Genomic DNA, 57671 nt, shown 5'->3' with positions numbered 1-57671 from the left:
GGCATAGGCCGCCAGGGAGGGTGTTTGTATATTGGTCAAGGTATTGCCTTGAGGGGTGGTAATGATCCCCGTATCGTTAACATGCATATGACCGCCCACATGTACCTTGAGCCCAATATTGGCAAAGGTGTTCCCCACCTGCTCCGACGGAATCCTATGCGCCTGAAAGGAAGATTCCCCGAACAATGCCTTTATTTCCGCAGAGGCCCCGTCATTAAAATCGACCATGGGATAATGGCTAAAGGCAATGACCGTTTTCCCCAAGCGCTGAGCATCCTGCATCACTTTTTTTGTCCAAGCGATCAAGTGCTCCTTATGCTTGAGCACTTCGTTATATCCAATACCCGCACCATGAAAGCCAGCTCCGTCTTGTTTGGGGAGGTAGACACTGGCATCCAAAGCCAATAGCCAAAGTCCGTCTACCGGTTCTACCAGGTAACTAACATCTGGCATGCGCATGGCCACTTCCTTATATTCATAGGTACGGTTGGTTAGTTCCGAGGCCGTTTTTGCATTGGCATAGGTATAGTCCCCATAGGTATACTCCGCAAAGGGGGTAGACCAAAACAGGTATTCCTTTTTGGGAAAAAAGCCAAAGTCGCGCAGCTCGGTCACAATACCTTCATAGCCCCACTCCTTGATATCTGCCAACACCATTCCCTGAAATTCCTTTACGGATGGTTTCCTAATTTCCAAGGTACTGATCATGGGCCGTGATGTGCCGTCCTTCCCCAAAAAATCCGATTCCCCACCTTCTTTTCCAAAAGGACGGGTAGGGTCATGGTTACCGTTGATGACAAAAAAGGAAACCCCATGTTCCCGTGCGTACCGGTCCATAATGGTTTTAAGCCCCTTAATATGCAATGGCTGACCGTCATCACTAAAATCCCCGGGTAGGGCAATGAGTTTTACGCCCCTGGATACGGCATCGTCCAACGCCGCTATAAAGGCAAAATAATTTTCATTGAACAATCGTGTGGAATGCAATTGGGCCTCCATGGTCCTGATCAATGTTTTTTGTCCGTTCATGGTCGTGGTGGCCATTTCCGCGGTAAATGCATCGGTAACCGGATATACATCTGAAAAATGCACATCGGCCATAAAGGCTATCTTAATTGCCGTGCCATCTGGCTTAGAAGTACATCCCAAGAACAAGGACAATACCATGAGGGACAATAATGTTCGTATAAGCATTTTATTTTTCTAAGGTTAAGCAGTCCTGCCCGTTTTCCAGGACTTCGTTTTCAAAAATAACGCTTACTCGCCCTGCAGGACTTTCATAATATGATGGTAAATCTCGCTATTTTCATAGATTCCCTGAAAATTTTCCACCCCTTTACCTTTGGCAAAAACCGGAATGAGCTCTCCTGAATGTTGATCGGTGTTAAAGTACACGCCTACTTTTTTAGGCACCTCTACCTTTTTGCCCGTTTCCTCATCCGTTTCATAAAATTTACCCACGCTTACACCGCCAGTTTCATGATCAGCAGTAACGACCAATAGCGTATTTGGATGCTTCTCCACATAGTCCATTACAACCCCTAAGGTCATATCAAAATCATTGACCTCCTCGATCACCATCCGATCATTTTCCGCATGACCGCCCCAATCAATATAGGAGCCCTCTATCATCATAAAGAAAGGTTCCTTCCCCGCTGTAAAATAGTCCAGTGCCCGATCGGTAGCCTCCTTTAAGAAATGCCCCCTACCTTCTATCTTGGAAGGCAAACCGTCATCCGCAATGATAAATGCATTTCTTTTTGAGCGTTGCACGTTAGCTAAGGATAAGGTATCCAAATGGTAATCACGGTCCAAGAACGCCTTGAACAGATCTTCCCCGTCTTGACGTTTATTGAAGAACTTTTTACCTCCTCCAGCAATAAAATCGATATTCCCGGTTACCAGTTGTTTGGCAATATCCTCATGTAGGTCACGGTCCTTTACATGGGCATAAAAACTGGCCGGTGTAGCGTGCGTGATAGATGTTAGACTGATGAGTCCCGTTTTATAACCCTCTTTTTGAAGTCGTTCCAAAATGGTTTCTTTGGGAAGGGAATCCCTGTCTACCCCTATGGCCCGTTTGTACGTTTTTTCACCAATTGAAAAAGCGGTTGCCCCGGCAGCGGAATCCGTGATCCAATGACTGGTAGACGATGATTTATGAAAACCGATATGTTTAAAACGCTCAAAATTGGACTGCTGATCGTTAAAATAAAAGGCAGTGGATATCTGTGGAACCCCCATACCGTCACCGATCATTAAAATAACGTTCACCGGCTGATTTTCTTTAGCCTCTTGTTGAAGCTTTTGTTGGTCTACGACCTTGGATGGTGACGTACATGACCAAAGCAATTGTACCACACTACCCACTAAAATAAATTTACGCATTGCTATTTTTCATTAAAACAAAATACGACAAGCATTGACTGCTTGCCGTATTCATTATTTATACTCTACTTTTTAATACCCTGGATTCTGTACCAGGAAGCCTTCTATACCAGAAGCCCCATCAACAGCACTCTGTGGAATTGGGAACAATCTGTGGTTAGGGTCGGCATCCGTTTTGTCCGTCCAGGTATCCTCATAGGTTCCAAAACGAATTTGGTCCGTCCTTCTAAAACCTTCCCAATACAGTTCAAACCCACGTTCACGATATAACACCTCCAAATCTATGGCCGTTAAAGCCGCAGGCGTCTGTGCAGGGCGGGCGGTCCTTGATGTCCTTACCGTATTTACATCTGCCAAGGCACCGGCATTATCGCCGTTTCTTAACTTGGCCTCAGCGCGCATTAAATAAATTTCCGCCAATCGCATTAAAACGATATCCACACTACTGTTACTGTTACCATTGGGAGAAGTACGGCTAAATTGATATTTGGACGGTCTGTAACCCGTATTGTGCAGCGAACCTTCGTTGCTAAAGTCAATTTCCAAGGTATGGTCCACATAGCCCACATCCCTGGCCGGACTATTGCCCTTGGTCTGCCTTACCGGTAAAATCTTTATGGTACCGTCATCACAGGTAAGGAACTGCCCTTCCTCATCCTTTCTAGGACCCCATTGAATGCCTCTTAAAATTCCCCGGTCCATTTCAAATGCCACATCCTCAACACAGAAGTAGCTGTTCTCGGTTTCCGTTTCCAATAGCGGTTCACGCCCGGCCAAATCTGCCAACTGTGCTTCCGGAACTATGGTATTTCGTTGATAGAAACGGGCATCGGCCTCTGCAGGATCTACATCGCCATAGGCATCGACCCAAGTCTGGTAAAAATCCGAGGTAATTGCCGGTCCGTCCGTACCATCTGCCCTGGGGTGTTCCGGTCTTGGGAACATGGCCCCCGCAATTGGCCAGTACGCCCATCGCATATGCTCCCTTTCCAAAACGCCACGCTGGTCAAGGGCAAAAATCAATTCAGGATTGGTGTGGTTGTCATCATTGAACAGTTCAAAATATTCTTCGGACAAGGAGAAATTACCCGAATTGATGATATTATCGGTATAGGTAATTACCCGATCCATATCTTCCTGTGTAAAATTAGGGGTGCCTGCCGGATCACGGTATACCGCTGCATTCAGGTTCAATCGTGCCAAAAGTCCCCATACGGCCGCTTGGGTCATTCTGCCCGGACCTTTATCGGTATTGATCACATCCACGACCGAAAGCAATTCGCCCTCAATATAGTCAATGGCTTCCTGTGAACGTAACACCACGGATAACTCCTCTGCAGATTCCTTTTGAAGCACAAGGCCCCAACCATCTAACAACAACATATTCAGGTACGCCCTTAAGGCCTTCATTTCATACAAGGCATCAGCCGCCACGGTATCCCCTTCCTCCGCAAGCGGGGTCAATACCTCAATGGCGGACAAGGTCCTTGATATATTCTTGGTAAGCTCGTTCCACCCACTGGCCACCAAGTCATTGGTAGGGGTCATATTATGGCTGTGCGCCGCTAGGAACTTTCCACCATCAAACCAATCCGAACCACCACGGTAGGGCAATATGGCCTCATCCGATGGAATAAGGGTCAATCCGTAATAATTGGTATGCCTCCAGGTCCAGGATACTTGGCCGTAAGCAGGGGCTATTGCTCCACTTATGACCTCTGCCTGGGCACCGGTAAGGGTTTCGTCCAACAATTCTTCTTCTAGATCCGTACAGTTCCAATTCAATAATGAAGTAAGGAACAAGGATGTTATAATAAGTTTATTTTTCATTTTATAGCTTTTTTAAAAGGATACATTAACACCGAACAATAGGGTTCTGGAGGATGGATAGGTATATCTGTCGATACCGAAGGTCTGCACACCATCTATCTGTGCGCCCGTGTTCACTTCCGGATTATACCCGGAGTAGTCCGTGATCAAGAATAAATTTTGACCGGTCAGCGTAAAACGTATGGTATTGACATAATCATCCAAGCCTATACGCTCCCCTTTTAGGTTATAGCCCAAAGTGGCATTGTTCAGTCTCAAGAAACTACCGTCTTCCAAGTAACGTGTAGAGACCTCATTGGAATTGCTGTTGTCCTCGTTGGGATACTGCACGGCAAAATCCGTTGTGTTCAGGTTCCTGCTCAATTGCCCCCTAGAGAACGAGGACATGGCGGTATGGTTATAGATCTTGTTTCCGGATACCCCGTTGAAATTAAGGCCCAGATCCAAATTTTTATAGTCAAACTTTATATAGAAGGCATAAAGCATGTCCGGTAAGGCACTGCCCGCGGCAATACGGTCATCATCCAGTATCTCCCCGTCACCATTGGTATCCCTATATTGGTTGAGGCCGTCATCGCCAATACCCAGGAACTCCTTCATATAAAACGTACCTACGGCTTCCCCGTTCAAGTACCCGTTTATGGTTGCACCCGTTTGGCCCGCACCTTGTGCAGCACCCGTGGTGATAATGGCAAAAGGAGAATCCGTTACCTCATTTTTTATAAAGGAAATATTACCGCCAACATTCATAGAAAAATCCTCGCTGAACACACTTCTATAATCCAAAGCGACTTCCAACCCGTTATTATGGATTTCCAGATTGTCCAAGTTGGTCCATATTTTCTCCGTAGGTTGAATAGGGTCTACCCTATTGGCGAACATAACCACATCCGTAGTTACTTTATTAAAATAGTCTACGGTACCCGTTAACCTATTGTTGAACAGTCCAAAATCTACTCCAATATTGGTCTGTGTGGCCACTTCCCATTTAAGATTAGGGTTGGCGGTACGTGCGGGTACGGTTCCAAACGGATAACCGTCCAAGGTTACGGCACCATCATCCAAGGGGTACGTGTCGTTGTCCGCCTTGCTGTCCACGTAGCTGGCCAAGGAAACTTTGTTATCTATACCTTCCTGGTTTCCGGTCTGTCCCCAACTGGCACGCAGCTTAAGATTATTGACTACGGTGCTTTCCGACAAAAAGCTTTCCTTGCTTATGTTCCAACCCAATGCAACGGAAGGAAAATATCCGTATTTATTGTTGGCACCAAATTTTGAAGACCCGTCCGCCCTCATGGTAGCGGTCAATAAATATTTGTCCTTATACCCATAGTTTAACCTACCAAAGAAGGATTGCAGCTCATTCTTTTCCCCTAAGGAAAACAAATTGGTAGGATACTCCTGACTACTTATTTGATCCTGGTACCTAGGGTCGATATCATTGTCCGCAAAACTTTCCAGTTCAAATCTTTTTTGCTGAACGAATACCTCTTGGTACGAGTGGCCCGCCAATAAGGTAGCACTATGGTCGCCCTTTTCAAAAGTATAGGTAAGGGTATTGTCCACAATGGTATTCTGGTTGGTGGTGATCCAGGTATTTAAATACCCTTGGTTTAAATCTTCCAATAATGCATAGGGCGCCATTTGCTGATCACGGTTGGTAGATGAATAATCTACCCCAAGGTTAAGTTTATAGGTAAGCCCTTCCACAATTTCAAAGGATGGGGAAATATTGGCCAAAATCCTATTGCTGTTGGTTTCATCTTCATACAACTGGCTACGGATGATCGGGTTTAGACGGTTGTCGTCCAGTACCACGGTAGGCTCACCGTTGGTATATACCGGCAAGGTCGGGTTCAGTTCCAACATATCCGTAACGATCGCACCAGCATCCGGTCTATTGTTCAAGGTTCTTGACGCCGTAAGGTTAAAGGCAACGTTAAGCCTGCCGTCCAATGCCTTTTGGTTCATGTTCAAGCGCCCGGAATACCTTTTTAGGGAGCTGTTCTCAAAAATACCTTGTTGGTCATCTACCCCTACCGAAGCAAAATAGGTAGCATTGGCATTGCCCCCGCTCATGGAAAAGTTGACATTTTTTGTGATGCCGGTCTTGGTCAATTCATCTTGCCAATCCGTATTGGCACCACCGTCCAGTAATGTACCGCCAACGGCCGGCACCTGTCTCCTGAATTCATCTGCGGAAAATACATCTATTTCATTGGCCAAGGTAGAGAACGCCGTAGAAACGGAAGCATTCATTTCCGTTTTGCCACTGGCCCCTTTCTTTGTAGTGATCACGATTACACCATTGGCAGCTCGCGCACCATAAATTGCAGCGGCAGAAGCATCCTTCAATACATCCATGGAAGCAATATCCTGTGGATTGATAAAGTTTAGCGGATTGGATGCGGTACCGGTGGATGTATTATCGATCACGAAACCATCAATGACGAACAAGGGCGATGTACCTGACCTAAAACTACCAATACCACGAATTACGATATTCTGTGATGACCCCGGCTCACCGCTGACCGATGTAACGTTGACACCGGCAATCTTACCTTGCAAGAGCTGTCCAGGGTTGGCCACTACCCCCTTATTGAAATTTTCACTCTTTACGGATGATATGGATCCCGTTACGTCCGAACGTTTTTGGGTACCATAACCTACTACCACTACATCATCCAATTGAGTAGCATCTTCCTTTAAGGAAACATTGATGACGTTACGGCCATCTACGGCAACCTCTTGTGTAGAATACCCTAAATAGGAAAACAAGAGTACATCATTGGCCCCGGCGCCAATGGTATAATTGCCATCAAAATCTGTTGTAGTACCCGTACCGGTACCTTTAACCTGAACGGTGGAACCTGGCAAGGGTTGCCCGAACTCATCTGTTACCACACCTGTAATATTGTCTTGCGCCCATACCATGGTCGCAAAGCCCAATACCCACAAATGCATTAAAAACTTTAATTTTTTCATACAGTTTGGTTTAAAAAAAATTGTTTAAATGTTAAATTAAAATATGTGTTGGTTTACAACATCCCCTATTTTAGGGTGGCATTTTCAAGCAGCAAAAATAGGCTTGGTGCCATGATATGTTATTAACTTAAAATGACCCTTACTTTAGGAAATTGTATAACAAGATAGCCAATATTATTAAAATGTTAAATATACACTTACAATAATGTAGATGATATAAATAAACCTTTGTAAAAGCCAAATTGAATTTACTATGAAACGTGAAGTTTTAAAGTGGAACCAGTTAAGCTTCGCACTATAGACCCAGTACTTTTAATATCTTGTGAAACACCTCATTGTTGGCATAAACGCCCTGAAATTCGTGCGACATGGGGCCATAGGCAAAAATAGGAACCATCGTTGCGGTATGGTCATGGGTGGTAAAATCAGCTTCGACCTCATGCCTGTCCATATTACCCTGAGGAATGGTCAATCCGCCTGTTTCATGGTCGGCAGTAATGATGACCAGGGTGTTCTTGTCCTTATCCGCAAACTTTATGGCCTCGGTAATTGCCTTATCAAACGAAATACTCTCGGCAATAACTCCGCCAATGTCATTAACATGTCCATAACTATCAATCTTAGCCCCCTCTGCCAATAAAAAGAAAGGGGTGTTCTTGTGCTGTAGAAAGGCAATGCCATTCTTTGTAGCCGTTGCCAATTTTTCCACATGTTGGGGCAAAGGAGAATTCGCTGAATAATCCATCCACGCACCCACCTTATCATAAGTGCTACCACCAAGAGCCTCAATGGTATTTATCATTTGAAAACCCGACGTTTCGATAGCCTTCACCTCATTTGATCTTTGTGCGATAAACAGGTGCAACTTACTCTCCTTTAAATCTTCCGCCAAACCTTCCTCCATATCACGATCGGTGCGGTGGCCATAAAATGAGGAGGGAGTGGCACCGGTAATGCCATCGGTAGAAATTACTCCGGTAGCAAAGCCCTTATCAACAAGAATTTCAGTGAGGTTAGGTATAGGGTTTCCATCCTTGTCCGTTCCTATGGCCCTATTGTTCGTTTTTTGGCCCGTGGCGATAGCCGTTCCCGCAGCGGCAGAATCCGTAGTAAAATCATCTGCGGAGCGGGTCGTCAAAAAACCTATTTGCTTTAGCTGGGTCAGGGTCAAAGCTCCCCCATTGGCCAAAGTAGCCGAGGATATTTGGGTAAGTCCGTTACCATCACCTATTAAAAGAATGACATTTTTTGGCGCCTTATCAATGGCATCGGTAGAATACGACGGTGTGTATACCTCGGAAAATACCGTATTACGCGCTACCCTATTGTTAAGAGTACGTACATAGGACACACATTCATAGGGCATATCCGTATTAATGACATCTACCCCTAGGTCCGTAAAGGCTTTCCAAGCGGTCTTTGAATCTGGGGTTGCCCAAAACCTGAACGGTTTGTTCATTGCGTGCGCCTTGGCGATGACCCCGCTCACCTTGTTCAGGTCCGCTGCCGTTAAACGCCCCTTACCGTTCCATTCCGAAAACTGCCTGAAACTTAAACTGACCATAGCTATTTTTTCCATAACCGCAGCATTGGTAACAGGAACCGTACTCTGATAATCGAACAAAATAAATTCAGGATAGTCCACATACGTTGCCAAAGGAGGCCTATTTCCGGAAACGACCAAAGTAATATGTTCATGGTCCGTAATCATAGGATAGTTCCGTAAGCTGTTCATCAAAGCATTTAAGGTAGGTACGGCATCGGTCTTTATATCGATTAAAACCTGTAAAGTCCGATCAGCGAGCATACCCCTTTCTACCATTTCCTTAAGCGGTTGTAGATACAAACGTTCCAATGTGGCGTTCGCGGTCACTTCACCCAACTCATGGGCTACCATAAGGACACCTTCAACTAAAAATACATCTACTTCCAAGGATTGTACATCTGCCGCAAAAGCTCTGTAAAAAGGAAGTGGCTGTTTATAATCATTATGGGAATGTACTTTAGGGTTTTGGGCAATAACAGTAAAGCACCCGATAAAAATAAAACCGATAGCAAGTAAAACTTTTATTCTCATAACTTATAATTTCTGTTAGCCGATGATTAATATATGGCCGTAAACCTAAGTGTTAAATACAAAAAGACCAATAAAAAATGTAAAAATTACACTCTATTAACTTCCTTTCTACTACCTCTTCAATTTTAGTATAAAACCCCAATAAAATATTTATCAACAAATTTTTTGGTTAATATCTATTGTTAAAATTTCAACTGATGAATATCTTTTTTATTTACTTTTGGAAACGACCAATACCGACCATGACCGAAAATATAAAATTAATGTTCAGTAAAATGAACGATGAAACAAGACAGGAAGCATTAGAATGCCTCATGACGGAGTTTCATCAGGAAAGTACCAAGAAAATCCAAAAAAATTGGATTATTGGCGGTCGTATTCCTGAAGAACATCAGCCAAGGATCGTACAAATCTTTCAAAACCTGTTACGCGTTCAAATATTAAATACGAACGAAATAAAGGTAAATCTATAACACCTCCTTTTTTTAATTTACCGGCAAAGCCTTTTTTCCTGTACAAGTTATCTTTTAAAAAAATAACCGACACAATAAGAACAATGCATCGGTTACTCAACTTACTCAAACTAATTCAAACTCATTGCAAATATGCGTTCATTTATTAGTTTGTAGTTTAAGTGAATGTGAAGGAAACTTTAAGTTCCCTGTTTTGGATTAATTTTCTTACTTCCTCCCAAAAATGTACCCATCTTATCTTGCCAAAGGATTATTCTGGTAATGCCTTTATCAGGAAGTTAGCGATATTACGTTGGTTACTTTTATATAGCTCCAGGTAATTGTCCCAATTTTCTTTCTTGGCATTGATCTCCCTAATATGAATACGGACATTTTTAAGCACCTTCATTTTAGGAATTACTTGATAATTAATAGGGGAAATGGTAGCACTGCTGGGAATACTGGCTTCATTCAATACAATAGGATTCAAATAAAATTCCTGGGGACGGTCCTGACCATCAAAATAAAAAAAAGCAATTTCCAATACATAATTGACCCTATTCTTACTTGAGCTCAATTTGGCCCAGGAGTAGTTAAGCTCATAAGCTTTTAGGCCTAAATAGTGATAACCCTCCACATTTTCTACCGCACCCAAATCAAACTTAAATTGTGTAAGCAAAATTTGTTTACCGGATGCATCCTTACCTGTTTGCTCAAAAACAAGGACACTCTTGGGGTCCAATGCATTAAAACGGCCGCTTGGGTCAAAAAAGCTAAACTCCCCAAAATACTCCTTATTAAAATTATCCGGATTATAAAATAATTTGCTTGCGCCATCAACCAATAACGGAATTAAATTGGTGGCCAATTGAGCAAAGCCAAAGGAAAGGGCATTTTGGTCATTTAAATCCTCACGGACAAATTCCAAGCTATGGGCAATATCATGGAATTCCTGTTTTGAGACACTATTTCCTTTCACCGTATAAAAGTTTTCCTGTGCGTTGGAAACCATTGAAAGTAAGAATACAATACTAAAGAAATACTTTACAATACAAACTTTAAACATATACTGAAATTAGAATTTATACTTCTTTTCCACGGCATACCGCAACAGTTCCCCTTTGCCCTTTAGGCCTAAAATACGGGCCATATTCTTCCTATGCGTATCTACGGTGTGCGTGCCTATAAACAACTCTTCACTGATTTCACGTGATGTTTTACCTTGGCCTATAAGTTTTAGGATTTCTTTCTGCCTTACCGTCAATACCCCTTTGCCCGATTTTGCCGATGTACTTTTTGGGTCCGTAACATTAATATTAGGGTCATAATAGTGTTGTCCGCCGGCCACGGTCAAAATAGCTTTTAACACTTCTTTTAACGCCGTATTCTTTAAAATATAACCGTTGGCACCGGCATCTATCATTTGTGCAACCGCATCATCTTGATCAAACATGGTAAACGCCAAAATTTTGATATGGGGAAATTCCTTTTTAATGATGGCCGTAGCCTGTATACCATCCATTTTGGGCATACGAATATCGGTTATGACCACATTGGGCTGTTTTAAGCGCACCAAATCCAGTAATGCCTCACCATCGTTTACGGCACCTACAATACTAATGTCCTCTTCATATTTAAGTAAGAGTTCCAAACCGTCAATAAGGGCTTGGTGGTCTTCTGCAATAGCCAATCTGATCATATGGGTATGTCTAAAATGATTACGGTTCCTTTTCCTATTTCCGATTCTATGTTCATGGAACCATGCAAATAATGTATACGCTTATCTATACTTTTTAATCCAATACCATTACCATAGTTAGCCGTTTTATCCAACGGCATTCCTTTACCGTTATCCTCTGCCAAAATATTCAAGGTATCGCCATGGTTGGTAATATGGATATTCATTTCAGTAGCTTCCGCATGTTTGATTACATTGGTCATCAATTCTTGAACGATACGGAACAGCGTGAGCTCCATACTGTTTTCCAGGCGGGTGTCCAACCCATGATCATGCACCAAGATACCGATACCACTGGCCACGGAAACTTTTTCCGCCATTTGCTTTACGGCCGGCAATAACCCTTGTTTGGCTATTAATCCCGAATTTTTGGCGTGGGCAATAGCTCTAATTTTACCGTAGGCCTCATCAATCAATGTTTCTGTTTTGGCAAATGTCTCCTTATTACCTTGTTTGTCCGACGCTTCAAGTGAATTAAACTGCAATTTTACCGCCGCCATTAAGCTACCCAGATCGTCATGAAGCTCATTGGCTACCCGTTGGCGCTCTTTTTCTTGACCTTCTATCATGGCATCTATGGTAGCAAGCTCTTGCTCCTTTAGGATATTGGATACTTTTTGCTGCCCAAGTGTTTTTTCTTGCTCTGCCAACAGTTGTTTTCGTATGGCATTCTTATTTACCAATACGCCAATGACAGTACCTAAGACCAGCAACATGCCCAGAAATATGGTCCAATTTCTAATTTTGGCATTGGAAGTCTCCAATTCCAACTTATCCAGTTTTAATTTATCGGTCTGGTTTTGTACGGTTAAAATGGAGGACTCCAAGGTATTGTTCTTATAGCCCAGCTCATACTCAATATCTACCGATTTTCGTAAGTAGTGATAGGCAGAGTCATAGTTGCCTTCTTTTTGGAAGATTGCCGAGGCTAGACGGTCGTTATAGAAATTTTCCCTTAGTTTTTTAGAGTGCCTTCTTGCCATCGCAAGATATCTTTTTGCGACCTTTATATTTTGATTTTGAAAGTTTACCGAAGATAATTGCCATGCATTTTTGAATTTATAATCATTTAATAAATTGTGATGAAAGGCCATACTGTCCGACTTTATAAAAAAATCCTCTGCTTTATCATATTCTTCTTCCAGCTTATAATATATTCCTTTTTCATAATAAAAATCAGTATAAAAACGATTATTGGAAAACCCATTGAATATAGAATCTAATTTTTCATAATATGTATAGTATTGTGCATCTAGGGCACTTAAATCCTCTTCCGTCTTAGATAGGAAAATTAACCTATAGAACAACAATAGTACCTCATCTACATTATCTTCCTTTAGCTCAGTCAAACGTTCCAAATAGGGTTGATACTGTTTACTGCCAATAAAGATTTCACCGGCAAATAAATCTAGCATACCAAAAAGTGCTGCCTTAATAAAATAATTTTTCTTAGTTTTTTCTGCCAACTTCAAAGCATTTAAAAAGTTTTTATATGCTTCTAAATTATTCTGTTTTACTGCATAGTTGTTTTGATATCCCGCAATTAAGTACTTGATAAAACTGACGGATTCATTATCCGCTTGTTCAATACCGATAACAAAATCTGAGGAGACCGATTTTGTTGCCATTAAATCTGTAAGAATATTTAAATGCCTTTCTAGTACAGCATTTTCCATTTTAGTAGAAATGGAACGTGCTGTTTCAAAATCCTTATTTTTTGCGGCAACAAAGAATGCCTCCAATTCTGGTGTTTTAGACCATAAGTTGTATCCGATTAGAAAAATAAAACAGAATAAAATTTTATTCATTAAAACACTACCTTATTAAAACTTTGCACACACCTTTTTCCAGGCATATTAAAAACTTGTTCGCCTTTATACTTTTGGTCAGAAATCACTTCTTTATCATAATCTTCCTTTCGTACCACATGCCTCCCATCTTTATAGAAAAATTCAAAATCAAAAGCTTTTCCATTATCGGGTAAAGCATCTAGCCTACCATCGTTCATCAAAATAGGTTTACCAGCAGCATCAAACCTAGGAAACATAGGATTTAAAATTCGCTTGGAATGGATGTACCCTCCATTTTCAAAATGCAGATTTTTTAGCTGTTCGTTATTTAGGGAATACGACACATTATCTGACATAGCTTTGGTGTAGATCAAAAAAGTCAATCCATCTTTCATTTTATTAGGTGCCACAACTACAGAATCTATACCAATAAAATAGGTGGGCTTGTAGTTCACAATTTCAAACTCCACACTTTTAAAGGTCTTATAATTTTCCCCTAAGGAGGAATCCCCAATTTCTATGGAAGCATAAATACCATAATTGGTCTGATAATTCTGTCCTGCCATAATCAGCTGCTTACGGTTATCGTTTAGATCCAAGGTAGAGCTGTAGGCTTCCATTGGGTTTCCGGCTATCTTTCGTACTACCATGAGTCCGTCACCCATAGTGTCCGTTTGTGCCGTTAGGAATAAAGGCGTTAAAAAGAATAGGGCAAGGGAACTGAGCAGGGTAACTTTTGTAATCGTTTTCATTAGTTTGGTTTTTATGGTTACTCATTCAAAAATGAAGATTTTTAGATGGTGATACCATACCTAATACAAGGTATATTATCCATTAATGTTAAAATCATCTATACTTGCTCCATTTCACTTTAAATATACCCATAACTGGGTATTGTTCTAAACGATACCTCCATATAGTTTTGATCGTATGAAAATTTATTGAGTTAGTTAGTTGTTAGTTAAATGCAATCCGCCCTTCCCACAAAAGGGCGGTTCATTAAAATGTGAACATGAACACAAAACAAAAAGAATTACAGTTTTTGGCAGCACTGGGAGAGCGAAAGATAAAATCCATTAAGACCGCCTATGAGCTGACCGAGGCCGAACTATTGGTAATAATACGTTTGCACCAACGCCATAATTCAATGACCACTAAAAATCTTACCCATCTATTAAGTGAATTTTAGACCAAGCCCTTCATGGACATTGCAATTCGTATTCGGGGGAAATTGAACTGCAGCGAAAATGAAGGGCTTGGTTTATTTGGTGTCAAATGGAAGGAATAAAATAAATACGTTCATCGAGAGGGTGTACTTTTTATTAACAATTAGCGTTAATAACTTTTATTATGCATTTCATCGAATAAATTGAACTTTTCATCGTTAATGGATATAGTTTAAATATTTTCGGAATGCGTTAAAAAAGCAACGAAATAATTTTATTACCGTTACATGAAGTCTATTTTTTCCAAAACCTTTTTCGTCCCCCTAGTCATCTTACTATCCATGTTATGTTTAACCTCTTGTGGTAAAGACTACGATCTTGTTTCTGAATACGTTGTGCGCAATGCCACTAGCAATGACCTTATACACGGGTCAGTAGAAAACGCCTCCTTTAACATGCATGTGGTCAACGATCCCTTGGAAGGCACCGTAAAAAAAAAATAGCCCGGCTTACCGCTACCCATGAGGTAGAAGAGCAACACTCCGTACCGAATACAACGTCACCTACACGTGTAAACGGTCTACCAACCGCGAAACTACTTTTCAGTTCCGGTTTTGAAGGTGTTCAACTTTCAGAAAATAAATACGACTACCAATATATAACGGGTACCGATACCGAGACCGGTTTTTCCTGGCCACCTACAATTTTGGGCTCTTCTGAAAAAGATAAGGAACCCAGTGGTATACATACGGTCAATGATGGTGGCGGTCCCGCTATAGACAATTATCTGGAAAAGGTAAAAGGACCGCACGGCAACGAAACCACCACGCTTTTTCAACGGGTAAACTATGATGTACAAGTTACGCAGACCCCATATCAAATCAACAATATAAAAGAGAACCCCAAAGAGCTTTATATCTGCTATTGGATGAAAACAGATGATATTTCCTTAGAAGGAAAAGATATTTGGCGTGCCATTTGGGAATACAAAACAAAAAACTATGCCTCTTATAAAGATGGTTTTAGAATGATCGCCTTTATGGCCACCGATATTAGAGGTACACCCTATTGGCAATTTCAAGGAGATATAGGACCACGCCAACCGGTATGGCGTATAGAAAATTATGATATTCCATTAATTACCGGAGAATGGTTCAAGGCAGAATATTATTTAAAATGGAGCGATGGCAACGACGGTTATGCCTCTATGAAAATCAACGGCCAGTTAATTGGAGAACATCATGGCCCAACAACCTCAAAATCCGATAATTTAGATTTTATTATGGTTACGCAGGTCTATGGAAATAATTACCCCATGTACCAATGGGTAGATGATATTGAAATCTGGGACGGGCAACCCTAAGCTAAGAGAACTAAAATGGTTGTAATACCCGGTAAAAATGACCGGTACAAACTATTTATGACAATGTTACGTATATGATATAGAAGCAATTAAGTGATACCCCAATGAAATCATTACAAAAATTAACCTACCTACCACTTATGATCCCCGTAATCCTATTGCTATTATGTGCATGTGGAAAGGACGATATTGGTTCAACATTCATTGTAGAGACCGAAACAGAAGCCGAAACAGAGACCGAAGTAGAAATTGATGTAGACCAAAGCGGCACGCCACCACCAACCGCTCCTGGACGTGAAGCAAATCTGCTCTTTAAATCCGGATTTGAAGGCGTAAGTTTGACCGAGACCATGTATGATTATCAATATATCGTAGGTAAGGACACCGAGACCGGCTATTATTGGCCACCAACAATTTTAGGATCTGCCAACGCCAGCGAGCCCAGTGGAATACACAACATCAATGATGACAATGGTGCCGCCATAGACAATGCCCTAGAGGTGGTTACCGGGCCAAACGGTAATGAGACGACCACTTTGTTCCAACGGGTGAATTATGATGTACAGGTAACCCAGGCGCCCTATCAAATAAACGATATTCAGGAAAACCCAGATGAATTATATATTGCCTATTGGATGAAGACCGATGCAAGTTCCGTACAAGGGATCGATAAATGGCGCGCCATTTGGGAATATAAGACAGCCAATTATGCTAGTTACTCCAATGGTTTTAGGATGATCGCATTCATGGCTACCGATATACGCGGCAACCCCTATTGGATGTTACAAGGTGATGTAAGTCCGCAAAACCCCATATGGCAAGTAAGAAACACGCAAATACCCTTGATCTTAGGCGAATGGTTTAAAGTAGAATACCATATAAAATGGAGCAATGGGGATGATGGTTATGCATCAATGAAAGTGAACGGCCAACTAATAGGCGAACACCATGGAGTTACCACCTATAACAATGACAATTTGGATTTTATTATGTTGACCCAAGTGTATGGAAGCAATTACCCCATGTACCAATGGGTAGATGATGTAGAGATCTGGGACGGTGTACCTGAGTAATCGCCTACGGATTGCTTTGCAACATCTTATCGATGAATATTCCTATCTGTAACGGTAGGCAGCATCAAAAACAAATTTACCGTTACATTCATGCAAATGGTGCAGACCCATTAAATTATGCTCAAAATCAGGCTCGATAACCTGTACCGTAGTTTCCTTATATTCCTCCAGCGTTAATTTTTCAATTTTATTGATATTCAACGCCCTACCATACACTCCATCCGTATTTCGTTGTGAAGGCCTATAGTACTCCCCTTCATGCATAAATATCGCCCCTCCATTTCTTGCTACACTAGCATCTATAAGAACCGGATTTTGTTGATGGGGAATTAGGGTATTGAGCTTAACGCCATCAACTTTATAGATAAACAGTTCACTATTCATGGGAGATGTCGGCGCAGCCTGTTTGTTTAAAAATAACCACTGCTGTTTATCCTGATCGGTATGGAAAAAAGCATCGCCCACTGCTTCCCCTTCAAAAGCGGTCGTATAGGGTTCCCATTGTAACGGAAAATCCACGGCCTTATATATTTCCAAAGTTTTGTTCTCGCTACCCTCGGGCATTAAGAATACCTCCCCATCTTGCTCGAATATAAAGGGAAAGGACAAATGGTATCCCGTATCCAGTATATTCACAATCTGGGTCAATTGATTATCTTTTAAAACACCACAGCTAATTTTTCCCTTTTTGGTGCTATAGGAATAATTTTCAAAAAATAGATAATCGGTTCCCTTATGGTGAAAAAGAAAGGGGTCTGCCCAAAATTCATTATCGGGCATGGGCAACGCCATTGCAGAGGACGTAATATCCTGGAAAAAACCCTCGTTACCTGTAAAGACCGTCCAACACTCATACCGCCTGCTTACAAGTTTTGCCATTGATTTTTCATACAGCTTGTTCACAAAACCGCCATAAAATTTCCCCATATACTTTAAGGTAGAAAATAACGTGGGGTAACTTGTGTTGGTCTTCACCGGCATGGAAAACTCCGTAAGTTGAAGGGTATTGTTCTTTAACCTATCTAGGCATTTAAACAGTAAGGACACGCTACCTTCAGAAACAATGGTAGCCGTTTCTGTCATTGACCAATGCCTATTAAAATGTGCTTGATCTACAATGGCATACGCTTGAAGGTTCGCTTTAAAATTGACCAATGTTGCCGTAACGACCGGTTTATTCTTTAGCACTTCCCAAAAACCAACGGGGCCATCATCCTCCAACGAACTTTCCTTGAACAATAGTTCCCAGAGCCCATATGATGAATTTTTTAGCAATGCATCTGAAACAGGAACGCTATCCAAATTCAATAGAAGGTCCATTGGTCCAAGTTCATCCGTTCCAAGTACACCAACTTTTAAATCGTTCAAAAACGGTAAAGAATTTGATGTATAATTTGCTTGGGGAGGGTTGAACAATAATCTATTTTCAATAGCGTACTGCGTTCTTAGCAATAAACCGGACACTCCACCAATCTTCTGAGCATGAGCATTGACGTTACCGGTATGGCCCAATCTCCAATTGAAGAATGGGCCATTGGCCAATAGTATTTCCGGTTGCATATCCGGGTCGTTGCAAATTCCTTCAATGACCCTATACTGCCAATTGCTAAGCTGATTTAAGCTATTGACAAGAATTGCTATTTTCATTGCATCGATTATAAGATGAGTAGCCTGTAAAGTACCACAAATTTAGGTTTACGCTTTTTTAAACCATTTTTTGGATTTCTCCGGCTGTTCCATCTCATATCCATATCCATACCCATAATTCAATTTACCGGCATGCACTTGTCCTACGGCATTCATTACGTAGACCATATTTTTGACTTTCTTGCTCTTGTTGAGCTCCTTTGAAAACTTCATTACATTTTTATCCGTTACCCCGGCACGTACGGCAAACAAGGTAATATCGGCATGTTTTGCAATCAATAGGGTGTCCGTCACCAACATGGTAGGGGCCGTATCCATAATGACATAATCATATTCTTTTCTGGCCTCGTCCAAGAACTGTTCAAAGTTCTTACCTGACAACAGTACCGGAACGTTAGAAGGTACCGCCCCGCTCAAAAATATTTTATGATCGGGATTTGCCTTAAAGCCCTCAAACGTATGGGGCTCAAAGTCCTTTATTTTACCGGCCAGGTAATCGGCAAGGCCTTGGCTATTCTTATCCAGACCCAAATAGGTATGCAAGGTTGGGTTTCTTAAGTCCCCACCCACCAATAAAACGCGTTTACCAATACTGGCATAGGCAAGGGACAGATTAAGTGCCAATAAGGTTTTACCTTCTCCCTTAACTGCGGAAGTCACAAAAATAACCTTACCGGTTTCATCTGTTTCTTCCGGCGATAACAAATGGGTAACATTGGCACCAAGTATCCTGAACGACTCCGCAAGAACGGACCGATCATTGACATCGATGAACTTTTTATCCTTTTCAAAAAATGGAATCTCCGCAACCACGGGAATTTCAGGATTTAACTGCTCAATCTCTGAACGGTCATGAATATTGTTATCCGTAGAAAAACGGATATAGAAGACCAGGAACGGCAATAAAAGCCCCAATAATATACTTACCGGGAATACCACGGTAGGTTTAGGCCATAAAGGATCCATATTCGTTAGACCGTATTCAATAACCTTAATGGTAGGTGCGGTAGACGCATAATCAATTGTGGCCTCTTCACGTTTTTGCAATAACAATAGGTATAAGTTCTCCTTGATGCTCTGCTGTCTTTCAATAGACCTTAGCATTCTTTCCGTTTCCGGTAATCGTGAAAATCGATACCCGGCAGAGTTCTTTTCTTGATTCGTTTTACGCAATGACAGCGCCAATTGGGCCTCATAATTGTTTACACTACTTAATATATTAAGTTTGCTCAACTCTAACTGCTTGGACAATTTAACCAAGGTAGGGTGGTTAGAACCAACCGATGTAATTAACTTTTGACGTTCCCTGGCCATATTGTTATAATTGGACACCATAGCGTTCAATCCGCTATTGGCAAGACCAATATCTGCAGGAAGTAGATTATATTCCGCTTCATTGGCTACCGTTTTCTTCAATAAATTGGACAATGAAACCTGAGTTTCTAGTTTAAGGGCTTCACTTTCCGCTTCTGTTTTACGCTGAAGATTTGCTCCGGCATCTGATTGAATGAACGATATATTCTGCTCTTGCTTTAAATTTTGCTTACCCGCTTCAATAGAATCAAGTTCTTGGGACAAGTAAACAAATCGTTTTTCAATTACCTCCAACGTCCTTCTGGATACCAATTGCCTATCCAAAATTCCGTCTTGGTTAAAATTGTTGATTATAGAGTTTAATACCTGTTCTGAACGTTGTTTACTCTCGCCCAGCAATGAAAGATTAAGGACCTCACTATTGGCTTCTGTAGTAATGGTCAGTTTTTTGGCCAATTTCAGGGTCGTTTTTCTCTTAGAGTCTATAATTACCTTGAACGAATCATTTCTGTAATTTTTTACATTGGTGATACTTTCTGCCAATTCAATTTTAAAGGGCAGATAATAAACAGAGGTATTGGCTTCGTTATAAGGAACATTGTATTGCGTACCTTCTTCATCCACAATATCAAAACCGGTTTCGGTCAACTTTACCTCATATTTTAAAGGTTCGTTGATCTTGTCCTCTGAGATGTTCTTTCTGACCGTAAATGGCGGCTCCCATATTTGCTTGTAGAGCAGATTGTTCAACTGCTGGTATTCAATATCCAAATGAAGCTCATCTACCACATTATGCAACAGACGGTACGACTGAATTACCTTAATCTGATTTTGTATATCCAATAACCTATTATTGGGGTTTGCACTAGCAATGGAAATGACATCCTTGACAACACTTGTTTTCATGGCGTCTTCCAAAATCTTGATTTTTGCCTCTGTCTTATAGATTACAGGAGCATATTTCATATACGCAAAGGCAATGGCACAAAACAATAGTACCATCCCCAAGAACCAAGGCCAAAAACGTACATATTTGGCAATTGCCTCTTTTATGTCATATGATTCCTTGTCCTCTTCAAAATCTAAGACGTATGTTTTTTCGTTCATAATTAAAGTCAATATTATTCAACAATACCTAACCCGTACACAACCAAACTAATTTTTGGTATGGTTTAGTATTTTTTTATCAAGTTTTAACCTAAAAAGCGTTACAATATTACAAATCACTAAGGTTTAAGAAATTATAATTCTTTGAAATCCAATATTATATCGACGATACGACCTGCTGTTTTACCGTCCCATAATTTTGGGATGCCACCCGTTTTCCATTCCCCTTTAAACAGTTTCTCCATAGCAGGTTGAATGGCCTTTGAATCGGTTCCTAAAAGTTCATTGGTGCCCTCTGTAATGGTTTCCGGTCTTTCGGTATTGTCACGAAGTGTCATACACGGAATACCCATTACCGTAGTTTCTTCCGTTATACCACCAGAATCCGTGATTACGGCCTTACTTCTTTCTACCAGGTAATTAAATTCCAGATAGCCCAAAGGTTCCACCATATGCAATCTTGGATGTGAAATTTTCAGGTTGTTCAATATTTTGGCCGTACGCGGATGAACGGGAAAAACCAATGGTACCTCTTTGCTATGTGCAATTATTTCATCCATCAACGATTTTATCTGTGCTTCTTGATCTACGTTTGCAGGTCTGTGCAAAGTCATGACCATATATTCCTTTTCCTTTAGACCTAATTGATCCCAAATATCTGGCTTGGCAAACCTTGACCGTTGCTTTAGCAATGTATCTATCATAGTATTGCCTACATAAAATATTTGCTCCTCCTTTACCCCGCTGTTACGTAAATTTTCATTTGCAATTTCAGAAGTGGTAAAGAAATAATTGGTAATGGCATCTGTAACCAACCTATTGATTTCCTCTGGCATTGTCCAATCATTTGATCGAATACCCCCCTCAACATGAGCTACCTTAATATGAAGCTTTTGCGCCACAATGGCACAGGCCATCGTAGAGGTAACATCGCCTACAACGATTACAAGATCAGCCGGGTTAGCGATCAACTCTTTTTCAAAACCGATCATGATACTAGCCGTCTGTTCGGATTGGGAACCACCACCAGCACCTAGGTTTACATCTGGATCGGGAATATTAAGCTGTTCAAAAAAATCACCGGACATTTTTTTATCGTAATGCTGGCCAGTATGTACTAGCCTATAGGAAATATCATTACCGTTGTCCTGAGCGTTTTGAATGGCATGGATAATTGGTGCAATTTTCATGAAATTTGGTCGAGCACCTGCAATAAGTGTAATTTTTCTCATAATTTTTTAATCTAAAACAGCAACTTTTTTTTGGTTCCAATCTATTTGATCATTGGCTGTGGAAATATCCATAAACTGAAAATCGTTTAGCCATTTTTCAAGTTTAGGCTTACATGATTTTAAACCTACATAAGACTTAAACCGTCTTATTGAAGATAAATCCTTGATCAAGGGTTGCTTATAATCAAAGTCCCTTGGATGAAAATAACTCATTATATAATCTGACTTGAGCGTCGCTTTTTTAATAAAATTGTATGGTAACAACCTAAAGTACCCGCCACCTGAAAAAACCATGGACTTACCTACAATAGATTGGATATTTATTGGAAATTCCTTTAAGGTTACACCATTATACTCTATAAGGGATGGTTTGGCACTAGGGAAGCACTTAAGTCCGCCATGTGCATGCTCTATAGGGAAAACGGATGAATCTGTGGTAATACCCAATTCATGCAATACCTCAAAAGCCCATTTATTATTATGTGATATGGAAAACCCTGGCGCACGGAACAGCTCTACCTTTTTCCCAATACAATCCTCTATAGTTTTGATCGATCGTTCAACATCATTATAAAAGGTTGGGCGGTCTTGTTCATATGCCAATTGATGCATATGGGTGTGACTACCAATTTCATACCCCCTATCAGAAATCATCCTTACTACCTCTGGATATTTTTCCGCTATCCACCCTACAACGAAAAATGAAGCGGAAGCCTTGCTTACGTCCAAAATCTCAAAAATGGTTTCCATATTCTTGTGGATGCGAGACTCATAATTTACCCACTCCTTTTCTGATTTGGTTGATGGATTATCCAAAATATGGAACCACTCCTCTATGTCAAAAGTTAGAATTTTCATTACTTCTGCGGATTTTAGTACACATATTTAGAGACATAATGCCCTAATATCTGTGAAGTTCGTAGTGGTTGGTATTTCCAGATTTTAGTCAAGAACTCAAAATCTCTCAATGATGTCTTTGGCTCCTCTGATAGATTGTAATAGATAGGAAGCTCCATAGGGTTCCAAAGCTTTTTAAATTCATGTTGGGAACTATCTATTGTAGACCTTCCAAAAGAGAAATAGCGGTGCTCCTTTGCAATGGAGGTTTTGATCATTTCCCAAAACATGAGTGCATTTACATTTTGCTTATTATATGTTTCATCTGTTCCTGACCAACATAGTTCGTTAAAGCCTAAATAAGAAAGGGAAAAACCCGCCGAGATTGCTTTAACCCCGTCATAGATAACGGTAATTTGCACATCGCCATACGTATATTGCTGTAGTAAATTCCTAAAAAATTGCTTACCCAAAGGAGGTGAACCAAATTTGAGCATGCGTTGGGAAAATATGGTGTAAAAATCATTCAGCAGCTCTATTCCCCCAGATTTTACATCAAAATTCATTTTAAGGGTCTTCCTGATTTTCTGTCTTAATTTCGCCTTAATGGTCATGAACATTTCATCCTCCGTATCTTTCAATTTTAGAATACAGCTGATTTTTTTATCGATATAATGCTCAGAAAGTTTTTCAAAACTTCGTATTTCAAAACTAGGGGCGTTTATTAGAGAGGATAAATTTACATTGTTTGCATATGAAGTTTGTACTAGTGGGCCTCCATATGAAAAATGGGGCATGGATACCATCTTTTTACCAACATTGACTATAGGCATTACACCAATGGTTTGTTCCCCGTCCTTTATGAAATAGTTGGTAGAGGAATATCCAAAAGTATTGGACAATATTTTTCCCAAACTCGGATTATGGGCAATGGTAACCATCTGATGGTTATTTTCCTTTTCAAGAAAATCATTCCATTCATCATCATTGGTACACACTAGGGTAGATAACATCTTGTTTAATTTATAATTAGGTTTATTTTAAGATCAGGGGTATTTTGGGTACATGCTCAATTGGCTCTCTAAAGCTTGTTCAGTACCAGATTGTAGAAATAGGGCAATAATTTTATATCTCTCATGATTCTTTTCCTTGGCTCCATCAAGGTTCTATATATTCCCTCAAGGTTATTGTCCAACCACCATTTAGGGGCTCTATGCGTGTTCCCTATATAAAGGTCAAAACTACCTCCCAGTCCTTGGTAAACCGCGGCATGCCGTAGATACATTTTTTCCATTAAAAGTTCTTGTTTTGGAGACCCCATGGCCACGAAAACAACATCTGGTTTTTTGGCGCCTATATCATTGATCAAGTTCTCTTCGTCATCCTTGGCCGTTAGGTATCCATTTCTGAAACCAACAATATTGATGGCAGGAAATTCTTCCCGCAATTGCGAAACCGCTTTTTGAATGACTTCTTCCTTGCCACCAACGAGATAAAACGATTTCTCCGTTTGGTATGCATTGATAATATCCAACCAAAGTTCACACCCAGGAATCTTAATGGCCTCATGGTGTCCTTTTTTATGCAAGGCCCAAACTGCACCAATACCATCCGAATAGCCAACATTTCTATTGATTATTTCTCTGGTCTGCTCACTTGCATGTTGAATTTTTTCTCCATTTACTGCTACAAGTATTTTCTTGTGCGCAAATGCAAACTCCATTAATTTGGTTCTTGACTCTGGTATATATATTTGTACACCGCTTACTTTTTCCGATTTCATTTAGCTAGCTTCTTTTAAATAGTTGGACATTGCATTGAACATAAAAGCATTGCTCCAACGCATATAGGAAATTTTGGAACTGATTCCTTTCTTTAATTGGTAATAGAAATACCCTTTATCATCTTGCATGTGCTCAATAGTCCACTGCATGACTTTTTGGGCCAAATCCTCATTCTTGGAAAAGGTTTTAGTTTTGGCCAAAGTGACAAACAATTGTCCAGGACAGTGTATATCGATAGGGTATATAGCATTATGGTAATATTTTGGGGTACCACCTGGCATAAAAAAAGTATGCAGATAATAGTCCAGACCCAATTCTAGATGCTTGGAAAAAGATTGGTCTCCTGTAATATCCTGATACGTCTGTATAGCATCTAGATTATAACCGGTATGAAAACTATCTATCCAACTTTGAACCGGCATAAGACCATAAACCCATGAACCATCCTCCTCTTGAAGCTCACAACAAGCTTCAATGGTAGTTCTTGCAAGTTCTTTCAAGTGGTCTTCTTTTGTATAGGCATACACCTGACTTAGAATCTTGGCACCCAACAAACTGGCGTTTATTACGGTATCATTTCCCTTTAGGGGTGAATAGGAAAATAAAAATCCTTTTTCTATGGTCGTCCTGTTCAAATCATGAGTCACAAAATTGGCCGCAGATTTGGCACAGTCTAAATAACGGTCATCATTTGTTACTTCATAAGCCTTTAATAGGGCATCTACACAAAACGAAGTTGCAACAATGGTGGGCGTTTCTTTTGGAAATAAAAAAATCAGCCTGGCCTGCCAATCAAAATTATAGCCCCAACATGCTCCACTATGCTTCTTGTCACTGCGCTTCACCAACAAATCCGCAAGTGTAATAATAGCTTGCTTGATAGCTGCCTTATCACCAAAAGTAATATCTCCTTTCTCAGTTATATGGTACAAATTACAATATCCGGAAAGGAACAAGGCCAAACCTTTTGAGTTGTACTGTTTGGGTACAAACAACAATTTTCTAAAATTAATGGGAGACCTTTTAAAACCTTGAATCCATACCAATCTGGCTACGTTCCATTTTTTTAATGGCAAGGCATTGAAAATTTTGGAATTAAGTCCATCATAAGGATCCCAGCCTTTGTATTGCTCAGCCTCGCAATACGCTTTTAAATTTAAAAATGAATGTATAATCTTTGACATATACTTCTTTGTAACAATGCCAAGAACATATCCTGCAATATTCTCTTAGCCGTCGTCTTACCGCTAAATTATGGTGACATCATTAATCATCTAAAGAAAGCCGATTAACTACATTAAGATTCGAAGACTTACATTAAAGGGGCATAAAGTCCCATAAAATAAGGGATTAAAGAATGTTGGACTCTATAAACATAACATTAAACACGATTAATGGCTTGGATAAAAACTTGATTACATGGTAACGCCCTTAATCCCTCAATTGTGATAATATTATAAACACAACGGTAACATAACTAATGAAGATATTATAGAAAAGGTGTTAATTCTTGAAGAATTTTCTGAGCAACCTTATTGCTCAAGAGGTGCTCATGCGCAAAATTGTAATTAAAATTACCCATTTCCTTCCTTAATTCAGGATGAACCATTAGCATGGCTATTTTGTCCTCTATGTCAATAGCTTGTTTAGGATGTACAAAATATCCCATTGTACCATCCTTAAAAAAACTTTTTAACCCGCCTACCGGAGTAGTGATAACAGGTTTCCCAAAGGCCATAGCTTCTAAAACCGACGTAGGCAAACCCTCGCTATAGCTGGGCAAACAATATACATCGCAGTTTTGGTACAACGCAATTTTCTTCTGCCCCTCTACATGGCCGGTTAGTACTATTTGATCATTATTTGCTACAAGCTTGCGAATGGGTTCCAATTCATTACCACTCCCAGCAATGATCAATTCAATATTTTTATGTTTTCCCTGCAGTTTTTCAAATGCGGCAATGGTTTCATAAATACCCTTTTCCTTGATAAGTCTAGATAGAAATAGAATACTGAAATCAGAACTTTTGTTAATCTCCTGCTCTTGCACAGCAACATTGGGAAACAAGCTTCTGTTGACCATTGTGGTTGATACGACTACTTCACCCTTATATCCCCATGCCAAGAGTTTACTTTTAAAATCCTCTGACAGCACAAATATTTTTTTTGCTTTGCCCAGGCTTTTTTGAAAAAACGAAACATATTTTTCATCAATCCGCTTTTCAAAATCCAAATTCCAGCCATGGAAAAACAATACAAAAGGTATGTTTTTTCGAAGAAGGTACTTTGCAAAAAAAGCATCCCTAAAAAAACTACGACTTCCTAAGGATGGGTTTAGGATTAACAAATCAGTAGGCTTGTCGGTAGCTTTCTTTAAATGCCATATATCAATTAAAGGTCCAAAAATATTCTTACCATGCCCTCCTATTTCCAAGGGTGTGAACGTAACGTGTTCATGAGCCTTAAACTCTGGGAACAAAGCGTTCCAAAACGCACTTACACCTCCTGGCAATGTTAATTTGGGTACGGTTACCGTAATATTCTTAAGCATTCCTAAACATTCTTTTTCTTAATACATTTTCAAACTCCAGCTTTACAAAAACCAATACCATAAAAATGTCCAACTCAAACCACATGCCCCCCTGGGTCATCATTAACGAGCCATAAAGGAAAAAAATGGCCATTGCCAGTCTATATGACGGCAAGGTCTTTCTTTTTAGGATGAACTTGAACAAGGAAATTAAATATCCGATAAAAAAAATTATACCTAAAAGCCCATTCTGGCCCAATTGTGTAAAAAACTCATTATGCGCATATACAGGTAGTCCCGTTTCTTGGTACATATGCATGATCAGGTCAAAAAAACCATGTCCAAATATCATTTCGAAAATATTACCATTGTACCAAAGCTCAACAGAAGCCATCCAAAAGAGCAACCTACCAGACCCGGCTGCTGTTTGCTTACCGTTCCTAATGTCGAAAATTCTATTGTAAAAGGCCTCATTACTCTCAAGAAGGATATAGAACCCTACCCCGACCAGTATAAGGATACCTAAACCGGACAGTACTTGCTTTAAAGTCAATTTTTTAGGAAGGAACAAGAAAATGAGTCCAATTACGAACATGAGGTAACCGGTACGGATATAAGTAAGATATATTAAATAAATACCATAGGCCAATAGGGCATAATTCAATTTTGGAAAACGGATTAAGGTTGATTTGGATTTGATATATGCCAATAATATCAAAACTGCCGTTGTGGTGGTAATTGCCGCACCGTGCGAATTTTGAAACATACCGGAGTAGCTGTCAAAATCCTTAAAACTTAAAACATCCTTAGCCTTACTCTCCAATAGTCCAAATGTAAAAGGTATGCCCGATATAATAACAAATTGCGCAAAACCCAGTAAAAGTTTATCCAACTTTCTAATATTCTTAATATGCCTGTAGGCGTACTCGAACATTAAGGGAAACATCATATACCTTATGAAATCAACAATACCGTAAAAATAACTGATGGAAAAATTGGCGGTAACGATATTCTTGGTAGCCCGTGCGTAAGACCATTTAATAAAGCCAAGCTTTTTATCATTACGTTTTATCAGTACTTGCCAAAAAAGAAAGACAAATAAAGGAATTTTCCATACTTGGGAAAATGTAATAGGGCCCACTTTAACCGGTCCCATGAAAATCAAAAAGAACAGAATAAGGTATGGATATAGTATTTTGATTTTTTTCATCAAAACGTTTATTTGCTGCTAAAAATTAAATTTTTACAATCGTTAAAAACACTTACCATATTTATTTTTTAAAATATTTCCCTAATAGATCTTTAAGATTTAATCTTTTGTCTAGTTCCTTAAACGAATAATACATGGAAATAAGTATAAATAGAATACCAATTACATAATTATATGGAGAAGAACATAGTTTGGCCGTCAACAAACATCCTATAGCCAATGAAAATTGAATGGCGAAAATTTTAATGATCGAGGTAGAAAATTTAAAGCCATAAATTTTTCCGGTCATTGCATATATCTGTATCAAATAAATAAAATAGGAGGCCATATAAGAGAGACCTAACCCTGTTAAGCCCCAGTAATAATAGCCAATAAGATTTAAGGCCAATGTATAAGAATTGGTTATCAACTCATTCCAGAAAAATAATTTACTGGCTCCTTTTGCGATAAAGAAAAATGCCACTACCCATGCGGCTACCTTAAAGAACATACCAAGTGCTGCCCAATATATCATTTCCTTGACCGGGATAAACTCTGAAGAATATAAAATGGTAATAATAAGTTCAACGAATACCAAAAATACAATCAGAACCGGGGCTAGAATCAACATTGCAATTTCTGCCTGTTGGTTAATTAATGTAATGGCCTTTTCATTATCATGAACCACTGCAGACAATCTGGGAAAATAATCCGTTTCCATAGCGGTAAACAGTAAACCTACATATGTAGATATAATTGCAATACCGGCATTGAACAAACCAACATCTTCAACCCCACCGTTATTATTGATAAATATCCTTATTATGTACGAAACGCCGAGAACCATGATTCCGCTGATACTTAGCGTAAAGCCCATAACAAGCATATTCTTCCCTTTTTCTTTAGTTTCCTTTACGGAAACAGGAACTTTTTGGGTTTTAATTTTTTTGGTAAAATAAAATGCGACCGCAAAACCTAGGATAGAGGTACATATCATGGCGGGTACAATACCCTTAACCCCTAAATAATAATAAATGGGCACAGAAACCAAAAGTCCCAAAGCTGCTCCTATAACATTGGCCTTCGCCAAATATTTGAGTTTGCGCAATCCTTGAAGGAACACAAAACTTCCACTAGTTAATTGATTTAATAACAATGTAATTGAAAGCCAAACAAAGGCAATGGTATAATCTTTGTTCCCAAAAGATAGTTCACTTAACCAAGGGGATAATACTAAGGTCAAGATTCCGCCAAAAAGACCGGTAAACCAAATCCATCTCTTAACGATGATTAATGTTTTGGAAAGCTGTTTTTCATCTCCCAGTTCAAACGCAATGGCTATTTCCTTTACGGCACTAATACCCAAACCAAAATTGGTCAAGGAACTTATTAGTTTAGTGGTAGACATGATCAATCCGAGAATACCTATACCTGCAGGACCCAATAATATAGCCAGTATCTTAGATCGTCCAATAGAGATAAGAATATTAATGACCTGTACCCCACCAAAGATGGAGGTAGCTTTCATTATCTGTCTATAGCTATTTTTACTACCGCTCTGGCTCACTTGTAAGGTATTGAACTAATTTCTTGGATAAGATTATAGTATTTTGAAAACAACCCCTAAATCTGGTAATTTGATTATACCGATTGTTTAAAGAATGTAAAGGGAAAAAACCTTATTTCGTATTTAACTTATTAGGGTCCAATTGAATTTCAGCTTCTATTGGGTTCACAAGTACTTTTTCCTCATTAATATAGAATTTGAACTTCTCAGTGCTGTCAATGGTCTTTGTATTTGTAGTTTGATGTTCTGGTTCTATTTGTATTGTATCCAATTTATGATCGTGGCCGTTGGATTCCTTTTTAGCCAATCTATCATTAAATGAAATGATTTTTGCATCGTCATTTTTATCTTCAAGAACCCTACCGCTTACACCCGGGGTTATTTCCTCTGGTTCCTCTCCCTTAAATTCCTCAAAGACACTTAAAAAAGGTAACAGATATAATAAACAACCAAAACAAACTACGACTATTAAACTCATATTAATTGGCAAGTTAATAGTAAAATACGTTATTAAGACCAAGGTCAGGTTACTGACCACTAAAAACATTGTTGCCTGCTTATGATTTAGCCCCAAACGTAATAGTCTGTGGTGAATATGATTACTATCCGCATCGAACGGACTTTTCTTTTGGGCAATCCTTACAATAAAAACACGCAATAAATCAAACAACGGGTATGATAAAATGGCCAAAAGTAAAATGGATGAGTTTTCAGAATTATACTCAAAAACCAGTTCTGGATCTATATTTAGAAATCCAACACCTTGGTAGGCCAATAAGAAACCAACAATAAGCGATCCGCAATCACCCATAAAAATTTTCCTGTCCGAAGATAGATTATATTTCAAAAAGCCCATTAAGGAACCTATCAATACTGCAGCCATTATCGTCATTAAATAATTTTCTGCCATATAAAATGCAATACCAAAACTTAAACTGGCCAAAATTCCTATGGAAGAAGCCAAGCCATCGATACCATCAATGAGATTTACAGCATTGATTACCAAGACAAAGACAAATATGGTAAAGCCTACAGAAATAATATAGGGCAATTCCGCTATGCCCAATAAACCATGAAAATTAGATATCCTTACATTTTGAAGAATACACACCATGGATACCGCTATAAGTTGAATGACCAATTTCTTTTTAGCGGTCATAAATACCAAATCATCCTTAATACCCAAAAACAATAATATAATTGTAGCGGCCAACAATGAAAGTAAATTACTTAAATCCTCAACAGTATTGTTCAGAAACGGTACAAACAAAAGTAAGGTCAAGGAAAATGTAATGAACAAGCCCATGCCACCAAGATTGGGCACCTGTGAAGTATGCACCCGTCTTTCTTCGGGAACATCCATTAGTCCCTTGGTCTTGGACACATAAATGATTACTGGATATAAGTTAAACCTAGTAGCCATTACATACGCAATTAAAGCTGATATGACCATTAAAACAGGTAAACTCAAAAATAGTTCTTGGATCGAATCCATTTAAATTAAATTTTTCTTGACACAGATCTTAATTAATAAAGATCTGAAGCAAATGCGTTCATGTTGTTTGCAACACGAACAATTAATACTCAAAAAATAATCGTGTCCAAATAAATCTTACAACTTATTTAAGGCTAAAATAGCAAGGTAATTTTCACAACTTAGATTTACATCGGTAGGATGCAAGCAAAATCGTTGTTTAACACAATCCCCATTCTCATTTGGCTAATCGTTGAACAACACCGCTTATAAATGGACCAACCGTGGGTTCAAAAGAAAATATCCTTGTTTTGTAAAACGGTTTTTCATCTATAAAAACGCAATACAGTAAGAAATTATAAGGCATTGCAATGCCTTGAACATGGAGTTTATCTATCCTAGATTAATTTTTACTATAACTTAAATAAGGTCTTGATTTTTTGGACCGAGATTGTAATTTTCTATAAAATGATTCCCGTTTTTGACCGCAACATAGTTTCATGTAAGTTTTGTACCTATAAATCAACTAACTTTATCTACCCAAAATTTTAGTACATCTTTTGTATACCATAATAGACATAGAGACCACCGGAAATGGTGTAAAAGGAAATAAAATAACCGAGATTTCCATTTTTAAGTATGATGGTCATGAAGTTGTTGACGAGTTTACCTCTTTGGTAAATCCGCAATGTGAAATACCCCAATTCATTACAGGATTAACTGGTATTGATGATAATATGGTGAGAAATGCACCTTTATTGGAAGAAATTGTACCACAAATTGAGGCCATTACAAAAGATACCATTTTTGTTGCCCACAGCGTTAATTTCGACTACAATGTCATTAAAAACGAATTTAAACAATTGGGGTTGGATTATTCCAGAAAGAAACTATGTACGGTTCGTCTTTCCCGAAAATTATTGCCAGGTTATCATTCCTATAGTTTAGGAAAACTCACGGCTTCATTGGGCATTCCGTTAACCGATAGGCACAGGGCCAGAGGAGATGCCCATGCCACCGTACTGTTATTTCATAAATTGTTAAGGACGCAAGGTGCGGAAACGGTGTTTAAACAATTTTTAAATTCAAAATCACAAGAGGCCACTTTACCACCGGGTTTACCAAAAGCGGAATATGATAAATTACCAATGACCCCCGGAGTCTATTACTTTAAGGATATGAAGGGGAAAATTATCTACGTGGGTAAGGCCATCAATATCAAAAAAAGGGTACTTGGGCATTTTTATGATAAAAAAACCAAGGAAATAAGACTCTGTGCAGAAACAACATCATTAGATTTTGAGGAAACGGGCAATGAGCTCATTGCTTTATTGAAGGAATCCGCAGAAATAAAAAAGCATTATCCAAAATACAACAGGGCCCAAAAAAGAACCGTACAGCAATATGGAATATTTAGTTATGAGGACCGTAACGGAATTATCCACTTGGCATTCAATAAGATAAAAATGACACCCAATGCTTTGGCGGTTTGTTATAGCCCTACAGAGGCCAGACAGTATTTAGAGGCTTTATGCGGTATGTTCGACCTATGCCCTAAATATTGTCATTTACAGGAAAATATTGCTATATGCTCCCATTACAAATTAAAACAGTGCATAGGTATTTGTTCTGATGTCTCATTGGTAAAACAATACAATGAAAGGGTTCTTGAAGCTTTAAAAAGTCTTAAGGACATACAATCTACATTACTGATAAAAACCAACGGAAGGCATATGGATGAAAATGCCTTTGTATTGATCCGTGAGAATAATTATGCCGGTTACGGGTATGTATCAAAGGATATCCAGATACAGGATGTGGCGGATATTGAGTTCTATATAACCCCGCAAAAAAATACTTTGGAAACCCAGCGTATTGTGGAAAGTTACCTAAGAAAAAACCCGAGCAGTGTTTATGCGCTACCTTAATATTTGTGGTAAAGTTGGCGGTACTACTCGTTCATTTTATTATACATTTTTATTACAAATACCAACCATACCATAAAGATTACAGCTACAAAAATTGAGTAAGCTAAAACGAACTCCACTACTTTTTAAACTTTAGGTAATTCATAAATCCAAGGATGGTAGGTGCCCAAAACGCAACAAAAATTGCATCAAGTTTTTTACCGGACATAAAAAGATATTCAGAAACCACAATTATTGATAATACGACCAATAGCATGATAGTGTTCATTATACCTATTCGTGAAATAAATTTTTTTAGCATCTCTTTTATACGTTTGCTTTTTAAATTTACATATAAAAGCTATACAATTACCGCTTATATGAAGCAAAATACTATAGCTATATAGAAATCATTTATAATGTTGAAGGACATACATAGTCCGTAGTTGCAACACCTTCCTTCTTCAATGCCCCAAATCCGCCCTTGACATCTATAAGATTATGAATACCTCTACTTTTTAATATGGAAGAGGCTATTACCGACCTATACCCGCCTGCGCAATGCACCAAAAAGTCATCGTTTTCTGGAAATTTAGCTAAATATTTGTTGAGTTCGCTTAGCGGGGTATGCTCCGCATTTAAAATATGTTCGCTCTTAAATTCACCAATTTTTCTAACATCGAAGACCGCTATCCGTTCTTCAATTTTTTGTTTTGCCTCATCTGCGGATATGGATACTATAGAATCCGTTTCCTTACCCGAAGCTATCCACGCTGCCATTCCCCCTTTTAGGTAACCAATGGCAGCATCAAAACCTACCCTGGACAACCTGGTAATAGCCTCTTCTTCCAAACCTTCAGGGATTACCAATAATAGAGGTTGTTTGGTATCGGCGATCAAACCACCTACCCAAGGAGCAAAGTCACCGTTTAACCCAATAAATATGGAACGTGGAATATGGTTCTTTACATATTCATCTTGATGTCTAACATCTAACACCAAAGCTTCTGTCTCATTGGCCAGACGCTCAAATTTTTCAGGAGTGAGTGCACGGGTTCCTCGGTTCAACACCGTTTCTATGTCCTCATACCCCTCCTTGTTCATTTTTACATTAATCGGAAAATATTTGGGAGGCGGTAAGAGCCCGTCAGTGACCTCTTTAATAAACTCTTCCTTGGTCATATCTGCCCTAAGCGCATAGTTCATCTTTTTTTGGTTGCCCAAGGTATCTACGGTTTCCTTCATCATATTCTTGCCACAGGCCGATCCGGCACCATGGGCAGGATACACGATAACATCGTCTGCCAAAGGCATAATTTTAGTACGTAAACTTTCAAACAAGGTACCTGCTAATTGTTCCTGCGTCATATCGGCAGATTTTTGGGCCAGGTCCGGTCTACCCACATCCCCTAAAAATAAGGTATCCCCAGAAAAGATAGCATGGTCCCTTCCATGCTCGTCCTTTAGTAAATAAGTAGTACTTTCCATAGTATGTCCGGGCGTATGCAATACTTTAATGGTCAATTTTCCTAAAGTAAATTCTTGTCCATCCTTGGCTATAATTGCATCAAATGAAGTTTGTGCGGTAGGACCGTAAATTATAGGGGCCCCTGTTTCTTTGGAAAGGGTAACATGTCCACTTACAAAATCTGCATGAAAATGGGTTTCAAAAATATACTTGATCGTGGCATTGTCGTTTTTTGCACGTTCAATATAGGGAGCAACCTCACGTAATGGATCAATTATGGCAACTTCCCCATTGCTTTCTATGTAATATGCTCCTTGAGCCAAACATCCCGTATAAATTTGTTCAATATTCATTTGCACTTAAAATTTCAATTACTAATCTATCTATCTTAAAATTAAAGCTAACTTGAATTCTTTTTTAATTTAGCCATTTTACTGTTCTCATAGGCAACTTTGGCCGCCAATAATGATATTTCATTGGGATTATCGAAAAAATCTACTGCTTCTTTGGTCTTTACGAACAAAAATTCCCGTTGTAATTCCTTAATAATACCCGTATTAAAGATAATATCCCTTGTGGGGCCAATTGCGCCAGCTATATAAAATTGTTTACCGCTTTCCCGTATATCATGAATAAGCCTGGTCAACATATCTGCTGCGGTGGCATCTATATAATTAATGGATTCGGCGTTTAATATGATTCCTTTAAGTCCGGGACCTTTTGCCCTTATATGCTTTAATAACTGTTTCTTAAAATAAGCCGAATTACCAAAATATAATTGGGAATCGAACCTAACAATAAGAAGGTCGTTGCGCACTACCACCTCATCGGCAAATCTTATTACGTTCTTATAATAATCCGAGTTGCCAATATTACCAATTTCTACAAAATGCGGTTTAGAAGTTCTATAAACCATTAATAGCAAAGAACATAATACTCCTATTAAAATACCTTCTGCAATGCCCATGAACAAGGTGAGAAAAAAGGTTACCAACAACACCACAAATTCATCTTTTCTATTGATCCATAAATATTTACAATATTTAAAATCTATTAATTTTACGACCGATACCATTATAATACTTGCCAATACCGCATTGGGCAGATATTGAAATAAAGGTGTTAGAAACAATAAGGTCAGTACAACTAGGATTACACTGAACAAACCGGCCAAATTTGTTTTGGCACCGGCATCAAAGTTTATGGCCGAACGGGAAAAACTGGCCGTTACAGGATAACCCTGAAAAAGGGATCCTACAACATTTGCCGTCCCCAATGCTATTAATTCCTGATTAGCCTTTATAGTCTCTATACCACTTTTATCCTCCAAGGCCTTACCAATTGAAATTGCTTCCAAATAGCCCACCAAGGCAAGCGCAATGGCAATAGGCCACAACCTTTTAAAATCCTCTAAATTCAATGATGGTAATTGTAATGCAGGAAGTCCGTCAGGTACGTTACCCACCAATTGAATACCAAAATTATCCAACTTAAAAAGAAATACTCCAACCATACCCAATACAACTATGATAAGAATACCAGGAATATTCCTGTTCCACTTTTTAAATGCGACCAATAGTACGATCCCGATTAGCCCAATACCGAGGTCCACATAATTTATTTCATCTAAATGAAAAAGTAAGTTAATGGCAGATTGATAAACTTTGTTACCGCCGGGCATAACAATACCGAGTAGATGTTTGAGTTGGCTTAAAATAATAATGATAGCCGCTGCGGATGTAAATCCGCTTATTACCGGTTTGGATAAAAAATTTACCAAAAAGCCCATTCTCAATATGCCTAAAAGAAACTGGATAACACCCACCATGAAAGCCAATATTACCACCATTTTAATATAGTCCTCCACTCCCGTTATGGTCAATGCCCCCAGACCAACGGCCACCAATAAGGAATCCATTGCTACGGGACCAACCGCTATTCTTCTAGAAGTACCCAAAAAGACATAAACCAATACCGGAAACAATGATGCATATAAACCATGAACGGGGGGCAAGCCCGCAATCATAGCATAGGCCATACCCTGTGGCACCAAAACAATGCCCACGGTGAGTCCGGCCAACAGATCGCGTAGTAGAAAAGATTTTTTATAGGTGGACACCCATTCCAAAAAAGGCAATATTTTGCTCACGCGGTAAATTTAATCATTTCATTGGGCTTGTAACAATGCTTAGCTACTGTTCGCTTAAAAGCGCATTGAATTCCAACGCCTTTATCACCCAATAATCCAAGTGGGATTCCATATCAAAACCATTGGGTGTAATGAACAGGAACCCACGCAAGGGTTTTCCGGTAAAATCCATCGGCATACTATCCGATCGTTGTAACAGTTCCTCATAATTTAATTTACCTACCCTAACCATCAAACGATCTTCATTGGATTTTTTGTCTATTAGAACACCCAAACACATTTTTCCGTTGCACATAAAAGTTAACCCGCCCATCATTTTTTTCTCCTCTACCACGGCTTTGCCCTTTAAGCGTTGCCTTACGCGCTCCGCCAGATGTTCGTTATAAGCCATTCTTAAAGATTTAGTTTTAACGGTTCCAGTTCCAGATAGGTTTTTTCCTCCACAACTTCCGGCACATTTCCCAAATAACTTTTACCGCGTAGCTTACCCACGGTATAAGCTTTTAACGGAACAGTATTGAATTGTTCAACTATAGTCTTTATATCATGTTCCACAGTATGGTTATCTGACAACCATAACGTTTCCGCTTCTTCTGTTAACAGCAATGGCATGCGGGGTTCTTCCAATTTTGGATTATTATGGATTTTTGCCAAAAGTTCATTACCTGAGGTCGTGACAATGGAAAATGAGGTAATGGTTCCTCCCGTGGTTGGATTTTTCCATACCGACCATAGCGTGGCAAGTGCCAAAGGTTCTTCGTTTTTTTGTTGAATAAAGTAAGGATAGGTTTGTTTTCCAAAATGATGATGTTCATAAAACCCGTCTATATAAAGTATTCCTCTTTTCTCAACTGCAGCATCCCTAAAGGCAGGTTTTTCAAAAATAGTTTCTACCCTAGCGTTCAGGGTACTGTTCCAAAGTTTTTGCTTTTGTTCCTCACTTGATACCCAATGCGGAATAAGCCCCCAGGTTGCTATAATTGGATAAAATGGGTCTTCATTGGTATATATCAATACTTCTGGATGGGAAAAACCAGATGCATGGTAAACGGGAAGATCCGTTAAGGGAGCCAACTTCTCCACGATTTCCTCAATGGCCTTTAGATCACTATTTCGCATTGCGCGTTTTAACTGCGCTTCTAAACTTGTTTTAATGTCATAGCACATAACTGGACAATTAATTTCCTAAAGCAATCTATAAGGGCTTTAACAATACCTTAAATTGAGCCATATCTTGATTAAGCACCATAAAACCTTCATCTAGATTTTGTTGTGCCACGGCATAGGGGTAAAAAGTTATGGGTTCAATACAAACCATGTTGGGCACCTCTGTCCATAACATAAAATGGCTAAAACCCTCTGTAAGCACTTGCAAACTACGGTCATCATGTAAGGTAATACTATTAACGTTGGGTACATGTAAGGCCCTACTGCCCACCTGCAATACTTCCTCTATGGAATATTCATTGTTCTCCGTGGTGATAAGGGCGGTTTGGGTATGCAACATAAATGCAGGATGATACCCTAACATAAAAGGCATGCCTTCTTCCCCAGAGATGGTGAACACAATTTCCAAACCATTTTCAGTTAGCTCAAAAGATTTTTTAAATTCAAAATCATAAGGCCAGCTCAAGATTTCCTCAGTCGATTTTTTTGGATATTTAGAATTGACCACTTGGGTGTTTGCCCTATATGTTTTATGATAAACGGCCTGGGTAATGTTATGTTCCAACAACGTATATGTCATTTCGCGCAACAGGCCATGTTGGTCCTGTACCGCAGTACTTTTTGGGGTATGAACCCTAAAATCCGCCTCGGCAGTAGGTCCAATGATCGGAAACATTTCCGTATCTACGTTTCGCCAACCGGGGTTACCTTTTTGGTGCATAAATTCATGTCCGGAAACCTGGAACCCTACCAACTCCCCTTCTTCTATCCTTACGCTTTGCCCTGCGGACTTAAGTGTGATCTTATTGCTCATGTACCAATCTATAAATTAAAAGTGCGGTTCTTTTTGTAAGTGCTTCGATCGTGTTTAGGTTTACGGTTTCCTGTGGGGTATGTGCACCATTTCCCATGGTACCCAAACCATCCAGGCAATCTACATATTCTGCCACAAAAGATGTATCTGCCGCACCACGTTTTCCTGGATCATAGGCCAGAACTTCACCTTGTCCCAAATCCAAACTAACGGCATTCAACTTTTTCAACAAATCAGTATTGCCCTCAGTAGGCTGCATGGCCGGATAGCTGTCCTTAAAGAAGATTTTTGCAGTGGTATGAGGTAAATTGTTGGAAACCACTGCTTTCATCTTATCACGTGCACGTTGTTTTTGCTCTTCGGAAATAAAACGAAGTCCACCCCTAACCTCTGCTCTTTGTGCTACCACGTTGGTCTTTCCAAAAACCGTCCCCTTACTGGTCATTTCATCGAACTCAACAAAAGTACCTCCTAGCAAGGTTCCCGGATTAAAGGTCAATAAATCTTCGCCCTTTACTTCAGTATAAAAACCGTTCAGTATGCGAGACATTTCAAAAATAGCGCCCGCACCGGTATCCTCGCTGAAAATACCTGAAGAATGTGCTCTTTTACCTTCTACCTCAACTTTCCAACCTGAGGAACCTCTTCGCGCTACGGTAGCATAGTTAAACCCAGTTGATGTCTCAAACCCTAACGCAATATCACTTCTTTTTGCCGCTTCAATTAAATCGTGCCTGCTTTTTTCCAATGGGCTACCTGTACTCTCTTCATCACCAGTGAATGCAACAATAATCTGAGCATTGTCCAACAGTCCGTTTTCCTGCAATGCCTTTAAGGCATATAATACAATTACATTACCACCTTTCATATCATTACCTCCCGGTGCATGGGCAATGGAATCGTTTACCATCTTAAACCGTTGAAATGGACTATCTTCTTCAAACACCGTATCCAAATGACCTATCAACAGTAATTTTTTACCTTTTGTTCCCTTTATTTCAGCAAATAAATGCCCTGCCCTGTTCATCTCTTCCGGCATTGGAATCCAAGTACTTTCAAATCCTATTTCAGTAAAGGCAGTGGCAAACTCTTTACCTACCGTTTCAACACCTTTAAGGTTTAAAGTGCCGCTATTGATATTTACGACCTTCTCTAGAAATGAAATTGCCTCGACATTATGGCGTTCAACGGATTTTACAATCCTTTTTTCATTCTTTGTTAATTTTTGGGCATGTAGTCCCAACAGGAAAAATGAAGAAACAAGGCTAAGGAAAATCTTTTTGCACATATGGTCCGTTTTATTTCAAATGTACCAAAAAGAGGTAGAATATGCATACAATTATCTTGTGTTGTAAAGCAAAAACTATTCGAACCTAATAGCTTTAACGGGGGTAATCTTCGTGATTATATAAGAAGGTATGAGCAACATTAACAAACATAACAATAACACACCTATATTCAATAACACTATAATAGGCAGATCTATACTTACCGGAATATATTCCACATAATACTCTTTAGGGTTTGGAAACTTGAAAACCTTAAATTGTTCCTGGATAAAAATTACCCCAAGGCCAATAAGGTTTCCGTAGAATAACCCTATTCCTATTAAATAGGCGGCATTGTACAAAAAGACTTTTCGTATATCCCAATTGGGCATGCCCAAAGCCTTTAAGACACCTATCATTGGTGTTCTTTCCAGAATAAGCACCAACAGGGCAGTAATCATGTTAATGCCCCCTACTATTATCATTATTCCAATGATAAGTGCAATATTAAAATCGAACAGTCCGATCCATTCAAAAATCTTATGGTATTTGTCCTTGATTGTCCTGGTATCTAGATTAGAAAGTGTTTGTCCGTATATATCATTGCTTTTCTGGTCAATATCGTCAAAACTGTTCAGAAAGACTTCAAAGTTACCTACTTCCGTATCGGCCCATTTGTTCATGCGTTGAATATGCCGTATATCCGTAAAGATGTAGAGTCCGTCTATTTCCTCAAAACCACTATCATAAATTCCCGTTATGGTAAACTTGCGCTGGTTAGGAATTTTATCCGTAGTATCATCCCTTAAAAAAAAAGTAAAAAAAGAATCGCCTACTTTTAAATTAAGGCGATTGGCCATTATTTTGGATATTAAAACATCAGCATTTAATTCCCCGGAATAATCTGGAAGCGTTCCCTCAATTAAAAATTCATTGAACGGAGCCCAATTATAATCGTTGCCAACACCTTTGGCAATTATACCCTCAAAAGTTTCTTCGGTCCTGATTATCCCGGCTTTGGTAGCCACCGCCTGTATGTGCACAATACCGTCTACCGTTTTAAACTCAGGATAAAAATCCTGTTCTATGCTAACGGGAACTACGGAAACCTCAGAGTTATTATTATCGTAATTATAGATCTGTACATGGCCGTTGAACGCCGTAACCTTTTCCCTGATCTTTTCTTTAAGCCCCAACCCTGTAGCTATGGCGATCAACATCATGATAACACCAATAGCAATTGCGGCAATAGCTATTTTTATTATCGGCGCAGATATACTAATTTTATGCTCCTTACCCTTTATAAGCCGTTTGGCAATAAAATATTCTAGATTCAAATGATGTTATTTTTATCCAATTTCAAAAGTACAGTTTTATTATGGTTTTTGGTATTGGGCACATGCGGAAACAATGCCCATACAGTAACCGAAAACACACAACGCGCATCTAAGCCACAAATAAAACAGGAAGAAAAAGAAATAGTCGTAGCCGCTAACCGTACGGAAGCCTATGTACCACTTTTAAAGGGAAAGAAAATTGCTGTTGTCGCTAACCTGACCAGTGTTATTTTTAAGCCAGGTGGGTATACCCATTTGGTAGACAGTCTACTTTCGTTAGATGTAGCGATCAAGCACGTTTTTTCTCCCGAACATGGTTTTAGAGGCAATTTTGATGCAGGGGAACATGTAAACAATAGCAAGGACACCAAAACTGGACTAGAATTAATATCCTTGCATGGAAAAAATAGAAAGCCAAGCCAAGAGCAATTAGATGGTTTAGATCTGGTATTGTTCGATATACAAGATGTGGGTGTGCGTTTTTACACCTATATAGCTACCCTGCAACTGGTCATGGAAGCCTGCGCTGAAAAAGGAATTCCGGTGTTGGTATTGGACCGCCCAAATCCTAACGGACATTATGTAGACGGACCAACCATGGAAGCAGAACACACCTCTTTTCTGGGCATGACCCAAATACCCTTAGTGTACGGAATGACCATTGGGGAATACGCCAATATGGTCAATGAAGAAATGTGGCTAGAGGGAGACAAAAAGGTAGACCTTACCGTATTCCCATTAGAAAATTGGACACATGACCGTTTTTACAGTTTGCCCATTAGACCTTCTCCAAATTTACCAAATGACACATCTATTACCCTATACCCAAGTTTAGGAATGTTAGAAGGCACAAATATAAATGCCGGTCGTGGTACCGAATTTCAATTTCAACGTTACGGCGCATCTTTTCTGGATAAGAACGTGTATGAATTTACCTATATACCAAAACCAAATTTTGGATCAAAATATCCAAAAGAAGAGGGCAAACTATGTTATGGCAAGGACCTATCCAAAACCGAACGCATGAATGAGGTGACTATGGAATATATTATAGATGCCTATACCAATACCGTGGACAAAAGCAAATTCTTCCTTACCGACGGATTCACTAAACACGCCGGCAATGATAGACTGCAAAAGCAGATTGAAGCAGGGGCTACCAATGCCGAAATAAAAGCGACATGGAAAGCGGATATTGAAAAGTTTAAAAAAATTAGGGCGAAATACTTACTTTATTAAAGGCTGTTCATTTGCTATTTCCTCTAGGCTACTACCATTAGTTGTTGGTTTTCTATAGCCAACAAAAGGATATTTCAACAACGAACTTATTTCACCGTTAGCAACCTCATCTGGGAAAGTATCTACTCCGTAAATAATTTTTTCGCGATCTAAATGCATGTATGTACCGAACAGTCGGTCCCACCAAGAAAATATATTACCGTAGTTACTATCCGTGTAAGGTAGTACATAATGGTGATGTACTTTATGCATATCCGGTGAGATCAATACCCAACTAATTGCTTTGTCAACACCTTTTGGCAATTTAATATTGGCATGATTAAATTGTGACAATACTACAGATAGACTTTGGTACAACATGATGATACCAATGGGCGCACCCACAATAAAAACACCGATCAAGGTAAACATATACCGTATTAAGCTTTCTAAAGGATGATGCCTATTGGCCGTAGTCGTATCTACATTATGATCGGTATGATGTACCAAATGAACCATCCACAGCGGTTTAACCCTATGCTCCACCAAATGTGCCGTATAGGCACCTATCAAGTCTAACAGAGCAACCCCCAAAAAAACATAGGCCCATAAAGGCATTTCCGGCAACCAGTTAATGATACCAAAGTCATTGGCTACCGCCCAATCCGATGTTTTTAAAAGTAAAAATGCCAATGGAAAATTCACCACAATAGTCGTCAAGGTAAAGAAGAAATTGGGCAAGGAATGTTTCCATTTATTATAACTGCCGTTGAATAACGGCACAATACCTTCTAGGATCCAAAAGAACGTAATACCACCAACCAAAATCAATGACCTATGTACGGCAGGTATCGTTTCAAAATAAGAAATGAGTTGTTCCATGTTCTAAATATAATAAAAAGTTGGGTGGGATGTTCTTTCATCAATGGTTGATGGTTTTAGGATTAACCTAGAAACTTTTTAATTGAAGCCACCTTAAAAATTATCGTTAATAGTACATTAACCCACTTGATCTATTATTAATTGATGTAAATTGATGCATATTACTTTATTCGTTTTTTCATCTCCTCTACTATATTGAACGCGGCAGGGCAAATAGCCACATTCTTTAGGGTAAGATGGCTTATTTGCTGAAATTTCTTTCGGTCCGTATGCGGAAACTCGCGACATGCCTTTGGCCTCACATCATATATGGAGCATAGATTATCTGGGCCTAAAAACGTACAGGGTACTTGTTGTAAAACATAATCGTTTTCCTCATCGATCCGTAAATAGGCATCTATGAATTTTTGGGGTTTCATCCTAAACGATTTGGAAATGCGCTCCACATCTGCGTTGGTAAAAAGTGGACCTGTAGTTTTGCAACAATTGGCGCAGGTTAAACAATCTGTTCGCTCAAACTCTTTTTCATGAAGTTCTTGCATGGTATAGTCCAAATCCTTTGGTGCTTTTTTCCGCAGTTTGGCAAAGAACTTTTTATTCTCATTATGTTTTTCCTTGGCCTTTTTTGGTAATTGTCGTAAAACCTCCTCCATGTCTAAAATTAATTCTTCAAAACTAGGAAAGTAGTGCCAAAAAGCGAGACTTTTGCATCTAGAAATACTATAATTTTGAACAAGGATATTTTAGGTACGGCGCTCTTAGATTACCAACACGGCAATTACAATGAAGATATTATTACATATTCCTCCCTTGAAGAAGAAGATGTTCTGCCCCTACCTTATATGTTCAGAAGTTTTAAAGAAATGCCCAAAATTGAGCAAAAGGCCTTAAACTTATGCAAAGGCAAGGTTTTGGATGTTGGTTGTGGTGCGGGTAGCCATAGTTTGCATCTACAAGAAAAAAAACTAAACGTTATAGGCCTGGACGCTTCAGAAGGCGCTATAAAAGTCTGTGCATCCAGAGGGCTTAAAAATACGGTTCATACTGATTTGCTATCCTATCAAGGACACAAGTTTGATACTATTTTAATTTTAATGAACGGTGTAGGTATCGCAGGAACATTAAAAGGCTTATCGCCATTTTTTCATAAACTGACTACCCTCTTAGATGATGGCGGACAAATTCTATTGGATTCCAGCGATATCATCTATATGTTCGAGAATGATGAAGATGGTGGCTATTGGATTCCGGATACTACGGATTATTATGGCGAGGTAAATTTTATCATGCGCTACAAAAAGGAAAAAAGTGAACCTTTTCCGTGGTTATACGTAGATTATAACACCCTGCAACGTGCGGCAAATTTCAATAATTTACATTGTGAACTCGTAATGGAGGGCGAACATTACGACTATTTGGCAAGATTGACACCAATGCAATAATAGGCGCCTTATTTTTTCGTTATGCTACTAGATATTCATATTATGAGCACATTCAAGAATTCAATCCTGCTTTTTGTTTTAGCCTTTGCGGTATCATGCTCAAAAAGTAGTACGACAACAGAGGAGGAAACACCGACCCCTTCAGTGAACAAAGAGGCTAATCTTTTGGCTACGGGAGACTCTGCCAACGACATACTCTCTAACAGCACTTATGATAAATTATTAATAGAAATTGGCTATGTAGAAGGTTTTAGACCAACTGCTACGGCTATGACCCAGTTCACAGATTATTTGCGCGAATATACTTTTAAGGAAGATATAGAGATTATTTATAACGAATTACCAAGTCCTGTTGAAGATGAGCTGACCTTGCAGGAAATAGTAGAGTTGGAAACCAAGAACAGAACCGCTTTTAATACGGGCAGTACCTTGGCAATTTATATTTATTTTGCCGATTCCCCTGCGGAAGGTGATGACTTGGAGGGCGGACTTGTAACGTTGGGAGCGGTGTACCGGAACACTTCCATGATCATTCATGAAATTACGGTAAGAAAATTAGCTGCCAGAAGCTCTTCCATAAATAATGAGGATGTAGAGACCGCTACGTTGAACCATGAATTTGGGCATCTTTTCGGTTTGGTAAATTTAGGTACGGATATGGTCAATGATCATGAGTCCGAATCCGAGAATGAGGATGGAGAATTAGTGGGCGATAAACATTGCAATCAAGATGGATGTTTAATGCGAGCAGAATTACAATTTGGCAGTAATTCGGTTTTAGGGAAATCCCGAAAAATGTCGGCTAAAACAGTTTATGAGGATGGTGTAACATCTGGCTGCATATTGTCTGGCGAAAGCGTTCTGCGTATGTTGGAAAAACAAACTGCAAAAGGTGTTGCAAGTGTAGCCCTTGATCCTGAATGTATTTTGGATATTAGGGCCAATGGTGGTCGTTGATACCACCTATTACATTCAAAAAATTAGATTAAACCGGAGTACGTTACGGAATATTTAAATATTTGTGGGTTTGTAGGGATACCTTCCATTTTGGGTTCTTCATGACATAATCCACGATCATTGGCACAACTTTATCCCTTACGCTCCATTCTGGTTGCAGGTATAGAATACAATCCGCATTGGTTTTGGCGGCTTGCTCCTCTGCAAAGATTAAGTCATGTTTGTTATAGACAATGACTTTTAGTTCATGGGCCTTGTCATATATAACACCTTCCGGAAGTTTGTTCTTTTTGGGTGAAAGACAGATCCAGTCCCAATTACCGGTCAAGGTATAGGCTCCAGATGTTTCAATATGGGTTTTAAGTCCTTTATTTTTGAGAGCCGTGGTCAACGGTTCCATATTCCACATCAACGGTTCACCACCGGTAACCACAATAGTATCTGAATATGTGGCTGCATTGGCAACAATATGCTCAATATCCGTAGGTGGATGCGTTTCTGCGTTCCAACTTTCCTTTACATCGCACCAATGGCATCCAACATCACATCCTCCGACCCTAATGAAATAGGCGGCCGTTCCCTTGTAAAAACCTTCTCCCTGTATGGTATAAAATTCTTCCATTAAGGGTAAATACACGCCTTTGTTCACTTTCTCAAGTACCTCCACATTTTTCATCTGGCAAAGATACGGTATAGTTACTAAAATTCTCAACGGTTTATACCGTACAAATGCATTGCATTCTAACTAGAAACCAACCGCTTTCTGTTGAAAACTAAGTAGTATTAAGGCAGTCCTTATCTTTTGGATTGCTTAAAAATCCACTATTTTTATCGAAAATTAAATAAAATGGCCGGTACCGAAGATTTTTTTGAACATATTAAAAAAGGTTATACCACCAAAGGCGATTATATTGTAATGGGAGCCGCTATGCAGAATGGAGAGGCCGTTACGGATGCTTTGGTGAAAATTCCGTTAAAAACATTGAACAGACATGGCCTTATAGCAGGTGCCACCGGTACTGGAAAAACCAAAACGTTACAAGTACTTGCAGAAAACCTTTCACAAAAAGGAATTCCGGTCATGTTAATGGATTTAAAAGGAGATTTAAGTGGATTGGCACAACCTAGTCCGGGACATCCCAAAATAGATGAGCGCCATGCCAAAATAGGCATTCCTTTTGAGGCAAATAGTTTCCCGGTAGAAATCCTATCATTATCAGAGCAGGATGGTGTAAAACTTAGGGCTACCGTTTCAGAGTTTGGACCGGTACTATTATCGCGTATCCTTGACCTTTCTGAAACGCAAGAAGGTATTGTGGCAGTGGTATTTAAATACTGCGACGATCAAAAAATGCCCTTGCTAGACCTTAAGGATTTTAAAAAAGTCCTACAATATGCAACAGGGGCCGGTAAGGCAGAATTTACCAAGGAATATGGAAGAATCTCGACCAGCTCTACCGGGGCCATTTTAAGAAAGATCATAGAATTGGAACAACAGGGAGCAGAACTGTTTTTTGGGGAGAAATCCTTTGATGTAATGGATTTGACCCGTGTAGATGAAAAAGGCCAAGGCTATATAAACATCTTACGCCTAACGGATATACAGGATAGGCCTAAATTGTTCTCCACGTTTATGCTAAGCTTATTGGCGGAAATCTATTCCACCTTTCCAGAGCAGGGGGATAGTGACCAACCGGAACTGATTTTGTTCATAGATGAGGCGCACCTTATATTCAAGGAAGCCTCAAAAGCGTTATTGGACCAAATAGAAAGTATAGTAAAGCTCATACGTTCAAAAGGAATTGGACTATATTTTGTTACCCAAAACCCAACGGATGTTCCTAATGATGTATTGGCACAGCTAGGCCTTAAGGTTCAGCATGCGCTAAGGGCGTTTACGGCCAGGGATAGGAAAGCCATAAAAATGACGGCGGAAAATTATCCGGAATCCGAATATTACGACACCAAAGAAGTGCTTACTTCCTTAGGAATTGGCGAGGCGTTGATTTCGGCACTGGACGAAAAAGGGAGACCAACCCCTCTTGCCGCTACCCTATTGCGAGCACCCATGAGCCGCATGGATGTGTTGACGGATAAGGAATTGGCCCATGTTATCGATAAATCGTCCTTGGTCAACAAATACAATGAAATAATTGACCGTGAGAGCGCCTATGAAATCCTGAACGAAAAAATAGACGAGGCGGAAAAATTGGCCGAAAAAGAAAAAAACAAACCTAAACCAAGAAGAACATCCACAAGACAAAGTTCCAGACAAAATCCTATCATAAAAGTATTGACAAGTGCAACTTTTATTAGGGGCGTACTTGGAGTGTTAAAAAAAGTGATGCGTTAGCAATTATGAGATCATTACATATTTTATTCTTTTTAGCAGGCAGTTTTTTGCTCTTTAACTGTCAGGATGAACAATCTAAAGATTTTCAAATTTCAGGAGATCAGGTAGGCCTGCTCTCCAAACAAAGTTTAGCAAGGGATATAGAATTGATTTTTGAAAAGGACTCTGTAGTTAAGGATACCGTAAAGCTAAATTTTGGCAACGGGGCCAGTAAAATAAAAATTTATGAAAGAGGGGGCCCGCTGTTACTCACCCTTACCCCAAATACCGATAGTATTGCGACCATACAAAATGTTCAAATTAATGATGAAAGGTACGTAACCGAGAAAGGGATTTCCAAATTAAGCACCTTTAAGGATATAAAGGAGGAATACGCTATTAAGAAAATTATCACCTCACTTAATAATGTGGTGGTATTATTAAAGGACAGTGATCTTTATTTTACGATAGATAAAAAAGAACTACCGGAAAGTTTACGGTATAATGCCAATAGCAATATAGAAGAAGTACAAATACCGGATAACGCAAAAATAAAGTACATGATGATCGGTTGGGACTAATTTACCTTTTCAGCATGTCCTAAAACCCATTTCCCCAATTTCCATCAATTTATAAAATAACAACAGGTGCCCGTTCTATTTAAAAAACTTATTCCAAAACTCTACGGTCTCTACTTTAATCTCTTGGTATGGTTTGTTCCAAAAAAAGTGGCCCAACAGGCATTTACCGTATTTGCAACAGTAAGAAAAGGCCGTGTACTTCCCAAACAGCAAGCTTTTTTGGATAAAGCTAAATTAGATGTGCTATCCATCAATGAACACAACATACAGGTATATCATTGGTCTGGCAAAAATGAAACCGTTCTTTTGGTACATGGTTGGGAAAGCAATAGTTGGCGATGGCATAAATTGATTGAAAAACTACAGGCAGAAAATTATAACATTATTGCATTTGACGCCCCTGCGCACGGGTATTCATCAGGCACCATTTTACATGTACCCCTTTATGCAGCCACTTTAAAGGAGATGTTGTCCGTTTATACCCCTAAAGTGCTCATAGGCCATTCTATGGGCGGCATGACCATATTATATAATGAGGCCAACAACCCAAATGACAATGTTGAAAAAATGGTTACCATTGGTTCGCCATCAGAACTCCATGAAATTCTCGATCACTATAAAAAACTATTAGGGCTAAGCACAAAGGTCACCAAAACCCTGGAAGGGTATATCAATGACCAATTTGGATTTACCCCAGAAGATTTTTCTAGTCCAAAATTTGTAAAACGAAATACCAAAAAAGGATTGGTCTTTCATGATAGACTAGATGAAATAGCGCCCTACCATGCTTCTGTTGCCGTTCATAAACATTGGAACGGCAGTGAACTGTATAGTACGGAAGGCTTTGGACATTCTATGCATCAAGATGAGGTCAACGATAAAATTATATCCTTTTTAGCAGAGTAATTTCTAATTGTATACAGCACGTTCACAGACCATTAATTATTTATTTTTAAAATAAAAAATGGCAAAATCAAATAATATTCCCCAAATTAAAAATGAAGAGCAGTACGAGGCATTAGTAGAAAAAGGCTATAGCAAACAAAAAGCAGCTAGAATAGCCAATACTGAAAATGCGGGCAAAAAGGGTGGTAGTGCATCTACTTATGAAGACAGAACAAAAGACGAGCTTTACGAACAAGCCAAAAAAATTGGTATTGAAGGACGTTCAAAAATGAACAAAAAAGAATTAATTTCAGCATTAAGAAATAACTAACTATGCAAAACATTACACCATTTCATATTGCGATACCCGTACACAACCTAGCGGAATGCAGAACTTTTTACCGAGAAATATTGAATTGCGAAGAAGGCCGTAGTAGTGACCATTGGGTAGATTTCAATTTATTCGGACATCAATTGGTGATACACTACAAGCCTAAATCTGAAACCGAAACCGTACACCACAACCCCGTTGACGGTCATGATGTACCCGTACCGCATTACGGAGTAGTTTTACCTTGGGATACTTTTCAGCGCTTTTCGGAAGAGCTAAAATCCAAAGGTGTACAATTCGTCATTGAGCCTTATGTGCGTTTTGCAGGTAAAGTAGGCGAACAGGCTACCATGTTTTTTTATGACCCTGCCGGAAATGCTTTAGAGTTCAAAGCTTTTAAAGATATGGGGCAATTATTTGCCAAATAACTAGAGCCAAGAATAAGAAACACCCCTATTGATTAAAATTAAAGGGGGTGTTTTTAATTGCCATGAATTATTTATGGTCCCTACTGAGACCAAGAAGTGGGTACTCTGTCCCAACGATGCTTTTTCAATTCTTCATATAGTTCTTTTGGCAAACCTTTTCCATCACTTGTCGCAGTATTCGCTAAGACATTACGTTGTTTACGCATACCGGGTATGGTAGTACCCACATTATCATTCATCAATATAAAACGAAGCGCCATTTCAGCCATGGTCATTCCCTCAGGAATTAATGGTCGTAAAGCATCGGCATGCTCTACTGAAGAAATTAAATTTTCTGGCACAAAATAGGTACCGCGCCAGTCACCTTCCGGAAAAGTTGTTTCTTTTGTAATGTTCCCTGTCAATGTTCCTTCATCAAAAGGCACACGGGCTATTGTAGCGATATCCAATTCCTTACAAAGCGGAAAAAGAACATCCACTGGTGCTTGGTCAAATATATTATAGATGACCTGAACGGCATCCAACAATCCTGTTTTTAAAGCTTTAATTCCATTTTCCGGCTCCCAACGGTTCATACTTATACCCATTGCCGCTACTTTACCAGAAGTCTTTAAATCTTCTATAGCGCGTTGCCATTCTTCCCTATCGCTCCAAACATCGTCCCAAGTATGAAACTGCATTAAGTCTATTTGCTCCAAGTTCAAATTCCTCAACGTTTTATGGGTGTATTCCATAATATGCTCGGTAGGATAAGAATCGTCAAAATCATATTCAGGTTTTGCTGGCCATTGAAAGTTCTTAGGTGGAATTTTACTGGCCGTATAGATTTTTTTTGAGGGATGTCTCTTAACCAATTCTCCCAGTAATTCTTCACTATGTCCTTCACCATAGCCCCATGCCGTATCAAAAAAATTGACCCCTTTTTCAACTGCCAAATCCAATGATTTAGCCGATTGTTCATCATCACTGGCCGTCCAACCTGCCATGCCCCACATTCCATATCCAACTTCACTTACTTGCCAATCTGTTCTTCCGAATCTTCTATATTTCATTGTGCACTTTTATTACTGTTAAAATTTAAATAAACTATATTATTCATACCTCCAACTCGTTAAATCGGCATCTTTAGGAGCACTTTTTTCAATACGCTCCATGATCTTTGGTACGTACATACTATTGTAACGAAGTCTGGAAATGGCATTAGGCTGTTCCGGGTCTCCGTTCCAACAATGTTCCGCTCGGTCGCCATATAGCACTTCTCCTTCATAATATGGATCCGTGGTACTTTCCAGAAAGTCTTCCATAAGATATACGGCATTGTTCAAATAATAATTATCCATATCCCCGCAGTAGATATGAATCTTACCTTTTAAATTATCCCCTAGTTTACCCCAATCTCGTTGCAAGATATGCCTAAGATCATAATTCTCCTTCCAGTATTCCGCTACTTCATGGTCTATATCTCCGGTCATCTTATCCCAAATCCTTACCGGGTATCCATCATCTCCTTGGGGAGAATATGTAGCTTCCCATATATCCCATTGTTGTCCCGACCTAGATTTGTCCCCCAATACCAGTTCCAAATGATTTCCTTGGCGCAGGGTAGATTGTATTTGCCCTAAATAGTTACGATGGGCAGGCACTTCCAGTTGTTTGTGCCTACTTGGATAATAATAGGCATTTTTATCCTCATAGATATTGGTTAACGTATAGGCCCTAAAATCTATGGGATCAGGACAAGCCGCAAAACATCCGTTATATTCTTCCGGGTATCTTACCTGTACCGCCAATGCTTCCCAACCACCGGTAGAACCGCCGTATAAAAAACGAGACCAGCCCTCGCCTATTCCCCTAAACTGTTTTTCAATTTCAGGAATTAGCTCATAGGTAATAGCGTCACCGTAAGGACCTTGACTAGCAGAATTTACGGCATAAGAATCGTCATAATACGGTGTTGGATGTTGAATTTCTATAATTATGAAACGAGGGAAATCGGGCGCGTTCCATCGCTTGTAAAAATCATAAGCCTCTTGTTGTTGAATTATATTATATCCTTCCAAATTAAACCGTTCTGAATATTCAGGTGTAAGGTTGGGGTCTGGAGGGGTGGTCCTGAAACCTCCAAAATCCGAGGGAAAGTGACCATGGAAGACCATTAACGGATACTTGGCTTCAGGATGCTCAGCAAAACCCTTGGGAAGCAAAACATGTGCACCAAGATAAATATCACGGCCCCAAAAGGCAGACAATTTTTCTGATTTAACCTTTATATGTCTTATCCACTTAGTATCTGTTTGCTCCTCTATGGGCGGAATAACTTGATCCAAGGTAACCGATACGTTTTCAAAACCATTGGTTGCCACCCTTACCTTAAACGGTTTACTATATAAATTGCCCGGAGACCTTTGCCATTGTTGGCCTTCGCCATTATCCATTGGAAGTTTCACGGTATGTCCACTAGAAAGGTTAAAAGTTTCATAGACATGTAATAGTGCTTGTACATTATATTCCCCTGGTGGTACATCCTTTAAACTTTCATAGGGATAGCCAAAAACACTGGCATCAAATGAAATGGGTGTGCCCGGTTCCCAATCATTGACATTAACACCAAATATGAGTTGCGTATTTAATCCGTCATTAATCTGAAAACGAGGCTCATCACTATCGTCTGTAGATAACATAAGTAGCAACCTACCGTCTTTTTTTGATGCACTTACCGTTTCATCTAAGGTTACGTTGATATTATAAATGGGCTTTACCACCTTTTCACAACTAGTGAAAACAATATTTAGCAGTATTATAGCAATTACAAATTTTTTCATGACGGCTCTCTGGATTGGTTTCTTAAAGATAATACCTAGACCCCAATCATGTTCATATCAAAAAGATTTTTTGTGCTACTTAAACTTAACCGGGAAAACATATTAAAAAAGTGTTTTAGGTTCATAATAATTTACCGTCCTAAGGTTTATTTAAAAATGCTCTCTTACTCTCAACCTAGAAATTTCTTAAATAACGGTTTACCATATACCGAATTACCATACCATATCCATAAATTGAACGTTATGTATTTATGTGCGATTATACCGCTATAACCATAAATACCCCTACTATGAAAAAAATTTTATTTGCCATTATGGTCATAAGTATCATTTCCTTAATTGGCAGTTGCGACTATGACGACAGCAATGATATTGATTATATCATTCCCAATGACAGTACGGCAACCAACAGCATACAAAAAAATAGCGCTATATAATATCTTTCTATTATTCTAATAACCTAAGAATAAACGGGGTATAAAAAAACCCAACTTAACGTGTTGGGTTTTCATAGGATTAGTATGATCAGTCTCTACTTCTATGCCTTTCCCTTGCCAATAATGTATTCTTTAACAACATTGCAATGGTCATTGGGCCTACCCCACCCGGAACCGGAGTTATAAACGATGCCTTTTTACTCACATTTTCAAAATCCACATCGCCTGTTATGTAATATCCTTTTTCCTTGGTTTCATCAGGCACACGGGTAATACCTACGTCAATGACCACGGCATCATCCTTTACCATCTCAGCTTTTAAAAATTTAGGAACACCCAATGCAGAAATTACGATATCTGCCTGTGATATAATTTGGGTGATGTTTTTTGTATGGCTATGGGTTAGCGTTACGGTTGAGTTGCCCGGCCAGCCCTTTCTACCCATTAAAATACTCATTGGCCTACCCACTATATGGCTACGCCCAATGACCACGGTATGTTTACCTTTGGTATCTACCTTATAACGCTCCAGTAATTCCAAAATTCCAAATGGGGTAGCCGGTATGAAGGTACTCATATCCAGCGCCATTTTACCAAAGTTGGTGGGGTGAAAACCATCTACATCCTTATCTGGGTGTACGGCCAATATCACCTTTTGGGTATCTATTTGTTCCGGTAATGGCAACTGTACGATAAATCCATCAATATTATCATCTTCGTTCAGCTCCTTGATTTTTCTCAACAACTCCTGTTCAGAGGTTGTACTGGGCATTTGAATTAGGGTAGATTCAAAACCTACACGCTCGCAAGAACGCACCTTACTGCCTACATAGGTTAAACTGGCACCATCACTACCCACAATTATTGCTGCCAAATGAGGGACTTTTTCTCCTCTTTCCTTCATTTTGGCAACCTCTGCCTTTATTTCCTCCTTAATTTGATTGGATACTTTTTTACCATCCAATAATTCCATATCCACTTATTTTAGTTGTCCTATTCGTTTGTTATCTCATTCCTTTCATGGCACCCATCATCTGCATCATCTTTTTACCGCCGCCACCTTGCATCATTTTCATCATCTTGCTCATTTGATCAAATTGCTTTAGCAGCTGGTTGATTTCCTGAACTTCCCTACCGGCACCTTTGGCAATTCGCTTTTTCCTGCTTGCATTCAGTTTTGATGGATTTGATCGTTCGTCCGGTGTCATGGAGTAGATAATGGCCTCAATATGCTTAAAGGCATCATCATCGATATCCAAACCTTTTAAGGCTTTGCCAGCTCCGGGAATCATTCCCATAAGATCCTTCATGTTACCCATTTTCTTGATTTGCTGAATTTGGCTCAGGAAATCGTCAAAACCGAATTTATTTTTTGCAATTTTCTTTTGAATCTTTCTGGCCTCTTCCTCATCAAATTGCTCCTGTGCCCTTTCAACAAGTGATATTACATCACCCATTCCCAAGATACGGTCTGCCATACGCGATGGGTAGAATATATCTATGGCTTCCATTTTCTCTCCCGTACCAATAAATTTGATCGGCTTATCCACTACGGATTTAATGGAAATTGCGGCACCGCCACGGGTATCACCATCTAGTTTTGTTAGGATAACACCATCAAAATTAAGGATATCGTTAAAAGCTTTTGCTGTATTTACCGCATCTTGCCCTGTCATGGAATCTACGACGAACAAGGTTTCCTGGGGCTGTATGGCTTTATGGATATTGGATATTTCCTCCATCATCTTATCATCTACCGCCAGACGACCTGCGGTATCTATGATGACTACATTGTGGCCATCTTGCTTCGCCTTGGCAATACCTGCCTGCGCAATAGCGACCGGATCGGTATTGTCACGATCGGAATAAACGGGCACACCTATTTGTTCCCCTACAACATGTAATTGGTCTATTGCCGCAGGACGATAAACATCACAGGCTACCAATAACGGGTTCTTGGATTTTTTTGTCTTTAAAAAATTGGCCAGTTTACCAGAAAATGTGGTCTTACCCGACCCTTGTAGACCGGACATTAAGATGACCGATGGCTTGCCTGATAAATTTATTCCCTCAGATTCGCCCCCCATTAATTGGGTAAGCTCATCCTTAACGATCTTCACCATTAACTGCCCAGGCTGCAAGGTGGTAAGTACATCCTGCCCTAAAGCCTTTTCCTTTACCCTGTTGGTAAATTCTTTGGCAATCTTAAAGTTGACATCTGCATCCAATAAGGCACGGCGTACTTCCTTGGTGGTCTCCGCAACATTGATTTCCGTAATCTGACCATGTCCTTTTAGTACATGTAAGGCTTTATCTAGCTTATCGCTTAAATTATCGAACATTCTTTTCTATTTAAAGGGGCTACAAATTTAACAAAGTCCCTGCTAATTTCGCAGCAAGTGTACCAAAATCTACAAAACAAAAGAGCATCTATATAAAATAGATGCTCTAACATTGCTTGTGGGGCAAAAAAGGAATTACATTTTCACATATTCCCTAGCAAAAAACCTCCATCAATACCGTCAACGAGGCCCAACTCTTTACTGTTGACGGTATATTTTTGGATGTTTTACTTTTATTTGGATTCGACTTTAATACTTATTCTTTTTCAAAAACAAGAATGTCTATACTACCATCTCCTCCACTAATATGTTTTAATTCGATTCTTGTGTCAGTATACGAAACAATCTCCCAATCTTCTGATAGTTCCTCTAATTTTGAGGAAGACGAAAAGAAAATATTAAAATCGACATCATCACTTGAATCATCGTCATCACTAGAACTGTCATCGCTAGAGCTATCATCGTTACTCTCATCTTCATTACTACTAGAATCTGAAGTGATTGACCAACTACCAGTTATTTGCTGGTCTTCCTTATCAGCATTCAAAACTCCATCTGTATTAAAAGTGAACGAATACCCAGAAAAATTACTGGTTTGATCAACTTGGTCTTCTTCAAAACGTGCTACCAACCAAGATCCAGAAGTGGCTGTTGCTTTAATTTCAGCCAAGCCCATTTTACTGTTTTCAATACTGTCATCTGAAGATTCACAGGAAAAAAACAGAATTGCTAAAAAAAGGTAAAGGATAGATTTTACATGTTCTAGTTTCATAATTCTCGTTTAGGGTTATTTATTAAAACTAAAGCCGTTAGAAATAAATTCTTGCAGACCTTATATTTCTTATTTTTCTAATACTAACGTGGTTATGCTGCCATCTCCACTAATATCTTTTAATTCAATTCTACCGTCGACTACAGATACTACCTCCCAATCATCGGTTAGTTCATTAAAAGGATTGTTTTCTCCAAAGTTTAAAAAGACCTTTAGTTTCTCTTCACTATTTCTAAGCACTCTCCATAATCCCGCTCCGAAAACTTCGCCACCTTCCATGATAGAAACTTGATTGTCAGCAATAAAGCTTAAACTGTAACCACCATATATATTGGTCATATCAACATTATCTTCCACATAAGATGCCACAATCCAGTCGCCGCCCATCATAAAATCTCTAATTTCCAGAACATCGGCGTCTGTAATACTGTTTTCACATACACGTTGCAGATCCAACTCGTATCCAATTTCGTCAGCTTCAAATTTTAATCTATTATTGAACATTTCACGTATTGGCCATTCAAAATTTACACCAGGTTCGTCAGTAATTTCAATAGCCAAAACCAATATTTGTTCTGTATTCAATTTA

The 57671-nt window shown here is 39.3% G+C and carries 51 protein-coding genes (2 of these 51 only partly in view); 15 read left to right on the top strand and 36 right to left on the bottom strand.

What is annotated here, in order from left to right:
* The 5 genes from JM81_RS15735 to JM81_RS15715 all read right to left on the bottom strand — a co-directional run.
* On the bottom strand, positions 1-1194 hold the 5' portion of the coding sequence (locus JM81_RS15735; protein ID WP_144804797.1) for a metallophosphoesterase. 639 nt of this gene lie to the left of the window's left edge; 1194 of the gene's 1833 nt are visible here — the first part of the coding sequence; it begins with the start codon at positions 1192-1194; its stop codon lies beyond the left edge, outside the window.
* A 63-nt stretch (positions 1195-1257) separates the two neighbouring features.
* Positions 1258-2388 carry an alkaline phosphatase gene (locus tag JM81_RS15730; protein WP_144804795.1) on the bottom strand — a complete coding sequence of 377 codons (1131 nt, stop codon included), beginning with the start codon at positions 2386-2388 and terminating at the stop codon, positions 1258-1260.
* 72 nt (positions 2389-2460) lie between these two features.
* Positions 2461-4218, bottom strand: coding sequence for a RagB/SusD family nutrient uptake outer membrane protein (locus tag JM81_RS15725; RefSeq protein WP_144804793.1), 1758 nt, complete (start codon positions 4216-4218; stop codon positions 2461-2463).
* 12 nt (positions 4219-4230) lie between these two features.
* Positions 4231-7203 (bottom strand): SusC/RagA family TonB-linked outer membrane protein, encoded by a 2973-nt coding sequence (locus JM81_RS15720; RefSeq protein ID WP_144804791.1) that lies wholly within the window; start codon positions 7201-7203, stop codon positions 4231-4233.
* Between the two features lie 295 nt (positions 7204-7498).
* Complete coding sequence (locus JM81_RS15715) at positions 7499-9280, bottom strand: alkaline phosphatase (RefSeq protein WP_144804789.1); 1782 nt, start codon at positions 9278-9280, stop codon at positions 7499-7501.
* Positions 9281-9477: 197 nt separating this feature from the next.
* Between JM81_RS15715 and JM81_RS15710 the strand changes: the two genes are divergently transcribed.
* Positions 9478-9753: a hypothetical protein gene (locus JM81_RS15710; RefSeq protein ID WP_144804787.1), complete on the top strand. Its 276-nt coding sequence runs from the start codon at positions 9478-9480 to the stop codon at positions 9751-9753.
* A gap of 250 nt (positions 9754-10003) precedes the next feature.
* Here the strand turns inward: JM81_RS15710 and JM81_RS15705 are convergent, their stop codons facing one another.
* Genes JM81_RS15705 through JM81_RS15690 form a run of 4 tightly spaced genes read right to left on the bottom strand, consistent with a single transcriptional unit; the run spans position 10004 to position 14012 of the window.
* Positions 10004-10798, bottom strand: a complete 795-nt coding sequence (locus tag JM81_RS15705) for a hypothetical protein (RefSeq protein ID WP_144804785.1) — start codon at positions 10796-10798, stop codon at positions 10004-10006.
* A 9-nt stretch (positions 10799-10807) separates the two neighbouring features.
* The gene (locus tag JM81_RS15700; RefSeq protein WP_144804783.1) at positions 10808-11431 is read right to left on the bottom strand and encodes a response regulator; all 624 of its coding nucleotides are present in this window, start codon (positions 11429-11431) and stop codon (positions 10808-10810) included.
* Positions 11428-13278, bottom strand: coding sequence for a sensor histidine kinase (locus JM81_RS15695; RefSeq protein WP_144804781.1), 1851 nt, complete (start codon positions 13276-13278; stop codon positions 11428-11430). The genes JM81_RS15700 and JM81_RS15695 overlap by 4 nt, the downstream gene beginning before the upstream one ends.
* Positions 13278-14012, bottom strand: a complete 735-nt coding sequence (locus JM81_RS15690) for a hypothetical protein (RefSeq protein WP_144804779.1) — start codon at positions 14010-14012, stop codon at positions 13278-13280. The genes JM81_RS15695 and JM81_RS15690 overlap by 1 nt, the downstream gene beginning before the upstream one ends.
* A gap of 260 nt (positions 14013-14272) precedes the next feature.
* Here JM81_RS15690 and JM81_RS18475 point away from each other — a divergent pair, with 260 nt between their 5' ends.
* The 4 genes from JM81_RS18475 to JM81_RS15675 all read left to right on the top strand — a co-directional run bounded on the left by JM81_RS18475 (position 14273) and on the right by JM81_RS15675 (position 16862).
* On the top strand, positions 14273-14449 hold the full coding sequence (locus JM81_RS18475) for a hypothetical protein (protein WP_186435591.1): 177 nt from the start codon (positions 14273-14275) through the stop codon (positions 14447-14449).
* A gap of 264 nt (positions 14450-14713) precedes the next feature.
* Positions 14714-14929: a hypothetical protein gene (locus JM81_RS15685; protein ID WP_144804777.1), complete on the top strand. Its 216-nt coding sequence runs from the start codon at positions 14714-14716 to the stop codon at positions 14927-14929.
* Between the two features lie 203 nt (positions 14930-15132).
* Entirely contained in the window at positions 15133-15789 is a 657-nt protein-coding gene (locus JM81_RS15680) for a hypothetical protein (protein WP_089259520.1), read from the top strand.
* Between the two features lie 104 nt (positions 15790-15893).
* Positions 15894-16862, top strand: a complete 969-nt coding sequence (locus JM81_RS15675) for a hypothetical protein (RefSeq protein WP_144804775.1) — start codon at positions 15894-15896, stop codon at positions 16860-16862.
* A 42-nt stretch (positions 16863-16904) separates the two neighbouring features.
* On the opposite strand, the gene JM81_RS15670 is transcribed toward JM81_RS15675, so the two are convergent.
* The 11 genes from JM81_RS15670 to JM81_RS15620 all read right to left on the bottom strand — a co-directional run bounded on the left by JM81_RS15670 (position 16905) and on the right by JM81_RS15620 (position 31564).
* Positions 16905-18509 carry a hypothetical protein gene (locus JM81_RS15670; protein ID WP_144804773.1) on the bottom strand — a complete coding sequence of 535 codons (1605 nt, stop codon included), beginning with the start codon at positions 18507-18509 and terminating at the stop codon, positions 16905-16907.
* 48 nt (positions 18510-18557) lie between these two features.
* Positions 18558-20930 carry a GumC family protein gene (locus JM81_RS15665; RefSeq protein WP_144804771.1) on the bottom strand — a complete coding sequence of 791 codons (2373 nt, stop codon included), beginning with the start codon at positions 20928-20930 and terminating at the stop codon, positions 18558-18560.
* Positions 20931-21064: 134 nt separating this feature from the next.
* Positions 21065-22162, bottom strand: a complete 1098-nt coding sequence (gene wecB / locus JM81_RS15660; protein ID WP_144804769.1) for a non-hydrolyzing UDP-N-acetylglucosamine 2-epimerase — start codon at positions 22160-22162, stop codon at positions 21065-21067.
* A 6-nt stretch (positions 22163-22168) separates the two neighbouring features.
* Entirely contained in the window at positions 22169-23020 is an 852-nt protein-coding gene (locus JM81_RS15655) for a polysaccharide deacetylase family protein (RefSeq protein ID WP_144804767.1), read from the bottom strand.
* 14 nt (positions 23021-23034) lie between these two features.
* Positions 23035-24012, bottom strand: coding sequence for a GNAT family N-acetyltransferase (locus JM81_RS15650; protein WP_144804765.1), 978 nt, complete (start codon positions 24010-24012; stop codon positions 23035-23037).
* A gap of 68 nt (positions 24013-24080) precedes the next feature.
* On the bottom strand, positions 24081-24782 hold the full coding sequence (locus tag JM81_RS15645; RefSeq protein ID WP_144804763.1) for a WecB/TagA/CpsF family glycosyltransferase: 702 nt from the start codon (positions 24780-24782) through the stop codon (positions 24081-24083).
* Positions 24783-25967, bottom strand: coding sequence for a delta-aminolevulinic acid dehydratase (locus tag JM81_RS15640; protein ID WP_144804761.1), 1185 nt, complete (start codon positions 25965-25967; stop codon positions 24783-24785). It abuts the gene before it with no gap.
* A gap of 305 nt (positions 25968-26272) precedes the next feature.
* Positions 26273-27334 (bottom strand): glycosyltransferase family 4 protein, encoded by a 1062-nt coding sequence (locus tag JM81_RS15635; protein ID WP_144804759.1) that lies wholly within the window; start codon positions 27332-27334, stop codon positions 26273-26275.
* Positions 27327-28523, bottom strand: coding sequence for an O-antigen ligase family protein (locus tag JM81_RS15630; RefSeq protein WP_089259509.1), 1197 nt, complete (start codon positions 28521-28523; stop codon positions 27327-27329). The genes JM81_RS15635 and JM81_RS15630 overlap by 8 nt, the downstream gene beginning before the upstream one ends.
* 61 nt (positions 28524-28584) lie before the next feature.
* A complete protein-coding gene (locus tag JM81_RS15625) occupies positions 28585-30030 on the bottom strand; it encodes an O-antigen translocase (protein WP_144804757.1) in 1446 nt (481 codons plus the stop codon).
* Positions 30031-30181: 151 nt separating this feature from the next.
* On the bottom strand, positions 30182-31564 hold the full coding sequence (locus tag JM81_RS15620) for an MraY family glycosyltransferase (protein ID WP_144804755.1): 1383 nt from the start codon (positions 31562-31564) through the stop codon (positions 30182-30184).
* Positions 31565-32103: 539 nt separating this feature from the next.
* Here JM81_RS15620 and JM81_RS15615 point away from each other — a divergent pair.
* A complete protein-coding gene (locus JM81_RS15615; RefSeq protein ID WP_144804753.1) occupies positions 32104-33471 on the top strand; it encodes an exonuclease domain-containing protein in 1368 nt (455 codons plus the stop codon).
* 393 nt (positions 33472-33864) lie between these two features.
* On the opposite strand, the gene JM81_RS15605 is transcribed toward JM81_RS15615, so the two are convergent.
* From JM81_RS15605 to JM81_RS15575, 7 genes are all read right to left on the bottom strand, one after another.
* The gene (locus tag JM81_RS15605) at positions 33865-35271 is read right to left on the bottom strand and encodes an MBL fold metallo-hydrolase (protein ID WP_144804751.1); all 1407 of its coding nucleotides are present in this window, start codon (positions 35269-35271) and stop codon (positions 33865-33867) included.
* A 47-nt stretch (positions 35272-35318) separates the two neighbouring features.
* Positions 35319-37067, bottom strand: coding sequence for a SulP family inorganic anion transporter (locus tag JM81_RS15600; RefSeq protein ID WP_144804749.1), 1749 nt, complete (start codon positions 37065-37067; stop codon positions 35319-35321).
* Between the two features lie 43 nt (positions 37068-37110).
* The gene (locus tag JM81_RS15595) at positions 37111-37458 is read right to left on the bottom strand and encodes a TfoX/Sxy family protein (RefSeq protein ID WP_144804748.1); all 348 of its coding nucleotides are present in this window, start codon (positions 37456-37458) and stop codon (positions 37111-37113) included.
* A gap of 2 nt (positions 37459-37460) precedes the next feature.
* Positions 37461-38234: an SOS response-associated peptidase gene (locus JM81_RS15590; RefSeq protein WP_144804746.1), complete on the bottom strand. Its 774-nt coding sequence runs from the start codon at positions 38232-38234 to the stop codon at positions 37461-37463.
* 28 nt (positions 38235-38262) lie between these two features.
* Complete coding sequence (locus tag JM81_RS15585; protein WP_089259500.1) at positions 38263-39048, bottom strand: aldose epimerase; 786 nt, start codon at positions 39046-39048, stop codon at positions 38263-38265.
* Complete coding sequence (locus tag JM81_RS15580; protein ID WP_144804744.1) at positions 39038-40336, bottom strand: M20/M25/M40 family metallo-hydrolase; 1299 nt, start codon at positions 40334-40336, stop codon at positions 39038-39040. Before JM81_RS15580 ends, JM81_RS15585 begins: the two co-directional genes overlap by 11 nt.
* A 75-nt stretch (positions 40337-40411) precedes the next feature.
* Positions 40412-41653: an ABC transporter permease gene (locus JM81_RS15575; RefSeq protein WP_144804742.1), complete on the bottom strand. Its 1242-nt coding sequence runs from the start codon at positions 41651-41653 to the stop codon at positions 40412-40414.
* Between the two features lie 3 nt (positions 41654-41656).
* Between JM81_RS15575 and JM81_RS15570 the strand changes: the two genes are divergently transcribed.
* The gene (locus JM81_RS15570) at positions 41657-42892 is read left to right on the top strand and encodes an exo-beta-N-acetylmuramidase NamZ domain-containing protein (RefSeq protein WP_144805668.1); all 1236 of its coding nucleotides are present in this window, start codon (positions 41657-41659) and stop codon (positions 42890-42892) included.
* On the opposite strand, the gene JM81_RS15565 is transcribed toward JM81_RS15570, so the two are convergent.
* Both JM81_RS15565 and JM81_RS15560 read right to left on the bottom strand, forming a co-directional pair.
* A complete protein-coding gene (locus JM81_RS15565; protein ID WP_144804740.1) occupies positions 42881-43753 on the bottom strand; it encodes a sterol desaturase family protein in 873 nt (290 codons plus the stop codon). The two genes, JM81_RS15570 and JM81_RS15565, sit on opposite strands and share 12 nt — an antisense overlap.
* A gap of 161 nt (positions 43754-43914) precedes the next feature.
* Positions 43915-44406 (bottom strand): YkgJ family cysteine cluster protein, encoded by a 492-nt coding sequence (locus JM81_RS15560; protein WP_144804738.1) that lies wholly within the window; start codon positions 44404-44406, stop codon positions 43915-43917.
* 33 nt (positions 44407-44439) lie between these two features.
* Between JM81_RS15560 and JM81_RS15555 the strand changes: the two genes are divergently transcribed.
* Together JM81_RS15555 and JM81_RS15550 are read left to right on the top strand one after the other, a co-directional pair.
* Complete coding sequence (locus JM81_RS15555) at positions 44440-45195, top strand: class I SAM-dependent methyltransferase (RefSeq protein ID WP_261375086.1); 756 nt, start codon at positions 44440-44442, stop codon at positions 45193-45195.
* 42 nt (positions 45196-45237) lie between these two features.
* Positions 45238-46152, top strand: a complete 915-nt coding sequence (locus JM81_RS15550) for a hypothetical protein (protein ID WP_144804736.1) — start codon at positions 45238-45240, stop codon at positions 46150-46152.
* Positions 46153-46195: 43 nt separating this feature from the next.
* Here JM81_RS15550 and JM81_RS15545 read toward each other — a convergent pair whose 3' ends face one another.
* Entirely contained in the window at positions 46196-46828 is a 633-nt protein-coding gene (locus tag JM81_RS15545; RefSeq protein ID WP_089259493.1) for a 7-carboxy-7-deazaguanine synthase QueE, read from the bottom strand.
* A gap of 171 nt (positions 46829-46999) precedes the next feature.
* Between JM81_RS15545 and JM81_RS15540 the strand changes: the two genes are divergently transcribed.
* The 5 genes from JM81_RS15540 to JM81_RS15520 all read left to right on the top strand — a co-directional run bounded on the left by JM81_RS15540 (position 47000) and on the right by JM81_RS15520 (position 50709).
* A complete protein-coding gene (locus tag JM81_RS15540; RefSeq protein ID WP_144804734.1) occupies positions 47000-48505 on the top strand; it encodes a helicase HerA-like domain-containing protein in 1506 nt (501 codons plus the stop codon).
* Between the two features lie 5 nt (positions 48506-48510).
* The gene (locus tag JM81_RS15535) at positions 48511-49065 is read left to right on the top strand and encodes a hypothetical protein (protein ID WP_089259491.1); all 555 of its coding nucleotides are present in this window, start codon (positions 48511-48513) and stop codon (positions 49063-49065) included.
* Between the two features lie 66 nt (positions 49066-49131).
* Positions 49132-49971 (top strand): alpha/beta fold hydrolase, encoded by an 840-nt coding sequence (locus JM81_RS15530; protein WP_144804732.1) that lies wholly within the window; start codon positions 49132-49134, stop codon positions 49969-49971.
* Between the two features lie 58 nt (positions 49972-50029).
* The gene (locus JM81_RS15525) at positions 50030-50281 is read left to right on the top strand and encodes a Rho termination factor N-terminal domain-containing protein (protein WP_089259489.1); all 252 of its coding nucleotides are present in this window, start codon (positions 50030-50032) and stop codon (positions 50279-50281) included.
* A 2-nt stretch (positions 50282-50283) separates the two neighbouring features.
* Entirely contained in the window at positions 50284-50709 is a 426-nt protein-coding gene (locus JM81_RS15520; RefSeq protein ID WP_144804731.1) for a VOC family protein, read from the top strand.
* Between the two features lie 80 nt (positions 50710-50789).
* Here the strand turns inward: JM81_RS15520 and JM81_RS15515 are convergent, their stop codons facing one another.
* Both JM81_RS15515 and JM81_RS15510 read right to left on the bottom strand, forming a co-directional pair.
* On the bottom strand, positions 50790-51761 hold the full coding sequence (locus JM81_RS15515; RefSeq protein ID WP_144804729.1) for an aldo/keto reductase: 972 nt from the start codon (positions 51759-51761) through the stop codon (positions 50790-50792).
* Positions 51762-51800: 39 nt separating this feature from the next.
* Positions 51801-53531 carry a hypothetical protein gene (locus tag JM81_RS15510; RefSeq protein WP_144804727.1) on the bottom strand — a complete coding sequence of 577 codons (1731 nt, stop codon included), beginning with the start codon at positions 53529-53531 and terminating at the stop codon, positions 51801-51803.
* A gap of 290 nt (positions 53532-53821) precedes the next feature.
* On the opposite strand from JM81_RS15510, the gene JM81_RS18470 reads away from it, so the two are divergent.
* Positions 53822-53968, top strand: a complete 147-nt coding sequence (locus tag JM81_RS18470; RefSeq protein WP_179213129.1) for a hypothetical protein — start codon at positions 53822-53824, stop codon at positions 53966-53968.
* 88 nt (positions 53969-54056) lie between these two features.
* Here JM81_RS18470 and JM81_RS15505 read toward each other — a convergent pair whose 3' ends face one another.
* From JM81_RS15505 to JM81_RS15490, 4 genes are all read right to left on the bottom strand, one after another.
* Entirely contained in the window at positions 54057-54941 is an 885-nt protein-coding gene (locus tag JM81_RS15505; protein WP_089259484.1) for a bifunctional 5,10-methylenetetrahydrofolate dehydrogenase/5,10-methenyltetrahydrofolate cyclohydrolase, read from the bottom strand.
* A gap of 31 nt (positions 54942-54972) precedes the next feature.
* Positions 54973-56310: a signal recognition particle protein gene (gene ffh, locus JM81_RS15500; protein WP_089259483.1), complete on the bottom strand. Its 1338-nt coding sequence runs from the start codon at positions 56308-56310 to the stop codon at positions 54973-54975.
* 256 nt (positions 56311-56566) lie between these two features.
* Positions 56567-57082 (bottom strand): hypothetical protein, encoded by a 516-nt coding sequence (locus JM81_RS15495; protein WP_261375085.1) that lies wholly within the window; start codon positions 57080-57082, stop codon positions 56567-56569.
* Between the two features lie 69 nt (positions 57083-57151).
* Positions 57152-57671: the 3' end of a hypothetical protein gene (locus JM81_RS15490; protein WP_144804725.1), read on the bottom strand. It continues 1241 nt past the right edge of the window; 520 of the gene's 1761 nt are visible here — the last part of the coding sequence; the start codon falls outside the window, past its right edge; it ends in the stop codon at positions 57152-57154.

Source organism: Maribacter sp. MAR_2009_72, from assembly GCF_007827235.1.
GTDB classification, from domain to species: Bacteria; Bacteroidota; Bacteroidia; order Flavobacteriales; family Flavobacteriaceae; genus Maribacter; species Maribacter sedimenticola.
This window is presented reverse-complemented; position numbering and strand designations above follow the sequence as displayed.

Bases quoted from the DNA above. Each gene is read 5' to 3' on its own strand.
- JM81_RS15730 (WP_144804795.1), bottom strand. From the start codon at position 2,388: ATGCGTAAATTTATTTTAGTGGGTAGTGTGGTACAATTGCTTTGGTCA.
- JM81_RS15725 (WP_144804793.1), bottom strand. From the start codon at position 4,218: ATGAAAAATAAACTTATTATAACATCCTTGTTCCTTACTTCATTATTG.
- JM81_RS15720 (WP_144804791.1), bottom strand. From the start codon at position 7,203: ATGAAAAAATTAAAGTTTTTAATGCATTTGTGGGTATTGGGCTTTGCG.
- JM81_RS15715 (WP_144804789.1), bottom strand. From the start codon at position 9,280: ATGAGAATAAAAGTTTTACTTGCTATCGGTTTTATTTTTATCGGGTGC.
- JM81_RS15710 (WP_144804787.1), top strand. From the start codon at position 9,478: ATGAATATCTTTTTTATTTACTTTTGGAAACGACCAATACCGACCATG.
- JM81_RS15705 (WP_144804785.1), bottom strand. From the start codon at position 10,798: ATGTTTAAAGTTTGTATTGTAAAGTATTTCTTTAGTATTGTATTCTTA.
- JM81_RS15700 (WP_144804783.1), bottom strand. From the start codon at position 11,431: ATGATCAGATTGGCTATTGCAGAAGACCACCAAGCCCTTATTGACGGT.
- JM81_RS15695 (WP_144804781.1), bottom strand. From the start codon at position 13,278: ATGAATAAAATTTTATTCTGTTTTATTTTTCTAATCGGATACAACTTA.
- JM81_RS15690 (WP_144804779.1), bottom strand. From the start codon at position 14,012: ATGAAAACGATTACAAAAGTTACCCTGCTCAGTTCCCTTGCCCTATTC.
- JM81_RS18475 (WP_186435591.1), top strand. From the start codon at position 14,273: ATGAACACAAAACAAAAAGAATTACAGTTTTTGGCAGCACTGGGAGAG.
- JM81_RS15685 (WP_144804777.1), top strand. From the start codon at position 14,714: ATGAAGTCTATTTTTTCCAAAACCTTTTTCGTCCCCCTAGTCATCTTA.
- JM81_RS15675 (WP_144804775.1), top strand. From the start codon at position 15,894: ATGAAATCATTACAAAAATTAACCTACCTACCACTTATGATCCCCGTA.
- JM81_RS15670 (WP_144804773.1), bottom strand. From the start codon at position 18,509: ATGAAAATAGCAATTCTTGTCAATAGCTTAAATCAGCTTAGCAATTGG.
- JM81_RS15665 (WP_144804771.1), bottom strand. From the start codon at position 20,930: ATGAACGAAAAAACATACGTCTTAGATTTTGAAGAGGACAAGGAATCA.
- wecB (WP_144804769.1), bottom strand. From the start codon at position 22,162: ATGAGAAAAATTACACTTATTGCAGGTGCTCGACCAAATTTCATGAAA.
- JM81_RS15655 (WP_144804767.1), bottom strand. From the start codon at position 23,020: ATGAAAATTCTAACTTTTGACATAGAGGAGTGGTTCCATATTTTGGAT.
- JM81_RS15650 (WP_144804765.1), bottom strand. From the start codon at position 24,012: ATGTTATCTACCCTAGTGTGTACCAATGATGATGAATGGAATGATTTT.
- JM81_RS15645 (WP_144804763.1), bottom strand. From the start codon at position 24,782: ATGAAATCGGAAAAAGTAAGCGGTGTACAAATATATATACCAGAGTCA.
- JM81_RS15640 (WP_144804761.1), bottom strand. From the start codon at position 25,967: ATGTCAAAGATTATACATTCATTTTTAAATTTAAAAGCGTATTGCGAG.
- JM81_RS15635 (WP_144804759.1), bottom strand. From the start codon at position 27,334: ATGCTTAAGAATATTACGGTAACCGTACCCAAATTAACATTGCCAGGA.
- JM81_RS15630 (WP_089259509.1), bottom strand. From the start codon at position 28,523: ATGAAAAAAATCAAAATACTATATCCATACCTTATTCTGTTCTTTTTG.
- JM81_RS15625 (WP_144804757.1), bottom strand. From the start codon at position 30,030: ATGAAAGCTACCTCCATCTTTGGTGGGGTACAGGTCATTAATATTCTT.
- JM81_RS15620 (WP_144804755.1), bottom strand. From the start codon at position 31,564: ATGGATTCGATCCAAGAACTATTTTTGAGTTTACCTGTTTTAATGGTC.
- JM81_RS15605 (WP_144804751.1), bottom strand. From the start codon at position 35,271: ATGAATATTGAACAAATTTATACGGGATGTTTGGCTCAAGGAGCATAT.
- JM81_RS15595 (WP_144804748.1), bottom strand. From the start codon at position 37,458: ATGGCTTATAACGAACATCTGGCGGAGCGCGTAAGGCAACGCTTAAAG.
- JM81_RS15590 (WP_144804746.1), bottom strand. From the start codon at position 38,234: ATGTGCTATGACATTAAAACAAGTTTAGAAGCGCAGTTAAAACGCGCA.
- JM81_RS15585 (WP_089259500.1), bottom strand. From the start codon at position 39,048: ATGAGCAATAAGATCACACTTAAGTCCGCAGGGCAAAGCGTAAGGATA.
- JM81_RS15580 (WP_144804744.1), bottom strand. From the start codon at position 40,336: ATGTGCAAAAAGATTTTCCTTAGCCTTGTTTCTTCATTTTTCCTGTTG.
- JM81_RS15570 (WP_144805668.1), top strand. From the start codon at position 41,657: ATGTTATTTTTATCCAATTTCAAAAGTACAGTTTTATTATGGTTTTTG.
- JM81_RS15565 (WP_144804740.1), bottom strand. From the start codon at position 43,753: ATGGAACAACTCATTTCTTATTTTGAAACGATACCTGCCGTACATAGG.
- JM81_RS15560 (WP_144804738.1), bottom strand. From the start codon at position 44,406: ATGGAGGAGGTTTTACGACAATTACCAAAAAAGGCCAAGGAAAAACAT.
- JM81_RS15550 (WP_144804736.1), top strand. From the start codon at position 45,238: ATGAGCACATTCAAGAATTCAATCCTGCTTTTTGTTTTAGCCTTTGCG.
- JM81_RS15545 (WP_089259493.1), bottom strand. From the start codon at position 46,828: ATGAAAAATGTGGAGGTACTTGAGAAAGTGAACAAAGGCGTGTATTTA.
- JM81_RS15540 (WP_144804734.1), top strand. From the start codon at position 47,000: ATGGCCGGTACCGAAGATTTTTTTGAACATATTAAAAAAGGTTATACC.
- JM81_RS15535 (WP_089259491.1), top strand. From the start codon at position 48,511: ATGAGATCATTACATATTTTATTCTTTTTAGCAGGCAGTTTTTTGCTC.
- JM81_RS15525 (WP_089259489.1), top strand. From the start codon at position 50,030: ATGGCAAAATCAAATAATATTCCCCAAATTAAAAATGAAGAGCAGTAC.
- JM81_RS15520 (WP_144804731.1), top strand. From the start codon at position 50,284: ATGCAAAACATTACACCATTTCATATTGCGATACCCGTACACAACCTA.
- JM81_RS15515 (WP_144804729.1), bottom strand. From the start codon at position 51,761: ATGAAATATAGAAGATTCGGAAGAACAGATTGGCAAGTAAGTGAAGTT.
- JM81_RS15510 (WP_144804727.1), bottom strand. From the start codon at position 53,531: ATGAAAAAATTTGTAATTGCTATAATACTGCTAAATATTGTTTTCACT.
- JM81_RS18470 (WP_179213129.1), top strand. From the start codon at position 53,822: ATGAAAAAAATTTTATTTGCCATTATGGTCATAAGTATCATTTCCTTA.
- JM81_RS15505 (WP_089259484.1), bottom strand. From the start codon at position 54,941: ATGGAATTATTGGATGGTAAAAAAGTATCCAATCAAATTAAGGAGGAA.
- ffh (WP_089259483.1), bottom strand. From the start codon at position 56,310: ATGTTCGATAATTTAAGCGATAAGCTAGATAAAGCCTTACATGTACTA.
- JM81_RS15495 (WP_261375085.1), bottom strand. From the start codon at position 57,082: ATGAAACTAGAACATGTAAAATCTATCCTTTACCTTTTTTTAGCAATT.